The following is a 54,418-nucleotide window of genomic DNA, read 5'->3' as shown; positions in this document are numbered from 1 at the left end:
CCCTCGGCGTGCTCGCGGCGTCGATCCTCGGCGACGCCCTCACGGGCGATCCCCTGTACGTCACCCTGCGCATCGTCGCGATCGTGGTGGCGAGCCTCTGCCTGCCGCTGACCATCATCGGCAGCGTCACGAGCGGGATGGGGCTCAAGGACCCGAAGAAGGTGGCCGAGGCGAAGGCCGCGGGCCGCACGACGCTCGCCCGCGTGACGGGCATCAGGGCCACCGGGTCGGCGGTCAACGACCAGCCGGTGTGCGAGATCGGGCTGCTGGTCGTCCCCCGCCAGGGGCACGGGCCGTACCGCACCACGGTCCGGCAGGTCGTGAACCTCGCCCAGCTGCCGTCGATGCAGCCGGGGGCGGTGCTCGTGGTGACGCAGCTCCACCCGGAGCGCCCCGAGGTCGTGCTCGACGACGCCCCCGACCCCGACTGGGTGCGACGCGCCGGGTCCGACCGCCAGGTCCGCGAGCTGCGCGACGCCGACGTCTGGGCGCTGCCGCAGAAGGGCCGCTCGGCCGGCGGTATCCGGCACATCCCGTTCGTCGTCTTCCCCGTGCTGGCCGTCGTCGGCTTCGCCGCGGCGCTCTACCCCGTGTGGGACGACGCCGGCCGCCTGGTGGAGACGCGGTCGATCGACACCGTCCGCGCCGAGCACGACGCCGCCGCGGCCGCCGAGACGTCGATGTTCACGCCGGGGAACCTGCGGCCCGCGATCGACGCCGTCCTCGCGCTGTCGGGCGACGAGGTCACGGAGGTCTACGTGTTCGACCAGTGGGTGCAGGTCACGGCCCCCACGTCGCCGGGCGCCACCACGACCGACGAGTGGCACTACCGCGACGGCGAGGCCACCCACGAGGGCGCGTCCCTCATCCAGCCGGAGCCCGAGGACGTGCCCCGGGAGCTGTTCGACGCCTCGGAGATCGGCTGGGAGGACCTGCCGCCGCTGTTCGACGAGGCCGAGCGCCTCACGGGGATCGACGACACCGACGACCCGATGCTGTGGGTCGCGCGCGAGGTCTGGTCCGACGAGAAGCCCAGCGACCCGCGGGTCCGCGTCTCGGTCTCCGACGACTACTACGACGGCTCGGTGGTCTTCGCCACCGACGGCACCGTGGTCGGCACGAACGGCGGGGCCCCCGGCTCCGAGGCGGCGGCGGGCGACGCCTGAGCTCGCTCAGGCGGGCGGCGTGAGCAGCGGCTCCAGGTCGGAGGCGTCGACCAGCGGGTCGTCGAGGTCCACCGTGATCTGCGAGCGCGCCATCACCCGCGCCGCGCCCGTGACGGCGGAGCGCAGCGCCGGGTAGTCGCCCACCCTGGTGCGCTCCAGCACCGTGCCGACGAACCGGCTGCCGCGCGGCGAGACCGTCTCCAGCGACTCCCCCTCGCGGATCTCCCCGCGCTGCGCCATGAGGGCGAGCCGCGCCGACGTGCCCGTGCCGGTGGGGCTGCGGCAGAGGACGCCGGGATGCACGTAGGTGGCCGACGGCGACTCCCAGCGGCCGTCGCCCGCCCGGCGCAGGGGACCCATGAAGTGCGCGAACGGCAACGGTCCGACGTCGCCCAGGTCGGGGTGCTCCCGGCGCAGGCCGGGCCGCGCCGCGCGGACGAAGGCGTCCCCGAACGCGGTCAGCGCGACCTGCTCCGTCGGTCCGATGTCGAACCCGTAGCGGGACGCGTCGATCAGCGCGTAGTACGCGCCGCTCCAGACGAGGTCGAACAGCACGTCGCCGTGGTTCGGCACCTCGACGCTCAGCGCCTCGTCGGCCACGTACGCCGGCTCGCCCTCGGTGGTGATGGACACGACCCGCCCGTCGACCACCCGGGCGCTGACCCGGGCCAGGCCTGCCGGGGACTCCAGCGTCACGTCCTGCAGCCCGTCGCCGTCGCGCAGCGGGATGGCCCCGCTCTGCAGCAGCGCGGTGGCCGTGCAGATCGTGTTGGAGCCGGAGTACAGCGGGTACCCCATCGCCTCCATGATCACGTAGCCGGCCTGCGCCCGGGGGTCGCTGGGCTCCACGATCAGGTCCACCGACATCGCGGGGTCGCCGTACGGCTCCGACAGGAGCAGGCGACGCAGCCCGTCGCCCTGCCGCTCCAGGTAGCGCGCCTTCTCCAGCACCGTCCGCCCGGGCAGCGGCTCCACGCCGGACATGACGACCCTGCTGACGTCGCCGCCCGACTGCGCGTCGATCAGCTCGATGGTGCGCTCACGGCTGCGCATACGGTGCCCCCACGGCGTCCCAGTGCCGGTCCGGCACGACGACGAGCTTGCCGACGTAGGACTTCGCCAGGAACGCGCGCTGCGCGTCGTGCAGGGCGGAGAGCCGGAACGTGCGGTCCAGGAGGGGCCGGATCTCGCCGTCGGAGACGTAGCGCACCAGGCGCCGGAACGCGGTGCGCGTGCCCTGCGACGACCCGTGCAGCTCGAGCTGCTTGAGGTACATGGTGCGCAGGTCGAGCTGCACGACCGGCCCGCCGATGGCCCCCGCCGTCGTGTATCGCCCCTCGGGCCGCAGGATGCGGAGCAGGTCGTTGAACATCGGCCCGGCCACCAGGTCGGCGACGACGTCCACCGGGCCGTCCACGACGCGCTCCACCTCCGCCACGAGGTCGGCCACGTCGCGCAGGACGACGTCCTGCGCGCCGATCTCCCGCAGCGCCGCCTCCTTGCCCGCGCTCGTCACGGCGTACGGGACGGCGCCGCGCACGCGCGCCAGCTGGACGATCGCCGAGCCGACCCCGCCGGACGCCCCGGTGACGAGCACGCGCTCCCCCGCGCCGAGTCGGGCCCGGTCGAGCATCTGCTCCGCGGTGAGGTAGGCGCAGCAGAACGTCGCGAGCTCCGCGTCCGCGAGGTCTGCCGTGATCTCGTACGCGTTCTCCGCGGGGGCGGTCATGTACTCGGCGTACCCGCCGTCGCGTCCGTGCCCGATGTAGTCGATGTCCGCGAGGCTGTCGTCGCCCTCGGGCCGGTGGTAGAGCGAGAAGTCCACCATCACGCGCTCCCCGACCCGGTCGGCGGGCACGCCGTCGCCGACGGCGGCGATCACGCCGACGGTGTCCGCGCCCTGGATCCGCGGGAAGGTGAGGGTGGATCTGCCGCGTCTCCACGTCGAGACGGAGCCCGGGTCCGTCTCCGTGCCGTACGCGCCCTCGCGGACCCACACGTCCGTGTTGTTCATGCCGCAGGCATGCACGTCGATCAGGACCTCGCCCGCCGCGGGCACGGGCGTGGGCACGTCGTCGCGGTACACCAGCCGGTCGAGGCCACCGTGGCCGACGAGCTGGACCGCGGCCATCACCGCCGGGATCTCCGCCGTCAGTGTCGCTCCCATCATGTGAGCCTAGGGGCGGGAGGCCCGTCGCGTCATCGGGACGGCCGCACGTCGCCCGGCCCCCGGGCGACCGGTGGGAGAATCGGGCCCGTGCCCGACCAGCTCCCGCCCACGCCACCGGTCTCCCCCGAGCCGTCCCCGTTCGCCCACGTCGTGTACTACGAGCCGCGCATCCCGGGGAACACGGGCTCCGCCATCCGCCTCGCCGCCGTGACCGGCGCGCGCCTGCACCTCGTGGAACCGCTGGGCTTCGACCTCTCCGAGGCGAAGCTCAAGCGCGCCGGGCTGGACTACCACGACCTCGCCGTCATGGACGTGCACCCCACTTTCGACGCCGCGCTCGACGCCCTGCCCGGGGCGCGCGTCTTCGCGTTCACCGCGCACGCCGACACCACGTACACCGACGTCGTGTTCCGGCCCGGCGACGTCCTGCTGTTCGGCCCCGAGCCGACCGGCCTGCCCGACGAGGCGATGGACCACCCGCGCGTCACGGACCGCGTGAGAATCCCCATGCTGCCCGGACGGCGCTCGCTCAACCTCACGAACGCCGCGTCGATCGTCGTGTACGAGGCGTGGCGGCAGGCGGGCTTCCCCGGCGCCGTCTGATCCCGGGACGGCCGCGGCACGGGCCGCCCCTCACCCCGGCAGCACGTCCAGGGTCGCCCGGGCCACCATGCTCACGGCGCCGCCGACGCGGACGTCGCGCAGCGCGTCGGGGCTCCCCTGCGGGAGCACCGACAGCAGGCTCGGGCGTCCGGTGAAGCGGCCCTGCCGCAGGACGAGCTCCTCCCCGACGGGCACGACGCCGTGGCGGGCCAGGTAGGCGCCGACGCAGCCCGCTGCGCTGCCCGTCGCAACGTCCTCCAGCACTCCGTCGTTGTTCCAGTGCCGGCCCTCGAGCGCGTCGACGTCGAGCACGTACGCGTACTGCGCGCCGTACCGAGCGACCAGCTCCCCGAAGTCGGGGCGGACGATCCTCGCCTGCGCCAGTCCGTCCACGACGGGCACCACCAGGTAGCGCAGACCGGTGGAGACGACCTGCAGCGGGAGGTCGGCGAGCCCTCCGGCGGGCAGGTTCAGCGCCGCCGCCACCTCCGCCCGGTCCTCGGGCGGCACGGTCGCGAGGAACGCGGGGGCACCCTGGTCGAGCTCCGCGTGGTACCCGGTGGCGGTGGGCCGGGTGGAGACCTCGACCGTCCTGGTGGGCAGCCGGAGCGACCAGCGCCGCGGACCGGCCGAGCCGTCGCGCTCGTGCAGCACGGCGGCCGCGCCCAGCAGCGGGTGCCCGGCGAACTCGAGCTCCCCGAAGAGGTCGAAGACCCGGGCGGCGACGGCCTCCTCACCGTCGTCCGTCCGCAGGAAGATCGCCTCGAAGTGGCGCAGCTCCTGGGTGATCGCGAGCATCTGCGTGGCGGTGAGGCCCGGGTGGTCCCAGAAGACCGCCAGCGAGTTGCCGGTGTACGCCCGCGCGGCGAAGACGTCGACGTGCCGGTACGACAGCGGCGCACGATCGTGCACGTTCTCGCCCGCCCGGGTCATGCGCCGGCCCCCACGACACGGACGAGCTCGCCGAGCCGGCCCATGACCTCGGAGCCCGGGGCGGCGTCCGTGACGAGGCCCGCGACGGCGTCGAACCCGATCACCTCGTACGGCGACGCGGCCCCGATCTTCTCGGACGAGCCCAGTACGTACGTCTCGGCGGCACGCCCGGCCAGCGCCCGCTTCATGGCGGCCTCGTCCGGGTCGCCGGTGGTCAGTCCGGCGTCGGGGTGGATGCCGGTGACGCCGAGGAGGAAGAGGTCCGCCGAGACCCGCTGCGCGGCCTCGACCGTAGCCGCGCCGCTCGCCACCGCGGAGTGCTTGAAGAGCCGGCCACCCAGCACGAACACCTCGGCAACCGGGTGCTCGACCAGCGCCGCCGCGACCGTCGGGCTGTGCGTGACGACGGTGCAGCGCAGGCCGGGCGGCAGCGCCCGGGCAACCGCGAGGGCCGTCGTCCCGCCGTCGAGGATGACCGTGCTGCCCGGGTCGATCAACCGCACCGCCGCCGCGGCGACACGCTGTTTGCCGGTCACCTCGACCCGCTGCCGGCCGGCGTAGTCGGCGACCGCCGGGGACACCGGCAGCGCCCCGCCGTAGACCCGCTGGCACAGCCCCTCGGCCGCCAGCTCGCGCAGGTCCCGGCGGATGCTGTCCTCCGAGAGGCCGAGCTCGGCCGCGGCCGTCTTCGCCACGACCTTGCCGTCGCGGCGAAGGGTCTCGAGGAGGTGGTCACGCCTCTCGGCAGCGAGCATCGTCGTTCTCGTTTCTTCGTAGTTCTGCATGTTTGTGTCTAGTCTACGGGGATGACCCGACCACTGCTCATCCTGATCGCCGGCCCCTATCGCTCCGGCACCGACGGCGACCCCGCCGCGATGGAGGCCAACCTCCGCCGGCTCGAGGAGGCGGCCTGGCCCGTCTTCGCCGCGGGACACGTCCCCATGATCGGCGAGTGGGTGGCGCTGCCGGTGCTGCGCTCGGCCGGCGCCACGCTGGACGACGAGCTCGCGGACGACGTGCTCTACCCGACGGCGCAGCGGCTGCTCCAGCACTGCGACGCCGTGCTGCGGCTGCCCGGCGAGTCGACCGGGGCCGACCAGGACGTCGCGATCGCCGAGAGCCGGGGTCTCCCGGTCTACTACGACGTCGCCGACGTGCCGCGTCTCGCGGACGCCGACCGGTGACCGGGCGGCCCGGGGTCGACGTCCCCGACCACCGTGGCCGGACGGGGCTCGACCGGGTGGGGCGGGCGCTGGACCGCAACCCGGACGTCGTCGTCCGCGAGGTCGAGGTCACCTCCGACGGCTGGCACGTGCTGCGCCGCACGACCTTCGACCACCGCAGGCGCGACGGGAGCTGGCACACCCTGCAGCGCGAGACCTACGACCGCGGGGACGGTGCCACGATCCTGCTGCACGACGACGCGCGGTCCACCGTGCTGCTCACGCGGCAGTTCCGGTTCCCGGCCTACGTCAACGACCACCCCGACGGCATGCTGATCGAGACGGCCGCAGGCCTGCTCGACGACGACGACCCCGAGACCGCGATCCGGCGCGAGGTCGCCGAGGAGCTCGGTGTCGCCGTCGGGCCGGTCGAGCACGTCTTCACCGCGTACATGAGCCCCGGCTCGGTCACCGAGAAGGTCCACTTCTACGCGGCGCCCTACACGCCGCACGACCGCGTCGGCCCGGGCGGCGGGATCGCCCACGAGGGCGAGGACATCGAGGCCGTCGAGCTCCGCCGCGACGACGCCCTGGCCATGGTCCGCGACGGCCGCATCGTCGACGGCAAGACCATCATGCTGCTCCAGTGGTGGGCACTGCGGGGCTGACGACAAGATGTCCACCATGCGCAGCAGCCTCTTCCACCACACCGAGCCGCAGGGCGAGCCCGGCAGCTTCCAGCTCGTCAACCCGCGGATGCTCAAGGTCGACCTCGCCGGCTCCGGCGGGTTCTTCTACGCCAAGCAGGGGTCGATGGTCGCCTACCAGGGCGACGTGGACTTCGCCTACGAGGGCGCGGGCGGCATGACCAAGCTCTTCAAGAAGGCGTTCACCGGCGAGGGCATGTCGCTGATGAAGGTCTCGGGGAGCGGCGACGTCTTCCTCGCCCAGGACGCCGACGAGGTGTTCGTGCTGTACCTGGAGAACGAGAGCGTCACCGTCTCCGGCAGCAACATCCTCGCGTTCGAGAGCACGCTGACCTGGGACATCAACCGCGTGCAGGGCGCGTCCATGCTCAGCGGCGGGCTGTTCAACACCACGTTCACCGGCTCGGGCGCGCTCGCCGTCACCGCGTACGGCACCCCCGTCGTGCTCGAGGTCGACGAGCCCACCTACGTCGACATGCAGAGCGTGGTGCTCTGGTCCACGACCCTCTCCAGCACCGTGCGCAAGACGGCGAAGCTCGGCGCGGCCATCGGCCGCGGCTCGGGCGAGGCGTACCAGCTCGGGCTCACCGGCCAGGGGATCGTCGTCGTGCAGGCCTCCGAGGGCCACCCGCTGCCGAACCAGGGCTGACGAGGCCTACGGCGGCGCCGCGGCCGTTTGCACATCCGGGGGCTCCTGGGATGCTCGGCCCATGACGCCTCGCGACCGTGCGCTGCCGAGCGACCCCGAGCGTTCCCGCGGACTGGTCCTGCGCTGGGCCGGTCCGACGACGACGCGGCCCGACATGGAGCTCCTCGCCGTCGACCTCGTCAACGAGGGCACCGAGGTCTGGACCCCGCGGGAGGAGGAGCTCATCGTCGCGGGAGGCCTGCTGCTGTCTCCCGGGGAGGAACGGGCGTCCTTCGACTTCGCCTTCTTCGGGAGCCAGGGGGTCGCCGTCCCGTTGGGACCCGGCGACTACGCACGCCTCCCGGTGTCGATCGGTGGCTTCGAGTGGGCGCGTGCGAAGCCCGGCCCAGCGCACGTCCGCGCCGTGCTCCCCGCGCTCAGCCTCTGGACGGAGGATCCGCTCCCGGTGGACTTGACCGCCGACGTCATCGACCGGCACCGCCTGGAGGACCTGCCTCTCGCGGAGCCGGAGTAGGGCGTCCTGGCCGTTCACCGGCGTCAGGCGGGCGCGAGCACCTCGACGCGGTTGCCCGCGCCGTCGCGCGTGTGGAACCTCAGGTAGCCGGCGAAGCTCTCGCGCTCGGAGCGGTCGACGGCGAAGCCCGCGGCCTCCAGCCGGTCCGCGGTCTCGTCGAGCGCGGCGACGTCGTCCACCACCAGGGCCGGGTGCGCCTTGCGCGCCGGCGCGAACGGGTCCTCCACGCCGACGTGGATCTCGGCGACGACCGCACCGCCGTGGTCGACGCCGCGGAACCAGCAGCCGCCGCGGCCCGCCAGCTCCGGCGGCTTGGCCACCTCCGTCAGCCCCAGACCCGTGGCGTAGAACGCGCGGGCCGCGTCCTCGCCGCCGGGTGGGCACGCCACCTGCACGTGATGCAGCCGCATCGGTCCCCCTCACCGTCGAAGTATCTTGACGTCAAGATACCTCGTCGCTCCGCCGCTCCCGACGACGGCGCTCCGCGGCGGCCCGGACGGCCCATCCGCCGCCCACGAAGATCGGCACGCTGACCAGGAACCGGCCGAACGGAGAGAGGTCGGGCGCAAGCGCCTCGATCACGTAGACCGACGCGCCCGCAAGGGTCACGAACAGCGCGCCGATGAGGAAGACACGCACCACCTCACCCCTCCAGCAGCCAGGTCGCCGCGCGCCGCAGCAGCTCGGCGTGCGACGGCGAGTCGTAGGCGCGCACGTCGTGCCCCAGCCCGCTGTACACGGTGCGGCCGCCGTGCGCGTCGGCGACCCAGACGGCGGGGTGCCGCTCGCCGTCGTCGTCGCTCACCCACCCCAGCACCTGCGACGAGGGCGCCACGCGCAGGTGGCAGTACCGCTCGTCGACCACGTCGACGGCGCCCAGCCCCTCCGTGATCGGGTGCGCGCCGACCGCCAGCGGCACCGTCGTCGGGCCCAGCGGCGGGTGCATCGACTCACCCGGCACCCATCGGCCGCCGAGCACCTCCTCCCACTCCGGATGGTCGCCGAACGCGTTCGCCGCCTGGTGCACGGCGAGGATCCGGCCACCGGCGCGCGCCCAGACGTCGAGGCGGGCGTGGAACGGGGCCCATGCCGCGTCGTCAGGGCCGATGCCGGCCTCCCGCAGCCCCGGCCACGGCGTGCCCGCGTTGACCACGAGCAGGTCGACGTCGTCCAGGTCGTCGAGGCTGTCGGGGAACGTCGAGCGCACGACGACGTCGGGGGCACCCGCGGCGAGGTCCAGGCCCGCGAGCACCAGTGCCAGCCGGTGCGAGGTGGCCGCGTGGTCGTGCCAGGGGTCCTCGTGGCGGTCGCGGCCGGCGAGGATGAGGATGCGGGGCGGTCGGGAGTCGCGCGTCGTCGTCACGACGCCCCATCCTGCCCGGCCGCGCAGGTCCGCGGCCACCGACCGCACAGGAACGATCGCCCGGCCGCGCGATCCCGCGGACGACTCAGCCGACGACGAGCCGCACGAGCGCCTCGACCCGAAGGTCGTCGTTCCCGGCCGACAGACGCCCCGCCCGGTGCAGCGCGACGAGGCCGTGCACAGCGCCCCACAGAACCTCGGCCGCGGTCGCCGTGTCGGGGGGTGGCGCTTCGAGCCCCGCCAGCGCGCCCTCGATCGCCACGAAGCCCGCGCGGACGGTCTCCGGCGTGTCGTCCGAGGCGAACGGGATCACCACCGGCAGCAGGAACATCGCGTCGTAGGTCGCGGGGTGCTGCGCGGCGAAGTCCAGGTATGCCGTCACCAGCGCGTGCACCCTCTCGGCGTCCGCGCCGGCCTGCCCGGACGTCGCGGCCGAGAGCACGCTTGCCAGCTCCTCGAAACCCGCCATCGCGACGGCGGTGACGATCTCCGTGCGCCCCTGCGGGAAGTGCCCGTAGAGCACGGGCTGGCTGTACTCGATCGCGCCCGCGAGCCGGCGGGTCGTCACGGCCTCCCACCCCTGCTCTTCCGCGAGCGCCCGGGCGGCAGTCACGATGCGCTCCCGGCGGTCGGCCACCTCGCGGGCTCGGCGTGCTGCGGCAGGCGTCGTCATGCCGGCGACTCTAGCACTGCTAGAAGTTCGCTGATATGTTCTCTAGCGATGCTAGATCTAGCAGCGCTAGTCACCAAAGGGAGCGTGGGTCATGGAGTGGTTGCCGATCGTCGCCGTCGTCGTCACCGGGCTGCTGGTCGGTGTGGAGGCGTCCGTCGTGTTCGTCATGAACCCGATCTTCGACGGCCTGCCCGACGACGCCGCGGTCCTCGCCCGCGCGCACGGCGGCCGGATGCTCGGGCGCCTCATGCCGTTCTGGTACATCGGCGCGACGCTGCTCATCGTCCGCACCGTGGTGGTCGTCCCCCAGGCCGCGGCGCTCGCCTGGACCTCGGTGGCCCTGATGCTCGTCAGCGTCGTGATGTCCGTCGCGCTGCTCGTACCGATCAACAACCGCTCGAAGACGTGGACGCCCGACACGCTCCCCGCGGACTGGCGCGAGCAGACGGACCGGTGGAACCGCCTCCACCTCGTGCGCGTCGCCGTCATCGTCGCAGCGTTCGTCCTCGTGACCGCGGCCGCCGTCCGCTGAGCTGCCACGGCTCCGGCACGCTCGATTCATGGTGCGGTCCGGGCGGTCAGGCCTCCAGCAGCACCGCCGACCCCTGGCCGCCGCCGCCGCACAGCGCGGCGGCGCCCACCGACCCTGGCCCGAGCAGCTCCAGCCGCCGGGCGAGGTGCCCCACGACGCGCGCCCCGGACGCCCCGATGGGGTGCCCCAGCGCGATGGCGCCGCCGTGCGCGTTCACCAGCTCCGGGTCCAGCCCCAGCAGGTCGACCGACGCGAGCACGACCGCGGCGAACGCCTCGTTGATCTCGACGGCGCCGAGGTCGCGCGGCGCGACGCCCGCACGCTCGCAGGCGGCCGTGATCGCGTTCGCCGGCTGCGCGTGCAGGCCGACGTCCGGCCCCGCGACCAGCGCGTGGGACCGCACGCGCACCCCGGTCAGCCCTCGGGCCTCCGCGACGTCGTCCGCCACGAGCACCAGGGCCGCTGCGCCGTCGGAGATCTGCGACGCGTTGCCGGCCGTGATCGTGCCGTCCTCGCGGAACGCCGGTCGCAGCCGCGCGAGGCCGTCGAGCGTCGAGTCCGGGCGCACGCCGTCGTCGGCCTCGACGCGGACCGTGCCGCGCCGGCCGGGCACGTCGTAGGGCGCGATCTCCTCGGCGAGCAGCTCCGCCGCCTTGGCGGCCCGCGTGTGCGACGCGACGGCCAGCGCGTCCTGCGCCTCGCGCGTGTTCCAGGCCGCGGCGGCCATCGCCTCGCCGTGCCGCTCGGTGCTCAGCCCCATCGAGTCGTGCTCGAACGCGTCGGTCAGCCCGTCGTGCGCCATCGTGTCGATCAGCTCCACGGGGCCGAACTTCTGCCCCGCGCGCGAGCCCACCCAGGCGTGCGGCGCGAGCGTCATCGACTCCATCCCGACCACCGCGACGATCCGCGCCTCCCCGCCCGAGATGAGGCGGTGCGCCTGCACCACCGCCTCCGCCCCGGACAGGCAGACCGCGTTGAGCGACACGGCCGGCACCGTCATCGGCACCCCCGCGCCGACGGCCGCCTGGCGGGCCGGGTTCTGCCCGGCGCCGCCCTGCAGCACCTGCCCGCCGACGACGACGTCCACCTCCCCCGGCCCCACGCCGGCCGCCGCGAGCGCCGCCGCCAGCGCGTGCGCGCCCAGCGTCGTCGCCGGCACGGCCGCGAACGCCCCGTTCGCGCGCACGAACGGCGTCCGCCGGTACCCCGCGATCACGGTCATCGTCGTCCCTCCTCCGCCACGGCCGGCGAGCCGTCGCCCGTCCCGGCCTCGTCCTCCAGCTCCACGACCAGCTCCGCCTCCGTCGCCTCGCGCACCTCGTCGACCGTGACGCCCGGCGCCAGCCGGCGCAGCACGAACGCGGCCTCCAGGCCGTGGTCGGCGACGTCGAGCACGGCGCGGTCGGTGACGATCCGGTCGACGACGCCCTCCCCGGTCAGCGGCAGGGTGCACCGGCGGCGCAGCTTGGGCGAACCGTCGCGGGCGACGTGGTCCATGAGCGCGACGATGCGCCGCGCCCCGACCACGAGGTCCATCGCGCCGCCCATGCCCTTGACGAGCTTGCCCGGCACGGTCCAGCTCGCCAGGTCGCCCGTCGCGGACACCTGCAGCGCACCCAGGATGGCGATGTCGATGTGGCCGCCGCGGATCATCGCGAACGAGTCGGCCGCGTCGAAGAAGCTCGCGCCCGGCACGGCGGTGACCGTCTGCTTGCCCGCGTTGATCAGGTCGGCGTCCTCGGTGCCCTCGACGGGGAACGGGCCGATGCCGAGGAGGCCGTTCTCGCTCTGCAGCGTGATGCCGACCCCCGGCGGCAGGTGGTTCGCCACGAGCGTCGGGATGCCGATGCCGAGGTTGACGTAGTCACCGTCGCGCAGTTCCGCCGCCGCGACGGCGGCCATCTCGTCGCGCGTCCAGGTCATGCCGCACCTCCCTGCTCGACGGGCTCGACAGGCTCGACGGGGTCGGCGGCCTCGCCCCGCGGGCGCACCGTGCGCTGCTCGATGTCCTTGACCCGCTCGCGCGCCAGCACGAGGCGGTGCGTGTAGATGCCCGGCGTCACGACGACGTCCGGGTCGATCGGCTCGTCGGTGATCTCCTCCGCCTCGACCACCGTCACGCGCCCGGCCGTCGCGATCACCGGGTTGAAGTTGCGCGCCGTGTACCGGTAGACGAGGTTGCCGAACCGGTCCGCGCGCCGCGCGTGCACCAGCGACAGGTCGGCCACGATCGCCCGCTCCAGCACGTACCGGCGACCGTCGATCTCGTCCACGGGCTTGCCCTCGGCGACGGGCGTGCCGACCCCGGTGGGCGTGTAGAAGGCGGGGATGCCGGCACCGCCCGCCCGCAGCCGCTCGGCGAGCGTGCCCTGCGGCACGAACTCGACCTCGAGCGCGCCGTCCAGGTACTGCTGCGCGAACAGCTTGTTCTCCCCCACGTACGACGACAGCACGCGCCGCACCTGGTCGTTCTCCAGCAGGATGCCGAGCCCCTTGCCGTCCACGCCCATGTTGTTGGACACGACCGTCAGGTCCTTCACCCCGGAGTCGCGCACCGCCTCGATGAGGTCGGTCGGGTTGCCGCTCAGGCCGAACCCGCCGACGGCGATCGTCATGCCGTCGCGCAGCAGGCCGTCCAGCGCGGCCACGGCGCTGGGCTGCCGCCGGTCCACCGTCCTCGACACGGTCCTCGACACGGTCCTGGTCATCGTCGTCCCCCGTTCTCCTCGACCGTACGTCCGACGGCGGGGCCGTCGGGAGTGTCTTCCACGCCCTGCTCCGCCCGCTCGGACCGGCGCAGCACCGCCTCGGCGTGCCGCAGCAGCGGCGCGTCGACCATCTGGCCGCCCACGGTGAGCACGCCGGCGTCCGCCGAGCGGCCGGCGGGCAGGTCCGCGAGCGCTTCCGCCCGGCCGGACGCCGCGGCGAGGACCTCGCGCGCCCGCTCCACCTCGGCCTCGGACGGCGCGAACGCGGCGCGCACGACGGCGACGTGGCTCGGGTGCACGCAAAGCGACGCGACGAAACCGCTGGCCGCGGCGTCGAGCGCCTCGGCACGCAGCCCGGCGAGGTCGTCGAGCTCCAGGTGCACGGCGTCGATCGCCGCCTTGCCCGCCGCACCGGCCGCGAGCAGCACCGCCGACCGGGCGTGCCGCGCGACCTCGCGGTAGCGGCCGTCGTCGAACCGGCTGGACGTGCCGTGCAGGGACGCCACCAGGTCCTCGGCGCCCCACGCGAGCGCGACGACATCCGGCCGGGCGGCCAGCGCGGGCGCGGCGAGCACGCCCGCGGCCGTCTCGCACAGCGCGACGACGGCGTACGGGCCACCGTCCGGCGCGAGCAGGGGCCCGACGAACCGGCCGTCCGCCTTCGGCAGCATCACCGTGCGGTACGGCGTGCGCGCGAGCGCGGCGAGGTCGGCGTCGTGCTCCGGGGTGCCGACCGCGTTGACCCGCACGATCACGCGTTCCGGGTCGAGCACCGTGTCGACGAGCGCGGCGCGGGCCGCGTCCTTGCGCCCGGGCGCGACGGCGTCCTCCAGGTCGAGGATCGCCGCGTCGGCGCGGTCCAGGGCCTTGGCGAACCGGTCGGGCCGGTCGGCCGGGCAGAACAGCAGCGCCGGGCCGAGCGCGAACGGGACGGGGTTCACAGCACGCCCCCGCCGTGCTCGCTCGCGTTCTTGTGCTCGTGCTCCTCGTGGCCCTCGCGCGTCCACATCAGCATGGTCCGCCCCGCCTGGGCCACGACCTCGCCGTCCTGGTTGCGGCCCACGTGCTGCACGGTCACGACGCCCGTGCCGGGGCGCGAGCGCGACAGCCGCCGGTCGACGACCGTCGTCTCCCCGTACAGCGTGTCGCCGTGGAACATCGGGTGCGGGAACGCCACCTCCGTGAAGCCGAGGTTCGCGACCAGGGTGCCGCGCGTCAGGTGCGCGACCGACAGCCCCACCAGGGTGGCCAACGTGAGCATGGAGTTCACCAGGGGGCGGCCGAACGGCTGCGTCGCCGCCCACGCCGCGTCCAGGTGCAGGCCCTGCGGGTTCATCGTGACGGACGTGAACAGCACGTCGTCCGCCTCCGTCATCGTGCGACCCGGCCGGTGCACGTACCGCACGTCCGGCTCCAGCTCGTCGTAGTACAGCCCGCGCTGCACCTCGTCACGCATGACGTGCTCCTTCCTCCCTGCCGACCAGGCGGTTCTGCACCTTCTGAGCCGTCAGAACGTGCGGAACCACCTGTTCGACGCCGGACCTGCTCACGACGCCAGCCCCAGGTCGCGGGCGATGATCATGAGCTGCACCTCCGTGGTGCCCTCGCCCACCTCGAGCACCTTGGAGTCCCGGTAGTGCCGGGCCACCGGGTTCTCGTTGAGGAAGCCGTAGCCGCCGAAGATCTGCGCGGCGTCGCGGGCGTTGGCCATCGCGGCCTCGCCGCCCACCAGCTTCGCCACCGAGGCCTCCGCCTTGAACGGCTTGCCGTGCACCTGCTTGAGCGCGGCGTCCAGCCAGCACAGCCGCGCCGAGTGCACGCGCGCCTGCATGCGCGCCAGCGTGAACGCGATGTGCTGGTTGCCGCCGATGGCGTGGCCGAAGACCTCCCGCTCCTTGGCGTAGCGCAGCGCCTCCTCGAGACAGCCCTGCGCGGCGCCCGTCGCGAGGGCGGCGAAGGCGATCCGGCCCTCGTCGAGCGCGCGCAGGAAGTTCGCGTACCCGCGGCCCTGCTCGCCCAGCAGGTGGCCGGCCGGGACGCGGACGCCGTCGAGCGTCAGCGGGTGGGTGTCCGACGTGTGCCAGCCGACCTTGTCGTAGCTCGGTCCCACGGTGAGGCCCGCCGTGCCCGCGGGGACGAGGAACGACGAGAGCTCGGGATGGGTCGCGCCGTCCGCCCCGGTGCGCGTGCCGGTCACCGCGGTGACCGTGATGACGCTGGTGATCGACGTGCCGGAGTTGGTGATGAACTGCTTGGAGCCGTCGATCACCCACTCGCCGGTGCTCTCGTCCCGGCGCGCGGTGGTGCGCGTGGCGCCGGCGTCCGACCCTGCCCCCGCCTCCGTGAGGCCGAAGGCCGCGAGCGCGCGACCGTTCACCAGGTCGGGCAGCCAGCGCTGCTTCTGCTCGTCGGTGCCGTGCCGGAAGATCGGCATGATCCCCAACCCGACGCCCGCCTCGAGCGTCACGGCGATCGACTGGTCCACCCGCGCGAGCGCCTCGACCGCGAGGCACAGCGACACGTAGTCCTTGCCCTGCCCGCCGACGTCCACCGGGAACGGCAGCCCGAACAGCCCCAGCTCGCCCATCTGCTCGATGATCTCGACCGGCAGGCGCCGCTCGGTGTCGTACGTGTAGGCGGCGGGGGCCACCACCTGGTCCGCGAACTCGCGCACCACGGCGCTGAGCTTCCGCTGCTCGTCGGTGAGCACGGTGGACTGGGTCTCGCTGATCATGACGCTCCTCGGGTGGCTGGGTCTGCCGGAGTGTGTGCTGCCGCCACGGCGGGGTCTGCCGGCGCGGGAGCGTGGTCTTCGGGGGTGTCGACGGGTGGGTCGACGGATGGGTCGACGATGGCGACCACCTGGTCCAGGCGCACCTGGTCGCCGGCGCGCACGTCGAGGCGGACGACGCCGGCGACGGGCGCGAGCAGCGGGTGCTCCATCTTCATCGCCTCGACCACGACGACGGGCTGGCCGGCGGCGACGACGTCGCCGTCCGCGACCGGCACGGCGGACACCGTGCCGGGCATCGCCACGCGCACCACGGCACGGGTGGGGCCGTCCGCCGCACCGTCGTCGCCGTCGGCACCGAGCGCGCGCTCCTCGCGTCGCCGTGCGGCCAGCGCGGCGCGGTCGAGCACGGTGAACGACGCCGTCCGCCCGTCCCCGTGCACCCACACCACCGCGGGCGCCGCGGTGAGCGGGGTCGTGGCGCCGTCGGCCGGCGTGTCGTGGGCAGGTCGTCCGCTCACGGCACCGACCTGGCTCCTGGTGGTGCCGTCCACGGTGAGCAGGTGGCGGCCGTCGGCGAGCGGGCGCAGGGACGCGCGCACCGGCTCGCCCTCGTCGAGGACGACGACGGCGTCCTCGGGCCTTCCGGTGAGGGCGACGGCGTGCTCCGCGCCCGCCGCGTCGACGAGCACCGCGCGGCGCGGCGCCGGCGAGCCGTTGAGCCGCCAGCCGTCGACGGCGGCCCAGGGCCCGGACGCGCCCGCCGTGCTCGGGGCCAGGGCGAGCAGCGCCGCCGCGACCAGCGCGCCGTCGGACGCCCGGTCCGCCCCGGCGGGCTTCGAGTCCGGCATCGCGCGGACGAGTCGGTCGATGAGGCCGGTGTCGAGCCGGCCGGCACGCACGTCGTCGTCGGCGAGCAGGTCGCGCAGGAAGCCGGCGTTGGTCTCGACGCCCAGCACGACGACGTCGGCCAGCAGGCCGTCGAGCCGCGTGATCGCCTCGGCCCGCGTGGGCGCCCAGGCCACGGCCTTGGCGAGCATCGGGTCGTAGTCGCCGGTCACCTCGGCGCCCGGCACCAGCCCGCTGTCGAGACGCAGCGGCGTCGCCCCGGGGCCGGCGGGCACGCCGGCGTCGTCGTACCGGAGCACGTGCCCGGCGGCGGGGAGGAACCCGCGCGCGGGCTGCTCCGCGTACAGGCGTGCCTCGACGGCGTGCCCGTCCAGCCGGACGTCCTCCTGCCGGAGGCCGAGCGGCTCCCCGGCCGCGACGCGCAGCTGCTGCTCCACGAGGTCCAGGCCGGTGACCATCTCGGTCACGGGGTGCTCCACCTGCAGGCGAGTGTTCATCTCGATGAACCAGAACGTGCCGGGGTCGTCGCCGGGCGCCAGGAACTCCACGGTCCCCGCGCCCACGTAGCCCACCGACCGCGCCACCGCGCACGCGGCCTCCCCGAGCCGGGCCCGGGTCGCGTCGTCGACGACGGGCGACGGCGCCTCCTCCACCACCTTCTGGTGGCGGCGCTGCAGGGTGCACTCGCGCTCGCCCAGGTGCACGACGGCGCCGTGCGTGTCGGCCAGCACCTGCACCTCGATGTGCCGCGGCCGCTCGACGAGCCGTTCCAGGAGCAGCCCGTCGTCGCCGAACGACGCGGCGGCCACGCGACGGGCCGAGGCCAGCGCGCCGGGCAGCTCGTCCCCCGCGCGCACCACCTCCATGCCCTTGCCGCCGCCGCCCGCGACCGGCTTGACCAGCAGCGGGAAGCCGACGTCGCCGGACGCGGCGACCAGGGCCGCGTCGTCCAGACCGTCGTCGAGCGTGCCGGGCAGCACGGGGACGTCGTGGGACGCGACGAGCCGCTTGGCCGCGGCCTTGTCCGCCATGGTCTCCAGCGCCTCGACCGACGGCCCGACGAAGACGATGCCGGCACGCTCGCACGCCCGCGCCAGGGCGGGGTTCTCGGACAGGAAGCCGTAGCCGGGGTGGATCGCGTCGGCGCCGGTCGCGACGGCCGCCGCCACGACCGCCTCGACGTCGAGGTAGCTCTGCGGGGCGGGCGCCGGGCCGAGGCGGACGGCCAGGTCGGTCTCCCGCACGTGCCGGGCGTCCGCGTCGGCGTCGGAGTACACGGCCACGGAACGGATCCCCAGCCGCCGCAGCGTGCCGATGACGCGGCACGCGATCTCGCCGCGGTTCGCGACGAGCACGGTGTGAAGCTCCCGGGTACCCATCCCGCTCACATCCGGAAGAGCCCGAAGCGGGGCTCGGTCGGGTCGGGTGCGGGCAGCGGCGTGCGGGCGCAGACGCCCAGCGCCAGGCCGAGCACACGACGGGTGTCGGGCGGGTCCACGATGCCGTCGTCCCACAGGCGCGACGTGGCGTGGTACGGGTCGCCGGCCACCTCGTAGCCGTCGCGGATCTGGGCGCGGAAGGACTCCTCCTCGCCTGCGTCCCACTCCTCGCCGCGGCGCGCGAGCTGGTCGCGCTTCACGGTGGCGAGCACCGACGACGCCTGCGCCCCGCCCATGACGGAGATCCGGGACCCGGGCCACGACCACAGGAACCGGGGCGAGTACGCCCGCCCGCACATGGCGTAGTTCCCCGCGCCGAACGAGCCCCCGACGATGACGGTGAGCTTCGGGACACGCGTGGTCGCGACGGCCGTCACCATCTTGGCGCCGTCCTTCGCGATGCCGCCCGCCTCGGCGTCGCGGCCCACCATGAAGCCCGAGATGTTCTGCAGGAACAGCAGCGGGATGCCGCGCTGGTCGCACAGCTCGACGAAGTGCGCCCCCTTGAGCGCCGACTCGCGGAACAGCACGCCCGCGTTGGCCAGCACCCCGACCGGGTGGCCGTGGATGCGCGCGAACCCCGTGACGAGCGTCGTGCCGTACTCCGGCTTGAACTCGTGCAGCTCGCTGCCGTCGACGATCCGGGCGATCACCTCGCGCGGGTCGTAGGGCTGCTGCACGTCCACGGGGACCGCGGCGTACAGGCCCTGGGGGTCGACGACGGGCTCGCGGGAGGGCGCGACGTCCCACGCGGGCTCCGGGTCCGGCGGCAGCGTGCCGACGATGTCGCGGACCAGGTCGAGCGCGTGCTCGTCGTCCTCGGCGAGATGGTCGACGACGCCGGACCGCCGCGCGTGCAGCTCCCCGCCGCCCAGCTCCTCGGCGCTGACGTCCTCGCCGATCGCGGCCTTCACCAGCGGCGGCCCGCCCAGGAAGATCGTGCCCTGGTTCCGCACGATGACGGTCTCGTCGCTCATCGCGGGCACGTACGCACCGCCCGCCGTGCAGGAGCCGAGGACCGCGGAGATCTGCGGGATCCGTGCCGCCGACAGCTTCGCCTGGTGGAAGAAGATCCGGCCGAAGTGGTCGCGGTCGGGGAACACCTCGTCCTGCCGCGGCAGGAACGCGCCCCCCGAGTCCACGAGGTACACGCAGGGCAGCCGGTTCTCCAGGGCGATCTCCTGGGCCCGCAGGTGCTTCTTCACGGTGAGCGGGTGGTAGGTGCCGCCCTTGACGGTCGCGTCGTTGCAGACCACCATCACCTGCCGCCCGCTCACCAGCCCGATGCCGGCGATGACGCCCGCCCCGGGCCACTCACCGGCCTCGCCCGGGCCGGCGTCGACCCCGAAGGCCGCCAGGGGCGCCACCTCGAGGAACGGGCTGCCCTCGTCGAGCAGCCGGGCCACGCGGTCGCGGGGCAGCAGCTTGCCGCGCGACGTGTGCTGGTCGCGGGCCCGCCGGGTGCCGCCCTCGGCGGCGACGGCGGTGCGCTCGCGGAGGCGGTCCGCGAGCGCCCGCTGGGCTTCGTCGTTGGCGCGGGCGGCGTCGGCGCGGGGGTCGACGGCGGAGTCGAGGACGGTCACGGGGCCTCGCTCTCGTCGGTCGTCCCGGTCGCGGGCTCGCCGCCGAGCAGGAGGACGAGCGCCGGGTCGGCGAGCACCGCCCCGAGCTCGGCGAGGAAGCGGGCGCCCTGCTCGCCGTCGACCACGCGGTGGTCGAACGTGAGACTGAGCGTGGTCACCTGGCGCAGCGCCACCTCGCCGTCGTGCTCCCACGGGCGGCGGGCCACCTGGCCGAGGGCGAGGATGGCGGGCTCGCCCGGGTTGAGGATCGGCGTGCCCGCGTCGACGCCGAAGACGCCGACGTTGGTGATCGTCAGCGTGCCGTTCACGAGCCGCTCGGGCGTGGTGCGGCCCGCCCGCGCCGTCGTCGTGAGGTCGGTGAGCGCGGCGGCCAGCCCGGTGAGGGACAGCGTGTCCGCGGCAGGGACGTGCGGCACGACGAGCCCGCGGTCGGTCGCGACCGCGATGCCGAGGTTCACGTGCGCGGGCCGCACGATCTCCGCCTCGCCGCCCGGCAGGTCCGCCCACCGGCTGGTGAGCGCCGGGTGGTTCGGCAGCAGCGCCAGGACGGCGCGCGCCACCAGCGCGAGCACCGTGATCCGCTGCCCGCCGGCCATCGGGTGCGTCTTGAGCCGGGCCAGCAGCTCCATGCTCGCCGTGACGTCCACGGTGAGGAACACCGACGCCTGCGGCGCCGCCGCGCTCGCGACCATCGCCGCCGCCGTGCGCCTGCGCACGCCGCGCACGGGGGTGCGGGACTCGCCGCCCGCCGCGCGCGCCGTCGTCGCCGGTGCCTCGACCTCCGCCGCGCCCGACGACGCCGACTCGACGTCGTCGCGCGTGATGCGCCCGTGCGGGCCGGTGCCCGTGATCGTGGCGAGGTCGATCCCGCGCTGCCGCGCCAGCGCCCGCACGACCGGCGTCGAGCGCGGCCGCTCCATGTGCCCGTCCGGCGACGAGACGGACGAGACGCCGTTCGTGGCGAGGGCGGGTGCCGCCGGCACGTCCCTCCGCCGGCGTCGCGCCGGGCGTCCCGTGCGCGCGGGCCGCGCGCCGTACCCGACGAGGTTCGGCTCGGGCCCGTCCTCCCCCGCCGGACCCACGGAGCGGTCAGGGCCAGGCGCGGGTTCTGGTGCACCTGGTCCGGACAGGTCGAAGGTGACCAGCGGCTCGCCGACCTCGACGGTCTGGCCCTCCTCGGCGTGCAGCACCCGCACGACGCCGGCGCACGGCGAGGGCAGCTCGACCAGCGCCTTGGCGGTCTCCACCTCCGCGATCACCTGGTTGAGCTCGACGGCGTCGCCCACGGCCACGCGCCACTCGACGACCTCGGACTCCGTCAGCCCCTCGCCCAGGTCGGGCAGCTTGAACTCGCGGGTCGCCATCACGCTCCCACCTCCACGCCGGCGCCCGACGCCGGCACCCGGCCGAGCGCGCGGTCGATCCCCACGAGCACGCGGTCGAGGTCCGGCACCTGGTTGGCCTCGAGCTTCGCGGGCGGGTACGGGATGTCGTACCCGGTGACGCGCACGGGCGGCGCCTCGAGGAAGTCGAAGCACCGCTCGGTGACCGACGTCGCGATCTCCGCGCCGACGCCCGCCTGCCGCGGCCCCTCGTGCAGCACGACGAGCCGACCGGTGCGCCGCACGGACGCCGCGATCGTCTCGTGGTCGACCGGGGACAGCGAGCGCAGGTCGATCACCTCGACCGAGACGCCTTCGTCGGACGCCGCGGTCGCGGCGTCGAGCGCGGTCGCGACGTGCGAGCCGAACGTCACGAGCGTGACGTCGTCGCCCGGCCGGACCACCCGCGCGGCGCCCATCGGGGGTGCGTCGTCGAGCGGCAGGTCCGCGTCCACCTCGCCCTTGACGTGGTAGAGCCGCTTGGGCTCGAAGAAGACGACCGGGTCGTCGCAGGCGATCGCCTGCCGCAGCACGGTCGAGGCGTCCTGCGGGTTCGACACCGACACGACGCGCAGCCCGGCCGTGTGCACGAAGTACGCCTCCGGCGACTCCGAGTGGTGCTCGGCCGCGCCGATGCCGCCCGCCACCGGGATGCGGATCGTCACCGGGAGCGTGACCTTGCCGTTGGTGCGGGCGTGCATCTTGGCGAGCTGGCTGACGATCTGGTCGAACGCCACGTAGACGAACCCGTCGAACTGGATCTCCACGACCGGCCGGTAGCCGCGGTACGCCAGCCCGACGGCGGTGCCGAGGATGCCGGACTCCGCCAGCGGCGTGTCCACCACGCGGCGCGGCCCGAACTCCGCCTGCAGGCCGTCGGTCACGCGGTACACGCCGCCGAGCCGGCCGATGTCCTCGCCGAGCACCATGACGGTCGGGTCGTCGGTCATCGCGCGGCGCAGCCCGGCGCCGAGCGCCTTGGCCAGGGTGAGCGTCTGGGCGGTCATCGGTCGGCCCCCTCGCCGCTCGTCGTCCCGGTGATCGTGCCGGTGGTCGTGCCGGTGGTCGTGTCGGCGAAGCCCGCCAGGTACGCCGCGTGCTCGGCGCGCTCGGCCGCCACCGTCGGGTGGGGCTCGGCGTACACGTGGTCGAAGACGCTCAGCGGCGGCGGGTCCTCCAGGGCGACGACGCCGGCCCGCAGCTCGGCGGCGACGGCGTCGGCCGCCGCGCGCACCCGCGCCTCGTCGCCGTCGTCGAGCAGGCCGCCCGCCCGCAGGTACGCGGCGAGCCGGGCGACGGGGTCGCGCTCGGCCCAGACGTCCAGCTCGGCCGGGTCGCGGTAGCGGGTGGGGTCGTCGGCGGTGGTGTGCGGTCCCATCCGGTAGGTGACCGCCTCGACGAACGTGGGGCCGCCGCCGGTGCGGGCGCGGTGCAGCGCCTCGCGCGTCGCGGCGAGGACGGCGAGCACGTCGTTGCCGTCCACGCGCACGCCCGGGACGCCGAAGCCGTCGGCCCGGCGGACGAGCGGCACGCCCGACTGCAGGGACACCGGCTCGGAGATCGCCCACTGGTTGTTCTGGCAGAACAGCACCAGCGGCACCTGCCAGGTCGCCGCGAAGACGAACGCCTCGTTGACGTCGCCCTGGCTCATCGCGCCGTCGCCGACGTACGCCACGACGGCGGCCGTGCCGTCGCCGCCCACCTCCACGGCACCGCGCTCGACGTCCGCCTGGATCCCCAGCGCGTAGCCCACGCCGTGCAGGGCCTGCGCACCGATGATGACCTGCGGCGTCGCCATGTTCACCGCGTACGGGTCCCAGCCCGACGCCGTGATCCCGCGCCACACGCGCAGCAGGTCGACCGGCGCGACGCCGCGCTTACGGGCCACCGCGTGCTCCCGGTAGCTGGAGAACACGAAGTCGTCGCCGCGCAGCGCCGTGGCGGAGCCCACCTGGGCCGCCTCCTGACCCTGCAGCGGCGGCCACAGCGCGAGCTCGCCCTGCCGCTGCAGCGCCGTCGCCTCGGCGTCGATGCGCCGCGCCACGACCATGTCCTCGTACAGCGCCAGCAGCGCCGACCGGGCCTCGTCCGTGCCCGCGTCGACGTCCGTCAGCCAGCGGTCGAGCGCCGGGTCCGGGTGTCGCACGCCCTTCTCGTCGAGCAGCCGGACCGTGCCGTCTGCATATGCCTCGTCCGTCGTACCGGACGCCGTCTCCGTCCGCGCTCCACCCGCTCGTGACAGGTCGTCGCGGGACGTCGAACCCATGGTGCTGGGCATCGTCGCCTCACCTCGTGTGTCGCCGGCCGCTCCGCGTCGAGCGCCGGATACCGCGAACGTAACGCCGCTCACAGAGTGCGACCAGCACCCCGCGACACCTTGAGCAGAGTGCTCAGGCCGACCCCGTTAGGCTGGTCGATGTGCGCAGCTACGACGCCGTGGACCTGAGCCTGCTGACGGCGCTCGCCGACGACCCGCGGGCCACCATCGCCGCCCTCGCGGAACGCCTGCGCCTGTCCCGGAACACCGTGCACGCACGGCTGACCCGGCTCGAGGAGTCGGGCGCCTTCCTCGACTTCGACCGCCGCATCAACCCCGCCGCGCTGGGACACCCGCTGACCGCGTTCCTCGAGGTCACCGTGCGCCAGCGCGAGCTGCCCGCCATCGTCGACCGGCTGGCCGAGATCCCCGAGGTCGTGCAGGCGTACGGGCACAGCGGCGCCGCCGACCTCCGCGTGCACGTCGTGTGCCGGGACACCGACCACCTGTTCCGCATCGACGCCGCCATCCTCGCCATCGACGGCGTGGAGCGCACCGAGACGTCGCTGTCCATGGGCGAGCTCATCCCCTACCGCATCCGCCCGCTCATCGAGGCCGCGCGGCGCGCCCTCTGAGCCGGGCCTGCGCCTGCTCGCGATCAGCCGGTGCGGCTGATCCAGCCCTCGGGACGCACGCCCGGCGCCGCCCAGACGAGGCCCAGGCGGATGCCCGGGTCGACGTCCTGGGTGAACTCCAGCTCCTGGGTGCCGGCGCCCAGTCCGTTCTCCGCGGATCCCGCGACGCGCGAGGTCAGGGTCCACCCGGCGGACTCCACGCGATCCTCGAGGTCGGCGAGGTCCCCGACGACCTCCAGCTCGACGTCGACCGAGCCGGGCGGGCCCGCGGAGTCGTCGCACCAGAACTCGCCCTCGGTGCTCCCCCCGAGCGCATCGACGAGGGCCGCGGCCTCCTCGACCAGGCGGTCGCCGTACTCGTGCTGTTCCGCCGCGCACTGCTCCTCGTAGCCCCACCAGGCACCGGCCACGTCGGCCGAGCAGCCGGACACCGCCAGCCCTCCGGCCACCCCCACGACGCCCGCCCAGGCACGCCCTCTCACCCGTGCCTCGTGGGCCACGGACTGCCGACCGGAGCCTCGTCGGCGCGACGTTCTCCGGGCCGCGCGGGACCGGGCTGACCTCGTCACCCGGCCCACCGCACGACGACGTCGGCGCCGTCGCGCGTGGCCTCGATCAGCTCGGCGTTGCGCTGGTCGGAGCCGTTCGCCCACCGGCGGGCGTCGTCGCGGCTCTTGCCGAAGGCGTGGTGCCGGTCCTCGAGGCGCGCGAGGCGGACGACGTCGGGCACGTCGAGGTACCAGACCTCGGTCATGCGGGCCCGGGCGGCGGGCCACGCGCCGGTGGGCGCGAGCAGGTAGTTGCCCTCCGTCACGACCAGCGGCACGTCGGCCGGCACGGCGACCCCCGCCGCCACGGGCTCCTCGATCTCGCGGCGGAAGACCGGGGCGTAGACGGGCGCGTCGCCGGGACGCGCGTCGGCGAGGCGGGCGACCAGCGCCGCGTACCCGGCGTCGTCGAACGTGTCGACCGCGCCCTTGCGGTCGCCGCGGCCGAGGTCGGCCAGGACGGCGTTCGACAGGTGGTAGCCGTCCATCCCGACCTCGACGGCCAGCGCCGGGCCGAGCGCCTCGACGATCGCCCGCGCGAGCGTCGACTTCCCCGCCCCCGGCGGGCCGACGATCCCGAGGACGCGCCGCTCGCCGGGCACCGCCAGCCGCCGGGCGCGCGCGACGAGCTCCGCCGTCGTCGCCCCGACCGTCGTCACCCCTCGTCCCGCGAGCTGTCAGGGCCAGGAGCAGCAGAACCTGCACGTGGCTCTGACAGCTCGGGGAGGTGCGCGAGCCAGGCACGCGGCCCGACCTTCCGCACCCGGACGCTCGCGACGCGCACGGCGGCGGCGCAGGCGTCCTGCAGCCCGGCCCCGCGGGCGAGCGCCACGGCCAGCGCGCCGTGGAACGCGTCGCCCGCGCCGAGGGTGTCCTGCACGTCGACCCGGGGCACGGGCACGGTGCCGTGCTCGCCGACCACGACGGCGCCGTCGTCGCGCCGGCGCGGCAGCGCCCAGGTCACCGGGTCCCCGCCGTGGGTGACCACCACGGACCGCGCCCCCAGCAGCAGCGCGCCGTGCGCGGCGTCGGCCGCGCCGGGCGCGACGTCCGCCGGCACGGTGAAGTCCGCGCTGAGGGCGGCGACGTCCGCCGCCGGCAGCAGGTCGGCGAACACGGGCCGCCACCGGCCGCCGTCCACCACGATCAGCGGCCGGGGGCGCAGCTCGTCGACGTGCGCGAGCACGGCCCGGGCGATCGCGGGGTGGTGGCCGTCGAGGAGCACGACGTCCGGTCGGGGCAGCCCCGCGAGGGCGTCGGGCCGCGGCGCGCGCACCGCGACCAGCGCCGCGTCGGGCGAGACCACGGAGCGCTCCCCCGTCGCGTCGTCGACGAGCACCGCCGAGACCGCGACGGGGAACTCCTCGTCCGGGCCCGCGACGTCGTGCACCTGCACCTCGCGGTCGTCGAGGTCCGCGCGCACCGCCTGGGCGATCGGCCCGGCGCCGAGCGCGCTGACCAGGATCGCGTGCGCCTCGAGCGCGGCCGCCGTGACGGCGGCGTTGGCCGCCGGGCCGCCGGCCGCGACGTCCTGGCGCGTCGCGGTGACCTTCTCGTTCGCGCCCGGGCGTCCCGACGCCCGGTGCACCACGTCGAGCGTCGTCAGCCCGACGAACCAGCAGACCACCATCGGCGCTCCTCCTCCCGGTCGGTGGCGACGACGGCTCAGCGGCCGGTGCCGTCCACGGCGTGCGGCTCGATGGCCGCGATCTCGTCGTCGGTGAGCGCCGGCGCGGACAGCGCGGCCACGTTGTCCTCGAGCTGCGCCACCGACGAGGCGCCGATGAGCGCCGACGTCACGCGCGCGTCGCGCAGCACCCACGAGAGGGCGAGCTGCGCGAGCGTCTGGCCGCGACCCTCGGCGATCGCGGCGAGGGCCCGCGCGCGGTCGAGGTACGTGTCCGTGAGGTTCGACGACGACAGGAACGGCGAGTCGCTGCGGGCGGCGCGCGAGCCCTCCGGCGCCGAACCGCCCAGGTACCGCCCGGTGAGCAGGCCCTGCGCCAGCGGGGAGAAGACGATCGTGCCGACGCCCAGGTCCTCGACGACGTCGAGCAGCGACTCGCTCTGGTGGCCGTCGTAGGCGTCGTCGCGGTCGGCGATCTCCACGTGCCGGTTGAACATCGAGTAGCTGGGCTGGTGGATGAGCAGCGGCACGCCGAGGTCGGCGAGCACCTGCGCCGCCTCGCGCGTGCGCGACGGCGAGTAGTTCGAGACGCCGACGTACGTCGCCTTGCCCTGCTGGACGGCGGACGCGAGGGCGCCCATGGTCTCGGTGAGCGGCGTCGAGGGGTCCGGGCGGTGGTGGTAGAAGACGTCCACGTGGTCCAGGCCCATGCGCGTCAGCGACTGGTCGAGCGACGAGAGCAGGTACTTGCGGGAGCCGTGGTCGCCGTACGGGCCGGGCCACATGTCGTAGCCGGCCTTCGTGGAGATGACGAGCTCGTCGCGGTAGGGAGCGAGGTCCTTGGCCAGGTGACGGCCGAAGTTCTCCTCGGCCGAGCCGTAGGGCGGGCCGTAGTTGTTCGCGAGGTCGAAGTGCGTGATGCCCAGGTCGAACGCGCGGCGCAGGATGGCGCGCTGGTTGTCGAAGGGGTTCACGTCGCCGAAGTTGTGCCACAGGCCCAGCGACAGGGCGGGCAGGTCGAGGCCGGAGCGGCCGGTGCGGCGGTAGGTCATCGACTCGTAGCGGGCGTCGTCGGCCAGGTACCGAGGTGCGAGAGGCATGGCCCCATCCTCGCGCACCCGGCCGACGCGTCGCGCGGTGCGATCACTCGGCGGGCGGCACCGGGAAGTTCGCACGGAACACGTTGTCCGGGTCCCAGTCGCGCTTCACCTCGCGCAGGCGGGTCAGCGTGGGCTCCGGGAAGGCGTCCGTGATCCGCTCGGGCCGGGTGTCCGTGTCGAACGACAGGTACAGCCCGTCGGTGTACGGCGCCATCACGTCGTCCCACACGGCGTCGAGCCCGGCCTGCGACGACGACATCGCCGACAGCAGGAAGTTCTGGTGCCGGTGCGCGTACGCCGTCGCGCCCTCCTCGACGTCGTTCGCCGCGCCGCCGGTGGCGCGGACCTGCAGGAAGTACGCCTCCCCCGACAGCGCGAGCTTCTCGAACGCGCGGGCGGTCGCGGTGTCCAGGTGCGCCACCAGCCCGGAGCGCACGGCGGGGTCGCCGCCGCCCTGGTGGTGCTTCTCCCCCGCCTGCACGACGCCCGCGTAGGGCAGCAGGTACGCCTGGTGGCCCAGCAGCGGCCCGGCGCCGGCGAGCCGCTCGAGCTGCTCGACGGCGGCGTCCGTGTCGTCGCCCGCCCAGACGGTCATGAGCTGGGCGACCGGGCCCTGGTCGTCGCTGCCGTCGGCGAGCCGCCCCCGACGGCCGGGCGAGAGGATGAGGAAGCTCGTCAGCTCGCGCGGCGCGGACTCGACGACGGCGCCCCACCGCTCGAGGGTGCCCGCGACGTCGGTCGCGTCGAGCGTCATCTGCGAGAACACGACGGCGCCCTGGTCCCCCAGCGCCATCGCCTCGATCTCCACCCACGTGACGACGCCCAGGTTGCCGCCCGCGCCGCGCAGCCCCCAGAACAGGTCGGGGTGCTCGTCGGCCGACGCCCGCACCACGCGCCCGTCGGCCGTGACGACCTCCGCCGCGACGACGTGGTCGATCGTCAGCCCGTACAGGCGTCCGAGGAAGCCGACGCCGCCCGCGGTGGCCAGCCCGCCGACGCCCACGCCACCCGAGTCGCCGGAGCTGATCGCCCAGCCTCGGGGCGCGAGCACCTCGGCGACACGACCCCACGTCGCGCCGACGCCGACCCGCACGCGCCGGGCGGCCTCGTCGACCACCTCGACCTGGTCCAGCGCGCCCAGGTCGACGACGATCCCGCCGTCGTTGGTCGACCGGCCGCTGATGCCGTGCCCGCCGGACCGCACGCCCAGCGGCACGTCCTGCGACCGCGCGAACCGCACGGCCTCGGCCACCTGCGCGGTGTCGCGGGGACGCAGGACGAGGCCGGGCGCCCCGGAGCGCAGGTAGTTGTGCCGCACGCCGTCGTACGCACGGTCGCCGGGCTCGACGGCGGAGGCCGCGAGCGCCGCGGGCACCGCCGCGTAGTCGATGCCGGGCCGGCGCAGCGCGATCGCTCGCGCGCCGCGCTGCGTGGCGGCGGGCGTCGTGCCCGACGACGCACGCTCGCGCGCCACCAGCTCGCGCACCGCCGGCGCGACCTCCTGGCCGTACACCTGGATGAGGGTGGGGTCGTCGGCCGCGAGGATCACGGTGCCGATGCCGTCCTCGAGCGCGAGCGTCGCCAGCTCGTCGACCCACTGCTCCACAGGGCCCTGGAGGAAGCCCTGCGGCTGCGCGGTGACGGCGCCCTGCACGTTGAGCAGGCGCCGGATCTCGGCCGGGTGGCGCCCCGCCTCCGCGGCGGCCTCGTCGATGATCGCGTGCCCGCGCTGCAGGTCGCCGTCCTTGAGGTACGCGAGCGAGGGAAGCCAGCCGTCGGCCTTGCGGGCGATCAGCCGCAGCATGCGGGGCTTGAGCGCGCCGAGCCAGATCGGGACGTCGTGGGCCGGCTCGGGACCGCGCTTGGCGCCGGCGACGCGGTGGTGGGTGCCGTCGACCCGCAACGAGCGGCGCTCCCGCCCGTCCCAGATCCCGCGGATGATGTCGAGCGCCTCGTCGAGGGCGTCGACGGACTCGCCGGGGGTGAGGCGCGTGCCGCCCATCGCGACGATCGGGTCCCAGAACCCGCCGGCGCCGAGGCCGAGCGCGGCGCGGCCCCCGGACAGCAGGTCGAGCGACGCGACGGCGCGCGCGAGCACGGCGGGCGGCCGCAGCGGCAGGTTGAGCACGTTGCCCGCGACGGTCACCCGCTCGGTCTGCGCGGCCACCCAGGACAACAGGGTCCACGTGTCGAGGAAGCCCGGCTGGTACGGGTGGTCCTGGAACGTCACCAGGTCGAGCCCGGCCGCCTCCGTGGCCTGCGCGAGCCGCACCGGCTGCTGCGGGTCGCGGTTCGTGGGGGTGAGGAACGTGCCGAAGACCAGGTCGTGGCCGTAGTCCGTCATGCGGGACCTTTCGCGGGAGGACCGCTCCCGTCGTCCGGGAGATCGTCTGTCGTACAGACGATATCAGCGGCAACTCTTCTGCCGCGCCGCACATTCCGCTTACCATGGCACGGTGAGCACCACCGCCGACACGACCCGCAGCACCGCGGAGACCGCCACCAGCGCGGACGCCCCGTCCCCGCTGGGCTGGTCCCTCGCCGCGCTGCTGCGCGAGTGGAGCGCCCGCGTCGCGGCCGCCTGCGCCGACGTCCCGCACGGGGGCCGCGGCTACGAGGTCCTCGCCGCCGTCACCCACGACGCCCCGCCCACCCAGGCGGCGCTCGCCGCCCGGCTCGGCATCGACCGCACCGTGATGACGTACCTCCTCGACGAGCTGGCCGGCTGCGGGCTGGTCGAGAGGCAGCCCGACCCGGCCGACCGCCGCGCGCGCCGGATCGTCGTGACCGACCACGGCCGTGCCGTCCTCGCCGACCTCGACGCCCGCGTGCGGACCGCCGAGGACGAGCTGCTCGCCGGGCTGGACGACGTCGAGCGCACGGCCCTGCGCCACCTGCTCGTGCGCGCCGCCACCGGCGCCGCGCCGGGCGACGACCGCTGCGCCGTCGTCGCGCGCGTCGTCGACCCCTCCTGACCCTCCGGTGGACGCGATCGAGCGTGCTGACCCGATCCCCGAGCGAACTATGGAGGAATCAGGTCAGCACGCTCGGCGCGAGAGCCGTCAGCCGCCGATCGCCGCGCCCACGTCCTGGAGGAAGGCGTCGGCCGCCTCGTCGGGCGTCATGCGCTCGAACAGCACCTCGGTGTTGATCCGGATCATGATGTCCTGGATCTCGTTCGCGCCGCTCGGCGGCACGGCCGGGTTGTCGACGATCTCGGGCTCCAGGGCCGCCATGAAGTCCGCGACCTTCTGGTCCGCGGCCGTCAGCTCGGGCAGGATCCCCTCGCGCACCGTCAGGTTGGCCGGCAGGCCGCGGTCGGTGAGCTGCAGCTCGGCGACCTCCGGGTCGTTGAGCAGGAAGTCCACGAGCTTCGCCGACTCCTCGGGGTGCTCCGTCTTCGCGGAGACCGAGTAGTACATGGCCGGCTTGAAGTACATGCCGGTGCGCTCGAACTCCGACTCGCCGGGCAGGCGGAGCAGCTCCAGCTCGTGGCCGGACGCGTCGGAGAGCGCGCCGAGCTGGTTGGACCACCACACGCCCATCGCGCCGGCGTTGGTGCCGAGCAGCGAGCCCTCGGGCCCGGCGTTCTGGTACTCCACCGACCGCGACGCGTCGGGCTGGCCGCCGTTCGCCATGAGGTCCAGCGACGTCTGGAAGAACTCCGCGACCGTCTCCTTCGAGACGCCCAGCGTGCCGTCCACGTTGTAGAGGGTCTCGCCCTTCTGCCGTGCCAGCACGTTGAGCCCGGCCTCGTTGAAGCCGTAGTCCTGCGCGCCCCAGACGCCGTCGCCCGCGCCCTTCGCGACCTGCCCGGCGATGTCGACGTACTCGTCCCAGGTCCAGGTCGTGTCGTCGGGCATCTCGACGCCGGCGTCGGCGAAGATCTGCGGGTCGGCGACCATCGCGTACGCGTTGACGCCCGTCGGGATCCCGACGAGCTTGCCGTCGACCTCCCCCGTGCTGAGGATGTCCTCGGGGATCTCGGACGTGTCGACGCCGCTCAGCTCGCCGATGACGCCGCGCGACGCATAGTCGGACAGGTACCGCTCCTCCTGGGTGATGACGTCCGGGGTGTCGCCGCCGGCCGTGGCCGTGGCGAGCTTGTCCCAGTAGCCGTCCCAGTCGGTGTAGTCCGGCACGACGGTGATGCCGGGGTTCTTCTCCTCGAACAGGTCGATGATCTGCTGCGTGGTCTTGTGCCGGTCGTCCGACCCCCACCACGCGAAGCGGATCTCGACGTTCCCGTCGCCGCCGCCGTCCTCGTCGGACGGCAGGGCGCCGGAGTCGCCGGAGCAGGCGGTGAGGGCGAGAGCCCCCGCCGCGGTGAGCGCGACGAGCGCGACGCCGCGGCGCCGCGGGGCCCGGGTGGCTGTGACTCGCATGAGGTTCTCCTTCGAACGACGGGTGCGAACTACTTGATGCCGGTGGTGGCGATGCCCTTGACGAGGTACTTCTGGCCGAACAGGAAGACGAGGAACACGGGGATCAGGGAGACGATCGACATCGCGAACAAGGGCCCCCACGAGCTGTTGCTCGTGGCGTCCACGAAGGTCCGCAGCGCGATGGGCACGGTGTACATGTCCGGCTTCGTCAGGAAGATGAGCTGGCTGAAGAAGTCGTTCCACGTCCAGATGAACGTGAAGATCGCGGTGGTGGCGAGCGCCGGGAGCGACAGCGGCAGCATGATCCGCAGGTAGATGCGCACGTGCCCGCAGCCGTCGAGGCGGGCCGCCTCGTCGAGGTCCTTCGGGATGCCGCGGAAGAACTGCACCATGAGGAACACGAAGAACGCGTCCGTGGCCAGCAGCTTCGGCACGATCAGCGGCAGGAACGTGTTGATCCACGACAGCGACGAGAACAGGATGTACTGCGGCACGATGATCACGTGGATCGGCAGCATGATCGACATGAGCATGATCGCGAACCACAGGTTGCGGCCCCGGAACTTCAGCCGGGCGAACGCGTAGGCCGCCATCGAGCACGAGACCAGGTTGCCCAGCACCGAGCCGAGCACGACGATCGCCGAGTTCAGCAGGTAGTGGCTGAACGGGTCCAGCAGGGCGTTCCAGCCGTCGGTGTAGTTGCCGAGGTCCCACTCGGTGGGGATCAGCCCGGGCTCGCGGAAGATGAGCTCGGTCGGCTTGAACGAGCTCGCCAGCATCCACAGCAGCGGGTAGAGCATGACCAGCCCGAAGGCGATCAGCGCGACGTGCCGCAGCACGCGGCGGACGGCGGCCCAGGCGCGGCCGCGGGGCGGACGCCGCTCGGGGTAGGTCGCCGCCACCTCGGAGAGCGTGGGACGGGGACCCGTGGGGTGCGACCCGGGGCGCGGCTCGGTCCGCGCGGGAGCGTCAGTCATCGTAGAAGACCCAGAACTTGGAGGCGAGGAAGTTCACGACGGTCATCCCCGCCACGACGAGCAGCAGGAACCACGCCATCGCGGACGCGTAACCCATCTGGTAGGAGCTGAAGCCCTTCTCGTAGAGGTACAGCGTGTAGAAGAGCGTGGAGTCGACCGGCCCGCCCGTGCCCCCGCTGACGATGAACGCCTGCGTGAACGACTGGAACGCCCCGATGAGCTGCAGCACCAGGTTGAAGAAGATGATCGGCGTGAGCAGCGGCACCGTGATGCTGCGGAACCGGCGCCAGCGGCCGGCGCCGTCGATCGACGCGGCCTCGTAGTACATCGCCGGGATCTGCCGCAGCCCCGCCAGGAAGATGATCATCGGCGCGCCGAACGTCCAGACGTTGAGGATCATGAGGGTGCCGAGCGCGTAGTCGGGGTGCGACACCCAGCCGACCCCCTCGATCCCGAAGAACCCGAGGACCTGGTTCACGAGGCCGTCGGCCCCGAACACCTGGCGCCACAGGATGGCGATGGCGACGCTGCCGCCGAGCAGCGACGGCAGGTAGTACACGGACCGGTAGAACGCGAGGCCGCGCAGGCCCTTGTCGAGCACCATGGCGAGGGCGAGCGCGGCGGCGAGCTGCAGCGGCACCGAGACGAGCACGTAGGTGAACGTGACCTTGAGCGCCTGGAAGAACCGCGGGTCGGAGAACATCGCCGTGTAGTTCTCGAGCCCGATCCAGCCCGGGGCCTCGAGCAGGCTGTAGTCCGTGAAGGAGAGGTACAGGGACGCGACGAGCGGGAACGCCGTGACGAGGACCAGCCCGACGAACCACGGGGCGAGGAAGAGCGCCGCGGCCTTGCCGTCCCCCTTGCGCCGCTCCCGGGCGGCACCTCGGGCGCGCGCGACCTCCTGGATCACCGCCATCGCGGCACCCCGCCGGTCCCGCTGCCGATCACGCTGCCGATCGGCGTGCTGGTGGGCGTCATCGCCGGCCTCCTGATCTTCGTCGATCCGAGGTGTCCAGGAACCCGCTCCTCCTGGAAACCGGTTGCTTCTCGGGAACGTACCACGAGAGGAACCGGTTTCCAATGGTGTACCGTCGGCTCGTGAGCACGAGGAGGCATCGATGCCTGAGCTGAACGTCCGGCGCCCGTCCGTCACCATCGCGGACGTCGCCGCCGCCGCAGGCGTCTCGCGCGCCACGGTCTCCCGCGTGATGAACGGTCGCAGCACCGTCGACCCCGCCATCGCCGCGCGCGTGCAGGAGGCGGCGATCGACCTCAACTACCGCCCCAGCAACGTGGCGCGCAGCCTGTCCCTCGGGCGCACGGAGACCGTCGCCCTCGTCGTGCCCGACCTGGGCAACCCGGTGTTCCAGCAGATCCTGCGCGGCGTGACCTCCGCCGCCGCGGAGGACGGCTACCGCGTGCTCGTCGCCGACGCCGCCGAGGACCCCTCGGAGGAGGCGGCCATCGCCCGCGAGGCGCGCATGCGCTGCGACGCGCTCATCCTGGTCGCGCCGCGCATGCCCGGCACCGCGCTCGACGCGCTGCTCCCCCTCGTGACGCCGGCGGCGGTGATCAACCGCGCGGTCGAGCACCCCGCCACCCCCAGCCTGGTCATCGACTACGAGGACGCCACCGTTCAGGTCGTCGAGCACCTCGTCGGCCTCGGGCACCGCCGCCTCGCCTACCTCGCCGGCCCGCGGGCCGCCGCGACCGACGTCGCCCGGCGCGCCGGGCTCGCCACCGCCCGCGACCGCCACCCGGACCTCGAGATCGTCGAGCTCCCCGTGGGTGCCGACCTGGCGTCCGGCCACGCCGCCGCGGGCGAGGTGCTCGCGAGCCGCGCCACCGCCGTCGTCGCCTACAACGACCTGGTGGCGTTCGGCCTCCTGGCCGCGCTCAACGAGGCGGGCGTCGCCGTGCCCGGCGACATCTCGGTGGCCGGCTACGACGACATCGACCTCGCCCGGTACGCGACGCCCGGCCTGACCACCGTGTCCGTGCCCCAGGCCGAGCTGGGCCGCCAGGCGTGGCGCGAGCTGCACGCCGTCATCGACGACGACGCGCACGCGGCCACCACCACCCGGTTCACCGCCCGCCTCGAGGCCCGCTCCAGCACCGGCCCCGTGCCGCGCGGCATCGCGCGTGCCGTCGTCGCGGAGCCCGAGCCGGCCGCCGCGCCCGAGGCCGACGTCGTCGACCCGGGCCCGACGTGGTCGGTGGAGCCGCGCGAGATCGTGCTGCGGCACACGCGCGACCGGGTGCCCCTGGCGCGGTACGTCGACGGCGAGCGGCTGCCGGCCATCCATTCCCCGCGCCCGTACCTGCACCCGGTGCACTCGCTGGCGGGCGTGGCCCTCACCGAGTCCGAGCCGGTGGACCACCGGCACCACTACGGCGTGAGCGTGGCGGTGCCCGACGTCAACGGCACGAGCTTCTGGGGCGGCCGCACGTTCGTGGCCGACGTCGGCCCCACGCTGCTGCCCAACCACGGCCGCCAGGTGAGCACGCGCGCGGAGGTCGACCCGCTCGCGCCCCACGTGCTGCACGACGCGGTGCGCTGGGACGACGAGCACGGCAACCCCCTGCTGGACGAGCAGCGCCGGCTCGGCGCCCGCCTCCTCGACGACGGCACGTGGGTGCTCGACTGGCGCACCACGCTGCACGCGTCGTACCAGCCGCTGGAGATCCGCTCGCCTGCCACCAACGGGCGCCCGGGCGCCGGGTACGGCGGCGTCTTCTGGCGCGCGCCGATGTCGCAGAGCACGGTCGTGCTGTCGGCCGACGGCGAGGGCGAGGCGCTGGCCCACGGCAGCACGTCGCCCTGGGTCGCGTACGTCCAGCAGCACCACGACCCCTACGCCGAGGACCGCCCGACGACGCTGCTGCTGGCGCAGACGTCGCCGCCGCGCCCCTGGTTCCTGCGCGCCGCGGAGTACCCCGGCGCGGGGCCCGCGCTCGCCTGGGACACGCCGCTCGTCGTGCCCGCGGGCGGCACCGTCGAGACGGGCGTCGTGGCCGCGCTCGTGGACCGCGCGCTCGACCACGACGAGGCCGCGGCCCTCGCCGCCAGGCTGCGCTGACCCCTCCCGGCACGCCGCCACGACACGGACAGGACGACGATGACCGACCCGACCTCCGACGGACTCGCCCCGCAGATCGCGGTCGTGGGCCTGCACGGCCACGGCGCCTCCCACGTGCGCCGGGTGCTCGAGCTGCAGCGCGCCGGACGGGCACGGCTCGCGGCCGTCGTCGACCCGCGCGAGCCGGGCCCCGGTCACGACGCGCACGACGCCGGGGCCCCCTGGTTCCCGACGCTCGGCGACCTGCTGTCCACCCCGCAGGCGCGCGTCGACGTCGTCGTGCTGAGCACGCCCATCCCCACGCACCTGCCGCTCGCGCGCGCCGCCATGGAGGCGGGCATCGACGTGCTGCTGGAGAAGCCGACGACGGCGTCGCTCGCCGAGCACGCCGAGCTCGTCGCGGTGGCCGAGCGGACGGGCCGCCGTTGCCAGGTGGGCTTCCAGACCTTCGGGTCGCACGCCCTGCCCGCGGCCGCGGACCTCCTGGCCCGGGGCGAGATCGGCGAGGTGCAGGGGCTCGGCGCCGTCGGCACCTGGGTGCGCACGGCGTCGTACTGGAGGCGCGCCGCCTGGGCCGGCCGACGTCGGCTCGACGGCCGCGACGTCGTCGACGGGGTGGTGACCAACCCGCTGGCGCACGCCGTCGCGACCACCCTGCGGCTGGGCGGGGCGACCACCGCGCAGGACGTCGCCTGGGTGGACACCGACCTGTACCGCGCCAACCCGATCGAGGCCGACGACACCTCCGCGGTGCGGGTCAAGGACGCCGCCGGCCGCCGGTACGGCTTCGGTCTCACGCTGTGCGCGGCCGAGCGCACCCCCGCGCGGGTAGTGGTGACCGGCACCCGCGGCGAGCTGGTGCTCGAGTACGAGCACGACCGCCTGCTGCTGCGCACGGACTCCGTGCAGATGGACAAGACCTACGGGCGCGCCTCCCTGCTGGACGACCTGCTGGCCGCGCGCGCCGACGACCGCCGCCCCCTGCTGTGCGACGTCCGCGACACGGGCGCGTTCATGCGGGTGCTGGAGGCCGTGCGCACCAGCGCCGACCCGACACCGATCGCGCCCGAGCACGTCGAGTGGCACGGCGACGGCGACGAGCGGCGCCCCGTGGTGCGCGACGTCGAGCACTGGTGCGCCGAGGTCGCGCGCACGCAGCGCACGTTCGCCGAGCTCGGGGCGCCCTGGGCCGGCTGACGCGCCGCACCTCCCCGGCCGACACCGTCGTCGGACGGGTACCGCCGGAACGAAGGAGTTTCGCACCATGCCCCCACCGTCCCAGCCCTCCCCTGCCCTCCCGGGCCGACGCCGTCCCCGCGCGGCCGCCGCCCTCGCCGCCGCCGCGCTGCTCGTCACGTCCGGCGCCGGCGCCGCCTCGGCCCACGGCGGGCACCCCGGCCCCGGCCATCCCCCGCGCACCGACCTCGGCCGCCAGGTCGTGACCCCGGGCGCGGAAGGGTGGGCGTCGGTCGCCACGACGACCGCGCCCGAGGGCGTCGCACGCGACTCCGCGCCGGTCACCGGGGGCGCCGCGGCCGCGGCGTCCGAGGTGTACGTCGTCGACACGTGGGCCGAGCTCCGCGACGCCCTGGGCGGCCGTGCCGGCGCCGACCTCGACGACGGACGCGGGCTCGAGGTGCCACGGATCGTCTACGTGCGCGGCACGATCGACGCGTTCACGGGCGAGGACGGCACGGCGCTGGACTGCCAGGACCTCGCCGGCCGGGTGCCGGTGGCAGGCACCGGGGACGCGTTCTCCATGGACGACTACGTCGCGGCCTACGACCCCGCCGTCTGGGGCACCGACGAGCCCGCCGGGCCGCTGGAGGACGCGCGGGTCGCCGCAGCCAAGGTCCAGGCCGCGCAGACGCAGGTGCACGTCGGCTCGAACGTCACGATCGTCGGCGTGGGCGACGACGCGCGGATCGTCGGGGCGAACCTGCGGATCCGCGACTCGCACAACGTCATCGTGCGCAACCTGACCCTCTCGGACGGCCGCGACTGCTTCCCGCAGTGGGACCCCACCGACGGCGACCTCGGGAACTGGAACTCCGCCTACGACAACCTGTCCGTCTGGACCTCCACCGGCGTGTGGGTGGACCACAACACCTTCGACGACGGGGACCACCCGGCGTCGTCGCTGCCGCAGGTGTTCGGTCGGCCGTTCGAGATCCACGACGGCCTGCTCGACGTCACGCACGGCGGCGACCTGGTGACCGTGTCGTGGAACCGCTTCGAGTCCCACGACAAGACGATGATCATCGGCTCGTCCGACTCACGGCTGCAGGACCGCGGCCAGCACCGCGTGACGATCCACCACAACCACTTCCAGGACATCGGCCAGCGCGCACCGCGCGTGCGCTTCGGCGACGTGCACGTCTACGACAACTCCTACGCGCAGTCGACGGCGTCGTCGTTCCAGTACTTCTGGGGCGCCGGCAAGGAGTCGAGCCTGGTCGTGGAGAACAACGCGCTGCGCCTCGCCCGGGGCGTCGACCCGGCGCGGGCGGTGGGCACCTACGGCGGCACGATGCTGCGCGAGACCGGCACGCTGGTGAACGGACGGCCCGTCGACGTCGTCGGCGCGTTCAACGCCGCGGCCGACGCGCCGCTCGCCGACGAGGCGCGGTGGACGCCGTCCGACCACTACCGCTACCGGCTGCTGCCCACCCGGGCCGTGCCCGCCGTCGTGGACGCCGGCGCGGGTGCGGGCGTGCTGCGCTCCACGTCGCCGAGGTAGTGCCACCCCTGCCGAGGTAGCTCACCTCGCGCCGAGGTAGTTCCTGGCCTGGGGCAGGAACTACCTCGGCAGAGGCGTACTCCCACGGCGCAGGGTCAGAGGTCGATGCCGAGGCCCAGGTCGTCGAGGCGCACCGGGTCGCCGGTGGCCAGCGAACGGTTGCCGGCGTAGCCGATGCCGGACGCGCGCAGGCCGTCGCGGAAGCCGGCAGCGCGGCCGAGCGGGTCGGCCTCGGTGCGGCCGCGGAAGACGTCGGCGAGGAGCAGGGCGTCGCCGCCGCCGTGACCGCCGTGCCCGACGGCGACGATCGGCCGCTCCTCCGCGCGCTCCCAGTGCTTCTGCACGACGAGCCGCTCGCCCTCGGGGCGCACCGTGTCCTCGCCGAACGTCGCGGTGAAGCTCGGGTCGACGGTCGCCTTGCCGTCGGCGCCGAAGACGACGGACCCGCGCTCGACCACCTCGAGCTCGGCGCGGCCGCGCGAGCCGTTGACGACGACCCGGTACCCCTCCCACGGCGCGCTGGCCGTGAGCGAGTAGGTGAGCACCGGCCCGCCGGCGTACTCGACGACGAGCCCGAGGGTGTCCTCGGTGGTGATGCCGGCGTCGAAGACGCTGCGGTCGCGGCGGTAGCCGTCCACGGCCTGCGCCTCGGGGCCGTACAGCTCGGAGAGGTACGGGTCCGCGTCGACGTCGATGCGCCACGGGTCCACGCCCTGCTCGTTCAGTGCCCGCTCCCCCGCCGTCGGCTCGTAGCCGACCTCGTGCGCGGCGTCGTCGCCGTAGAACCGGCGGCCGCCGCTGGCGAAGACCCGCTGCGGGACGGCGTCGATCCACCAGTTGACGAGGTCGAAGTGGTGGCTGGACTTGTGCACCAGCAGGCCGCCGTTGTTGACCTTCTCCCGGTGCCAGCGGCGGAAGTAGTCCGCGCCGTGCACGGTGTCGAGGGCCCAGTCGAAGTGGACGCTCAGCACCTGCCCGATCTCGCCGGACGCGATGACCTCGCGCAGCGCCGAGTTCCGCGGCGAGTACCGGTAGTTGAACGTCATCGTGAGGTCGCGGCCCGTCTCGGCGACGGCGTCCGCGATCTGCCGCGCCTCGTCCTCCGTGGCCGCGATCGGCTTCTCGACGACGACGTCGACGCCCGCGCGCAGCGCGCGGGAGACGAGGTCCGCGTGGGTGTTGTCCACCGACGTCACGATGAGGCGGTCGACCCGCTGCTCGTCGAGGGCCTTCTCCAGGTGGTCGGGGTGGTAGACGGGGCGCTCCCCGCCCACGGCAGCGGCCACCTTCGCCTCGTGCACGGCCGCGCGCACGGGGTTGGGCTCCACCCACGCGACGATCTCGCCGTCGGCGGCGTGGTCCCCGAGCAGCGCGTTCACGTACATGCCGGCGCGGTGGCCGGCGCCCGCGACGGCGTAGCGGCGGCGCTCGGCGTCGGGGTGGCTGCCGGTCGGGGAGGCGGGGACGGAGGGCATCGTCGATCTCCTTGGGTGTCGCCGCGACGGCGACGTCGGGTAAGCGGTTTCCGACAGCCTACCCGAGCCGCGCGGTCAACCCCACCCCTGCCGAGGTAGCTCGAATCTCGAGCTACCTCGGCACGGCTGGAACTACCTCGACGGGGTGATGACGACCTGGCCGGCCCAGGTGAAGCCGCCGCCGAAGCCGAACAGCAGCGCCGGCGTGCCCGCCGGGATCTTGCCGGAGTGCCACCACTTGGACAGCCCCATCGGGATCGACGCGGCCGAGGTGTTGCCGGACTCGGTGATGTCGGTGACGACGATGCGGTCCTCGAGGCCGAGGCCCTTGGCGAGCGGCTCGATGATCCGCAGGTTGGCCTGGTGGGCCACCAGCACGCCGATGTCGTCGAGCGAGAGCCCGGACGCCTCGACCACGCGCCGGGCGCGGTCCGCGGCGCGGGTGATGGCCCACTTGAAGACGGCGCGGCCGTCCTGCGCGAACTTCTCCTGCGGCGCCTCGATCACGACGGCCGGGGTCAGCTCGGGCTCGGAGCCCCACACGACGGGCCCGACGGCCGGGGTGTCGGCGGCCTGGAGCACGACCGCGCCCGCGCCGTCGGCGGTGAGGATGCAGCTGCTGCGGTCGGACCAGTCGGTCACGGCGGTGAGCTTCTCCGAGCCGACCACGACGGCGGTGCGCGCGGACCCGGCGCGGATCGCCTGGTCGGCGACGCCCACGGCGTACGCGAAGCCGGAGCACGCCGTGTTGAGGTCGATGACGGCGGGCCCGACGACGTTGCGCAGGTCGGGCACCTCCTCGCCCTCGGGGGTGCTCGCCCCGGGCTGGACACCGGTGCGCAGGGCGTAGGCGACGCGGCCCGCCGTGTTGGGCGACCGGTCGAACGCCGTGGTGGTCGCGACGACCACGAGGTCGACGTCGGCGGCCGCGACCCCGGCGTCGCCGAGCGCGTGCCGGGCGGCCTCCGTCGCCATGTCCGCGACGGTGACGTGGTCCGCAGCGACGTGGCGCGTGACGATGCCGGTCCGGGAGCGGATCCACTCGTCGTTGGTCTCGACGAGCTTCGCGATGTCGTCGTTGGTCATGACCTTCTCGGGCTGATGGTGCCCGATGCCGACGATCCTGGACCCGGCGGCACCCGCCGGCAGCGTCAGGGCGGGTGCGGTGGACTCACTCATGGGAGCGATCATCCCACCGCACCCGCCCTGCTCTCACCCGTGCTCGCGGTGCGGGCGGCTCCGTGGTCGGTCCTCGGTGTGTCCCGCCGGCCCGCCGCCGGTCACGGGCGCTCCACGAGGCCGAACGGCACCGTGAGCACCGACCTGCCGACGCGCAGGTGGAACCGTGTGCGCCCCCGCTTCACGAGCGTGCCGACGACGCCGTCGTACCTCCCCGGGGCGACCACCCGCAGCCGCTCCCCCGGCCGGACGGCGGCCGGGTCCACCCGCGGCCCGGCCGTGATCGGGTCCGCCGGCCCCGCACCGTCCGCCGCACCGAGCTCGGGGACCGGTCGTCCGCGGCACGTCCACGACAGGAGGAAGCGCCGGTCGAAGACCGGCGAGCAACGTGCGCACGCCTGCGGGCGCTGGGGACGGCGGAAGCGCGTCACCCGGTGCCCCGCCGGGCACTCCCCGACCCAGTCGCCCTCCACCTCCGGGCTCCCCTCGCGCACCACCCGGCGGCCCGTGGAACCGATGGCCCGCGCCGTCGCGCGCCAGACGGCGTCGTGCCCGTGCCGCGCGCCGGCCAGCGCGTGGGCGATCTCGTGCAGCACCACCTCGCGCACGTCCGCCTCGTCGTACAGCGCGGTCAGCGGCCCCGACAGGCTGATCTCGCGGCGGTCGTACCGGCACAGGCCCGCACGCCGTCGCGCCCGGTCGAACCGGAACGTCCACCCGGACAGCCCGTGCTCGGCCATCAGGCCGCGCGCGAGCCGGGCGGCGTCCTCCCGCTCCATGCCTCACCCCCGCCCGTCGGGCCCGTCGCGTCCGGCCGCCGAACCGCGGCCACCGGCAGGACGCTAGCCGCCCCCGCGGACACCTCCGCGCCGGCCGTCCACAGGCCCCGTGCGGCCCGCCGGGCGGGCGTCAGACGCCGGCCTCCCGGGAGAAGCCCTCGATGTGCGCCTTGACCGCGGCGGAGGCGGCCGCGGCGTCCCCGGCGGCGACGGCGTCGAGCACGGCACGGTGCTCGACGCGCAGCCGGGTGGCGGTGCGCGGCCACGACGGCAGCCGCTCGATCCCGACGGCGACGTACCCGCCGACGGCGCCCCGCAGCCCGGTCATCACGGCCTCGACGAGCACGTTGCCCGCCATCCGCACGAACTCCAGGTGGAACGCCTGGTCGAGCTCGAGGAACTCCGCCGCCGGGACGTCGTCGTCCTCCATCCGCCCCAGGAGCCGGCGCGCCTCCTCGAGGTGCGCGGCGGTGCCGGGGGCGTGGTCGACCACCCGCTCGGCCGCCTGGGCCACGGCCCACGACTCGAGCAGCACCCGGGTCGCGACGACGTCCCGCACCGGCAGCGTGCCGGTGGCCACGTGCAGGCGCACCGCGGCGCCCAGGCCGGCGGCGGGACGATCGATGACGACGGCGCCCGCGGTCGGGCCGGAGCCGACGCCCGGGCGGACGATGCCGAGCGCGTCGAGCACCCGGATCGCCTCGCGGACGGAGGGCCGGGACACGCCGAGGTCCTCCGCGAGCGCCCGCTCGCCGGGCAGCCGCTCGCCGAGGCCCCAGCGGCCGGCGGCGATGCCCTCCTCGAGGTGGGCGAGGACTCGTTCGTGGGTGCGCACGGGCTCAGCGTAACGACCCTGCGGCACAGTGGTCAGACCACATCCGCTACAGTGGCCGCTCGGCGCCGCCGCCGTGGCGCCCCCGACCCGCCCGGGTCATGCTGGACCGAGCCGACCGGTGGCTGACCACAGCCGCACCGCAGCGGCCTCGCGCCGGCACCGCAGGAGCACGACCGCACGAAGCACAGAGGAGTCGTATGCGCATCGCCCTCGCCGCCACCTGTCTCGCCGACACCCTGTTCCCCGGGGCGCCGCGCGCGACGGTCCGGCTGCTGGAACGCCTCGGCCACGAGGTCGTCTTCCCCGCCGACCAGGCGTGCTGCGGGCAGATGCACGTCAACACGGGCTACTTCCGCGAGGCGGTGCCCGTGATCCGCAACCACGTGGAGACGTTCGCGCCCGTGGCGGACGGCGAGTGGGACGCCGTCGTCATGCCGTCGGGGTCGTGCACGGGGTCGGTGCGCCACCAGCAGGCGATGGTCTGCCGCCGCGCGGGCCTCGAGGACCTCGCCGCCACGGCGGAGGCCGTGTCCGCCAAGACGTACGAGCTGTCCGAGCTGCTCGTCGACGTGCTCGGCCTCACCGACGTCGGCGCCTGGTTCCCGCACCGCGTCACCTACCACCCCACCTGCCACTCCCTGCGCATGCTGCACGTCGGCGACAAGCCGCTGCGGCTGCTGCGCGCCGTCGACGCCATCGACCTGGTCGAGCTGCCCGCCGCGGACTCGTGCTGCGGCTTCGGCGGCACGTTCGCGCTGAAGAACGCGGACACGTCGGCGGCGATGCTCGAGGACAAGACGGCGAACGTGCGCGGCACCGGCGCCGAGGTGCTGACCGCGGGCGACATGTCGTGCCTGATGCACATCGGCGGCGGGCTGTCCCGCCAGGGCACCGGGATCCACGCCCTGCACCTGGCGGAGGTGCTCGCCTCCACCCGGGAGGAGCCCACGCCCCTGCCCGAGACGACGTTCACCCGCCCCGAGCGCGAGCGCCCGGCACGGACGGAGGCCGCCCGATGAGCCAGACCTTCCTCGGCCTGCCCACCCGCCGCCGCGCCGCCGACCCCGCGGACGAGCCGTTCGGCCCGGTCCCCCACCCGCAGGAGCCCCTGCGCTGGGGCGACGACTTCCCCGCCGCCGCGAAGCAGACCCTCAAGAACGACCAGCTGCGCCGCAACCTCGGCCACGCCACGCAGGTCATCCGCACCAAGCGGGCCGCCGTCGTCGACGAGGTGCCCGACTGGGAGGCGCTGCGCGACGCCGGCTCCGCCGTCAAGCAGCAGGTGATGGCGCACCTGCCGGACCTGCTGCAACAGCTCGAGGAGAACGTCACGGCGCGCGGCGGCGTCGTGCACTGGGCGCGCGACGCGGCGGAGGCGAACCGGATCGTCGCCGACATCGCGAAGGCCAAGGGCGCCGACGAGGTGGTCAAGGTCAAGTCGATGGCCACCCAGGAGATCGGGCTCAACGAGGCGCTGGCCGACGAGGGCATCGCCGCGATCGAGACCGACCTCGCCGAGCTCATCGTGCAGCTCGCCGACGACATGCCGTCGCACATCCTGGTCCCCGCGATCCACCGCAACCGGTCGGAGATCCGCGACATCTTCCTCGCTCGCATGGGCGACGCCCCGCCCGACCTGTCCGACGTACCGCGCGAGCTGGCCATGGCCGCCCGCGCGCACCTGCGCCGCAAGTTCCTGTCGGCCAAGGTCGCGGTGAGCGGCGCCAACTTCGCCGTCGCGGACACGGGCACGCTCGCCGTCGTCGAGTCCGAGGGCAACGGGCGCATGTGCCTCACGCTGCCCGAGACGCTCGTGACGGTGATGGGCATCGAGAAGCTCGTGCCCACGTTCGACGACCTCGAGGTGTTCCTGCAGCTGCTCCCCCGCTCCTCCACCGGCGAGCGGATGAACCCGTACACGTCCCTGTGGACGGGCGTGACGCCGGGCGACGGGCCGCAGGAGTTCCACCTGGTGCTGCTCGACAACGGCCGCACCGACGTGCTCGCCGACGAGGTCGGGCGGTCGGCGCTGCACTGCATCCGCTGCTCCGCGTGCCTCAACGTGTGCCCGGTGTACGAGCGGGTGGGCGGCCACGCCTACGGCTCCGTGTACCCCGGGCCGATCGGCGCCATCCTCACCCCGCAGCTCACGGCGGCGACGGGCGGCGTGTCCGGGCACCACGACCCCAACGCGTCCCTGCCGTACGCCTCCACGCTGTGCGGCGCCTGCTACGAGGTCTGCCCCGTGAAGATCGACATCCCGTCGATCCTCGTGGACCTGCGCGCCCGCGAGGTGGACGCCGACCGGTCGTCGCGCGCCGTCGACCCGTGGAAGACGGCCATGAAGGCCGCCTCGTGGGTCATGGCGGACGGCGACCGGTTCGCCCTCGCCGGTCGCGCCGCCACGCTGGGCAGCGGGCTCGGCGGGCGGGACCACGCCGTATCTGTCGCGCCGCCGCCCGCGTCGGCCTGGACGAGGTCGCGCGACCTGCCCGCCCCGCCCCGGCAGACGTTCCGGCAGTGGTGGAAGAACCGTGAGGACGACCGACCCGCCGGGACCACGTCCGTCACGACCGAGGAGGACGCATGAGCACGGCACGCACCGAGGTCCTGGCGCGGGTGCGCGCGGCGCTGGGGCAGACCGGCTCCGGCACGACGCCGTCGGGCAAGGTCGGCACCGCGCCGCACCCGGAGCCCGTGCCGCGCGACTACCGCGCGGCCGGCGAGCACGCCGTCGGTTCGCCCGAGGTGCTGGAGCAGCTCGTCGACCGGCTGGTGGACTACAAGGCGCACGTGCACGAGGTCACCGCCGACGCCCTGCCCGCCACCATCGCCTCCCTGGTCACCGAGCTGTCAGGACCACACGCAGGTTCTGACGGTCCTGGCCCTGACGGCTCGCGCGGGGTGCGGGTGGTGGTCCCCGCCGGGCTGGACGACGCATGGCTCGCGGGGCTGGCGGAGGACGTCGACGTCGTGCGCGACTCGCGCGAGCACCCGCTCGCCGCGACGGAGCTCGACGCCGTGGCCGCCGTCGTCACCGCCGCGCGGGTCGCGATCTCCGAGACGGGCACCATCGTGCTCGACGGCGAGCCCGACCAGGGCCGGCGCGCGATCTCGCTGGTGCCCGACGTGCACCTGTGCGTCGTGCGCGCCGACCAGGCCGTGCAGACGGTGCCGGAGGCCGTCCGGCTGCTCGGCGAGCACCCGGACCGCCCCCTGACCTGGATCTCCGGCCCCAGCGCGACGTCGGACATCGAGCTGGACCGCGTGGAGGGCGTGCACGGCCCGCGCACCCTCCACGTGCTCCTGGTCGCGTCCGGGATGTCGTCAGGGCGTGTCGCCCACGACATCGACAACCCCTGACCCGAGGAGCGCCCACCCGGAAGGCTCGGCGGCGCCGGGGTGGTCGGAGCGCGTCCCGAGGACCTCGTTCGTCCGCGGGTCGATGATGAGGTCCGTCCGCGCGCCCCTGGCGCTGGTCAGACCCACCCCCACGCCGGTGCGGCCGGCGACGTCCGTGAGCTCGCCCGCACCGGTGACCCCGGGGATCTTCGCGACGGCGCCGAGCAGGCCCGCCTCGATCTCGGGCGGCATCCCGCCGTTCTCGAGCAGCCGGACGATCTCGTCGAACACCGCCTGGTCAGGACGGTCCGCAGGGAGGCCCTCCGTCTCCTCGTACGGCTCGACGGTGTCCCGCAGGAACGCGAGCATGGCCCCCGCGTCGCCGTCGGTCGGCATGCCCGGAGGGAACGCGGGGATGTCGCCGCAGGCCTTCCAGGTCCCGTCGCAGGGCTCCAGCGCCGACTCCCACGGACCTCCCTCGGGGTCCCACGGGTCCTGATCCGGCTCCGTCACGCCGCGGACGAGGCCCGGGTGCCGGGCGTCGACGGACTTCCACGACTCCAAGGTCTGGGTCACCATGGCGGTGACGTACTCGCCGTCGGGCCCCGCTCCCTCGCTGCTGGCCCGCTGGACGCCCCGGGAGTAGACGAACTGGTCCGGGCCCGGGTCCCAGGGCGTCTCCTGGGCGGCCTTCGCGGCCGCTGCCTCGAGGATCTCCACCGCCTCGGCGCTCGCCGCCGGCTCGTCGCCGAGCGTCGGCACGATCGCGAGCGCCCCCGCCGTGACGGCGGCGATCCCCGCCGCGATCGCCACCTTGCTGCCGAACCGGTGCCGGTCCGACCGGTCGCGGCCCGGCCGGCGTCCCCGACCCGTCCCACGCCCCTCGGACGGGTAGGCGTCACCGCCGGAGCCGACCAGCTGGAGCGTCGGCACCGGGTGGGCCGGGGTCGCGGCCTCCAGCTCCTCCAGGACCCGGCGGCGCAGCGCGACCGGGGGCCCCTCCGTCGGCGGGTCGAGCAAGGTGCCCGCCTGCCGGAGCATCGTCATCTCGTCCATCAGCTCTCCTCCGTCCGTCCCCGCTCCGTCCGTCCCTGCTCCGCCCATCCCTGCGACCGCAGCCGCGCGCGCAGGATCCGACGTGCCCGGTGCAGGCGCGATCGCACCGTGCCGATCTTGATCTCGAGCGTGCCGGCGATCTGCTCGTAGGTGAGCTCGCCCCAGGCGGCGAGCAGGAGCACGTCCCGGTCGCCGGGGGCCAGGGACGCCAGCGCCTCGGTCAGCGCCGGGCCGGCGGCCCGCGCGCTGACGGCGTCGGCGACGGCGTCCGCCATGCCGTCGTCGGCCGGCGCCGCCCCCGACCTCGCGAACGCCCGGTACCGTGCGGCCTCCGCCCGGTGCCAGCGGGCGATCTCCTTCGTGGCGATCCCGAAGAGCCACGGCCGGGCGTCGGTCCGGGCCGTGTCGTAGGAGTCGCGACGCCGGAACGCCGCGACGAACGTGTCCGCCACGACGTCCTCGGCGTGCTCGGGCCCCACCCGCCGGTAGGCGTAGCGGTAGAGCTGGTTCGCGTACCGCCCGTAGAGCGCCGCGAAGTGCTCGGGCTCGTCGATCGACGCCGAGATGATCGCGGCGTCGCCGGCGACCGGCTCGCTGCTGGCGACCGCCGTCATGTCGCGCCAGGTCTCGTGTCGCACCGCTGGGCCATCCCTGCCTCCTCGCCGCCGTGCACCGTCACTGTCCCCTGGTATCTCCCCTCGTCCCCGGAAAAGTTCACGCCCGGGCGCGGCGGGCCCCACAATGGGTCCCCGTGAGTGACAGCGGAAGCGCGCCCGACGGCGGCGGGGAGCAGGTGTCGGACGCACTCTTCGAGGTGCCGCCGGGTGCCCGACGCCCGGCGCGCAGGATCGTGCTCCTCACGGGCCCGTCGGGGTCGGGCAAGACGGCGCTCACGCGGCGCCTGGGCCTGCCGGTGATGAACCTCGACGACTTCTACCACGACATCGACTTCCCCGGGATGCCGATGCGGTACGGCATCGTCGACTGGGACGACCCCCGCAGCTGGGACTCCGCCGCCGCCCTCGACGCGCTGCGCGCGGTGGTCCGCACCGGCCGCGTGGAGGTGCCCGTGTACGACATCCCCACGTCGCGGCGCACCGGAGGCGCGGTGCTCGAGGCGGGCGACGCGCCCGTCGTCGTCGCCGAGGGGATCTTCGCCGCGGAGCTCGTGGCGGCATGCCGGGCGGACGGGATCCTCGCGGACGCGATCTGCCTCAGCCAGCCGCGCGTCGTGAACTTCTGGTTCCGGTTCCTGCGCGACGTCGCCGAGTCGCGCAAGCCGTTGCCCACGCTGGTCCGCCGCGGCTGGGGGCTGCTGCGCGCCGAGCCCGCGCTGGTGCGCCGGTGGACGGACCTCGGCTGCCGCCTCGTCACGCCCGCGCAGGCCGAGCGGGACATCCGCGCGCTGCTCGCACCCTGACCGCCTCGAATTCGCTTCGGGCACGCCGGCGCGGCGCCTACGGTGGGCGCATGGCGACGGTGCGGAAGTTCCAGGTGACCTTCGACTGCGCGGACCCGGAGCGGGTCGCCCGGTTCTGGTGCGAGGTGCTGGGGTACGTCGTGCCCGAGGGCGTGGACTGCGTCGCGCAGGACCCCACGGGCGAGGGCCCGCGGCTGTACTTCCAGCGCGTCCCCGAGGGCAAGGTCGTGAAGAACCGCGTGCACCTCGACGTCCGCGTCGGCACCGGGCTGGTGGGGGACGAGCGGCTGGCCGCGCTGCGCGCCGAGCAGGAACGGCTCGAGCCGCTGGGCGCCGTCTACCTGTACACGCAGTACGCCGACGGCGAGGAGGAGTCCTGCATCACCATGCAGGACGTCGAGGGCAACGAGTTCTGCATCGACTGATCCGCCGGCGCTAGGCGGGCAGCGGCTCGTCGAGCAGGGCGAGCAGGCGGGTGGTGGTCCGCCAGGTCCGCACGGTCATCCGTCCGAAGACCGGCATCGCCATGAGCCGGGTGATCCGCGTGCGCCGCGCCTCGGCCGCGACCCGCGAGAAGTAGACGACGCCCGGTCCGGCCGCGACGGCGTCGACGCCCTCGCGCAGCTCGGGCAGCTGGTCGAGCACCTCCCCCGCCGTGAGGGGCGCCTTGAGGAAGAGGACGTCGCTGCGCAATGCGTCCGAGCCGTGGTCGGGCGGCGCCGCCGCGACGGTGGCGGCCAGCTCCGCGCGCGACCGGACCAGCGTCGGGACCGCGAACCCGAACCGCTCCGCGAGTGCTTCCTCCAGCGCGCCCTCCAGACCCGCGCCGCTCGCCGGCCGCGCCGCCAGCAGCACGTTGCCGCTCTGCAGGAACGTCCGCACCGCGCCGTGCCCGGCGTCGCGCAGGCACGCGGCGAGCTCCGCCATCGGGACGGCGTGCCGTCCGCCGACGTTGATGCCACGCAGCAGGGCGACCGACGTCGGCAGCCGCGGATCCGTGACCATGAGCCCACGATGGCACGCGCCCCGGACCTCGACGCCCCGGTCCGTACCGCAGGACGCCAAGTGCTGTCCATGGGCGGCCCACGACGTGTCATGAGAATGTCACACGCCGGTCATCAGCCTCACACCATCACCACTCACGCTGGGGGCAGGAGGTGGTCCCCATGGCCCAGCAGCACGTCGAGCGCACGATCGAGAGGTACGTCGAGCACGGAGCGGTCCGCGTGCTCTCCCTCTACGAGGGCTTCTTCAGCGGCGGTGCACGGGTGCTGCACTCGTCGGTCGTCGCGGGCCTGCACGCGCAGGGCCGCCAGCGGCACACGGCGCTGAGCGTCCACGACGAGGTGCGGCGCGACGCCGCCCTGCAGCGGATGGTCGACGACCGCCGGTACCGGCAGCTGACGGCCGCGGGCGTCCGCGTGACGTCGCTGGGCCGGTCGTCGGAGGTACCGCACGACCCGGAGGTCCTCACGGACGCCGAGGCCGAGGTCCTGGCCCGCGCGCTGCGCGATGCCGACGTGGTGCTGTCGCTCAAGGAGCAGCCGCTGCGCCTCCTCGCCCGGCCCGACCTGCTTCCCGACCGGCCGGTCGTCGCCTGCCTGCACCGGTCCGACCCGGAGCACCAGGGGTCGGGGCTGGGGCACCTGCTGCGCGCCGCCGACGACGGCCGGCTCGCCGCCGTGGTCTGCTGCGCCGAGTCCACCCGGGACGCCTACGAGGCCGCCGGAGTGCCCGCGCACCTGCTCCGCGTGATCCCCAACGGCGTCGACCTCACGCGCTTCCGCCCTGCCCGCCCCGCACGACGCCTCGCGGTCCGCGGGGCGCACCGGCTCCCGGCCGACGGGACGGTCGTCACGTACGCCGCCCGCTACGACGCGATGAAGAACCCCCGGCTGTTCCTCGCCGCGGCCCGCGAGCTGCTGGCGAGCGACGCCGACGCGCACGTCGTGATGTGCGGCTCGGGCATGAGCCCCGCCAACCCGGACCTCGCGGCCGACCTGCGCGACGCCTTCGCCGACCGGCCCGACCTCCTGGGTCGCGTCCACCTGCTCGGCGTGCGCCACGACATGGAGCAGGTGCTCGCGGCCTCGGACGTCGTCGCGCTGACGTCGGCGTTCGGCGAGGCTGCGCCGCTGTGCCTCATCGAGGGCGCCATGTGCGGCGCGGTGCCGGTGACGACGCCCGTGGGCGACAGCGCGCGGCTGGTGGACGGCATCGGGCTCGTCACGGGCTTCGACCCGGCGGAGATCGCCGCGGCGTGGCGCGAGGCCGCCGCGCGCCGGGACGCCCTCACCGGGGCGCTCGTCGCGGCGCGGCCACGGTTCAGCCACGTGCGGATGCTGTCCGCCTACGGGGCCACGATCGAGCGCGCGCACCGCGGGCTGGGGCTGACGCTCGCGCGCGCCTGAGCCGGCCCGTCAGCGGGTCGAGTCGCGCAGCTGCACCTCGTAGCCGACCTCGGTGACGGCACCGGGCACGGCGTCGCCGACGGCGGCCTGCACGGCGAGGCTGCCCATCTCCTCGAGCGGGATGCGCACGGTGGACAGGGCGGGCGCGTGGTCGCGCAGCGTGGGGACGTCGTCGAACCCGGCGACGCGCACGTCGCGCGGCACCTCGACCCCCAGCTCGCGCAGGCGGGCGATGAGTCCGATGGCCATGACGTCGGTGACGGCGAAGACCGTCAGCGGCTCCTCGGCCGCACGCTCGCGCACCAGCTCGGCGACGTCGTCGCCGGCCGTGTAGCCGCCGTCGCGGGAGAACTCGGTGACCAGCACCTCCGTGACCTCGCCTCCCGCGGCGCGCACGGCGGCGGTGAACGAGTCGGTCCGCTCCCGGGACGTCACGACGCGGGCCGGCCCGCCGAGCACGACGAACCGCCGCTGCCCCTGCGCCAGCAGCGCCTCGGCGAGGGCGCGGGCGCCGGTCGCGTTCGGCGGCCGCACCACGGAGCCGTCGCCCACCGGCTGGCCGACGATGACGGACCGGCCCCCCGCGGCGACGAACGCGTCGAGCTCGGCCGCGAGGGCGGCGTCGTCGTCCGGGGTCCACCGGGTGCCGGCGACGACGACGGCGTCCACGCGCTGGGCGGCGAACGCGGCCACGGCCTCGCGCTCGGCCACCGGGTCCCGGCCGGTCGACGCGAGCAGCACGAGGCGCCCGCTGGCCCGGGCCGCGGCCTGCGCGCCGGCGGCGATCGACGAGAAGTAGGGGTCGGAGATGTCCTGCACGACGAGCCCGAGCAGCCCCGACCGGGCGCGCGCCAGGGCCTGCGCCTGCGCGTTCACGACGTAGCCCAGGTCCGCTGCCGCGGCCTTGACCCGCGCGACCAGCTCGGCCCCCGGCTGCCGCGCCGACCCGTTGAGCACCCGCGACGCCGTGGCGAGGGAGACCCCTGCACGGTCGGCGACGTCCTGCAGCCTTGCTCGGGCCACGAGCACACCTCCATCTCCGGGGCGGTCGGTACCCGCCCGACGCGCGGGCACTCCGGACGTGCTCGCCGGTGCACAGCCTATCGGCGCCCGGAAAACGTCTTCCGACCGTGCCCGCGAGCCCGACCGAGACGCTCGTCCGACCCGCGGCGCCGCAGGTCCGGCGAGGCCCGCACCGATAGAATCGGCTCGTGCCCAGGACCAGCAACTCGACCGCGCGCGCCGTCCCGCGGCGGGCGCTCGCCGACCACGTGTTCGACGAGCTGCTCTCGTGGCTCATGGACGGCACCCTGACGGCGGGCAGCAGCCTCAACATCGACGGCATCGCCCGCGAGCTCGACGTCTCGCCCACGCCCGTGCGCGAGGCGCTCGCCCGGCTCGAGGCGACCGGCATGGTGCGACGGGTGGCCCTGCGCGGCTACTTCGTCACGCCGGCGCCGACCACCAAGGAGCTGATGGACCTCATGGACGCCCGGCTCGCCGTCGAGCCGGCGAACGCGTACTTCGCGTGCGAGCGCGGGGACGAGGCGTTCCTGACCGGGCTCGAGGAGGCCGTCGACGAGCTCGAGAACTCGTCCAACGGCCCCACCTACCAGGAGTTCCGCGACTACTGGGAGGCCGACGAGCGCTTCCACGCGCTGGTCGCACAGGCCGCGGACAACTCCTACCTGCAGGCCGCCTTCGCCGCCCTCGGCGGCCTGGCGCAGCGGTTCCGGCAGTTCTCGGGCAAGGGCGTCACCGACAAGGCGGTGGCGGTCGAGGAGCACCGCGCGATCCTCGACGCCATGCGGTCGGGGGTGCCCGAGCGGGCCCAGGAGCTCATGCGCCGGCACATCGAGGGCGTGCGGGCGCGATCCCGGTCGGAACGCGAGGAGCCGGCGCCCCCGCAGAGCGCGTAGCCCTGCGGGGGCGCCGGCTCCCGGCCCCTTGGTGTCAGACCCGCGTCAGACCCGCGTCAGACCCGCGCGGCGTCCTGCCCCTCGGCGTCCGTCGCGGCCGCACCCGGCTCGGTGGCGCCGTCCGCCCGCTGCATCCGCACGACGGCACGTCGCGCGACGAACGTGCCGACCGCGCCGAGCAGCAGCACCACCATGAGGAAGTACATGCCGGCCTCGGTGGTCCCGGTCGCCTGGGTGAAGAGGCCCACCACGTACGGGCCGATGAAGCCGCCGAGGTTGCCGAACGAGTTGATGGCCGCGATCGCCACGGCGGCCGTGGCCCCGGCGAGCACGCCGCTCGGCAGGGACCAGAAGACGCCCGCGATGGAGTACACGCAGAACGCCGCGAGGGACAGGGCGGCGAGCTGCAGCACCGGCGACGCGACGGCCGCGCTCGCGCCCATGCCGATCGCGGACCCGACGAACAGGCAGGCGAGCGGCACCCAGTTGTCCCGGAAGTGCCGGGCCGCCCAGCGCGACGTCACCAGCACGCCCACGAGCGCGAACAGGTACGGGACGTCGGTGAGGATGCCGGTCTGCAGGGTGGAGGTGGAGAACTGGTTCACCACCTGGGGCAGCCAGAACGACAGGCCGTACACGCCCACGGTCGAGGGGAAGAACAGCAGGGCGAAGACCAGCACCCGCTTGTCGATCAGCGTGCGCAGCGGGTTCTTCCCGTCCTCCTGCTTGCGCTCCGCCTTGTCCTTCTCGAGCTCGCGGGCGATCCAGTCGGCCTCGTCCTTCGTCAGCCACTTCGCGACGCGCGGCGTCTCCGGCAGGAACTTCCAGGTCGGGATCGCCATGAGCACGGCGGCCGCGCCCACGACGAGGAACAGCCACTGCCAGCCGGACATGCCGAGCCCGGACACGCCGAGCAGCCAGCCGGCCAGCGGCGACATGATGATGAAGGCGAGCGGCGCCGAGATCACGAACGTGCCCGTCGCCTTCGTCCGGTGCCGGTGCGGGAACCACGTGGTGAGGTAGAAGATCACGCCGGGGTAGAACCCGGCCTCGGCGACGCCGAGGAGGAAGCGCAGCACGTAGAAGCTGATCGGCCCCTGCGTGAGGGCCATCGCGGCGGTGATGATGCCCCAGGTGACGAGGATGCGCACGAACCACATCCGCGGCCCGTACTTCTGCATCAGGACGTTGCTCGGCACCTCGAACAGGAAGTACGCGATGAAGAACAGCCCGGCGCCGAGGCCGAACGCCGCGTCGCCGATGCCGACGTCCGCGCCCATGCTGAGCTGGGCGAACCCGACGGCGGAGCGGTCGATGTAGGCCACCGTGTAGAGGGCCACCAGCAGCGGCAGCAGCCGCATCGTGACCTTCCGGACGAGGGCGGGCTCGTTGACCTGTGTCACGTTCGAAGACTCCTGTGTCTCGTGCGGGGCACGGCTCGACGACGGGCCGTGCACGGGGCGCGGCGCGACCCCGACGGGGTCGCGC

The 54,418-nt window shown here is 74.5% G+C and carries 55 protein-coding genes (1 of these 55 cut by a window edge); 19 read left to right on the top strand and 36 right to left on the bottom strand.

Features of this window, described 5'->3' with window-relative positions:
• Positions 1 to 1,166, top strand: the 3' portion of a protein-coding gene (locus ACFQ80_RS07655; protein WP_430563226.1) for a hypothetical protein. The gene continues 25 nt to the left of window position 1, outside the view; only the last 1,166 of its 1,191 coding nucleotides appear in the window; its start codon lies beyond the left edge, outside the window; the stop codon is at positions 1,164 to 1,166.
• A gap of 6 nt (positions 1,167 to 1,172) precedes the next feature.
• On the opposite strand, the gene ACFQ80_RS07650 is transcribed toward ACFQ80_RS07655, so the two are convergent.
• Both ACFQ80_RS07650 and ACFQ80_RS07645 read right to left on the bottom strand, forming a co-directional pair.
• Positions 1,173 to 2,219: a proline racemase family protein gene (locus ACFQ80_RS07650; protein WP_430563225.1), complete on the bottom strand. Its 1,047-nt coding sequence runs from the start codon at positions 2,217 to 2,219 to the stop codon at positions 1,173 to 1,175.
• Positions 2,206 to 3,333 (bottom strand): alcohol dehydrogenase family protein, encoded by a 1,128-nt coding sequence (locus ACFQ80_RS07645; protein ID WP_430563224.1) that lies wholly within the window; start codon positions 3,331 to 3,333, stop codon positions 2,206 to 2,208. The genes ACFQ80_RS07650 and ACFQ80_RS07645 overlap by 14 nt, the downstream gene beginning before the upstream one ends.
• A gap of 153 nt (positions 3,334 to 3,486) precedes the next feature.
• Here ACFQ80_RS07645 and ACFQ80_RS07640 point away from each other — a divergent pair, with 153 nt between their 5' ends.
• The gene (locus tag ACFQ80_RS07640; protein ID WP_430563241.1) at positions 3,487 to 3,939 is read left to right on the top strand and encodes a tRNA (cytidine(34)-2'-O)-methyltransferase; all 453 of its coding nucleotides are present in this window, start codon (positions 3,487 to 3,489) and stop codon (positions 3,937 to 3,939) included.
• Between the two features lie 30 nt (positions 3,940 to 3,969).
• Here the strand turns inward: ACFQ80_RS07640 and ACFQ80_RS07635 are convergent, their stop codons facing one another.
• Together ACFQ80_RS07635 and ACFQ80_RS07630 are read right to left on the bottom strand one after the other, a co-directional pair.
• Positions 3,970 to 4,872: a PhzF family phenazine biosynthesis protein gene (locus ACFQ80_RS07635; protein WP_430563223.1), complete on the bottom strand. Its 903-nt coding sequence runs from the start codon at positions 4,870 to 4,872 to the stop codon at positions 3,970 to 3,972.
• On the bottom strand, positions 4,869 to 5,627 hold the full coding sequence (locus tag ACFQ80_RS07630) for a DeoR/GlpR family DNA-binding transcription regulator (RefSeq protein WP_430563222.1): 759 nt from the start codon (positions 5,625 to 5,627) through the stop codon (positions 4,869 to 4,871). The genes ACFQ80_RS07635 and ACFQ80_RS07630 overlap by 4 nt, the downstream gene beginning before the upstream one ends.
• 51 nt (positions 5,628 to 5,678) lie before the next feature.
• Between ACFQ80_RS07630 and ACFQ80_RS07625 the strand changes: the two genes are divergently transcribed.
• The 4 genes from ACFQ80_RS07625 (at position 5,679) to ACFQ80_RS07610 (ending at position 7,905) form a co-directional block, all read left to right on the top strand.
• Positions 5,679 to 6,056 carry a DUF4406 domain-containing protein gene (locus ACFQ80_RS07625; RefSeq protein WP_430563221.1) on the top strand — a complete coding sequence of 126 codons (378 nt, stop codon included), beginning with the start codon at positions 5,679 to 5,681 and terminating at the stop codon, positions 6,054 to 6,056.
• The gene (locus ACFQ80_RS07620; RefSeq protein ID WP_430563220.1) at positions 6,053 to 6,703 is read left to right on the top strand and encodes an NUDIX domain-containing protein; all 651 of its coding nucleotides are present in this window, start codon (positions 6,053 to 6,055) and stop codon (positions 6,701 to 6,703) included. Before ACFQ80_RS07625 ends, ACFQ80_RS07620 begins: the two co-directional genes overlap by 4 nt.
• Before the next feature lie 16 nt (positions 6,704 to 6,719).
• Positions 6,720 to 7,391: an AIM24 family protein gene (locus tag ACFQ80_RS07615; protein WP_430563219.1), complete on the top strand. Its 672-nt coding sequence runs from the start codon at positions 6,720 to 6,722 to the stop codon at positions 7,389 to 7,391.
• A gap of 61 nt (positions 7,392 to 7,452) precedes the next feature.
• A complete protein-coding gene (locus ACFQ80_RS07610; RefSeq protein WP_430563218.1) occupies positions 7,453 to 7,905 on the top strand; it encodes a hypothetical protein in 453 nt (150 codons plus the stop codon).
• Positions 7,906 to 7,928: 23 nt separating this feature from the next.
• Here the strand turns inward: ACFQ80_RS07610 and ACFQ80_RS07605 are convergent, their stop codons facing one another.
• The 4 genes from ACFQ80_RS07605 to ACFQ80_RS07590 all read right to left on the bottom strand — a co-directional run bounded on the left by ACFQ80_RS07605 (position 7,929) and on the right by ACFQ80_RS07590 (position 9,941).
• The gene (locus tag ACFQ80_RS07605; RefSeq protein WP_430563217.1) at positions 7,929 to 8,315 is read right to left on the bottom strand and encodes a VOC family protein; all 387 of its coding nucleotides are present in this window, start codon (positions 8,313 to 8,315) and stop codon (positions 7,929 to 7,931) included.
• A 31-nt stretch (positions 8,316 to 8,346) separates the two neighbouring features.
• On the bottom strand, positions 8,347 to 8,544 hold the full coding sequence (locus ACFQ80_RS07600; protein ID WP_430563216.1) for a hypothetical protein: 198 nt from the start codon (positions 8,542 to 8,544) through the stop codon (positions 8,347 to 8,349).
• A 4-nt stretch (positions 8,545 to 8,548) separates the two neighbouring features.
• Positions 8,549 to 9,268 carry a ThuA domain-containing protein gene (locus ACFQ80_RS07595; RefSeq protein ID WP_430563215.1) on the bottom strand — a complete coding sequence of 240 codons (720 nt, stop codon included), beginning with the start codon at positions 9,266 to 9,268 and terminating at the stop codon, positions 8,549 to 8,551.
• A gap of 85 nt (positions 9,269 to 9,353) precedes the next feature.
• Complete coding sequence (locus ACFQ80_RS07590) at positions 9,354 to 9,941, bottom strand: TetR/AcrR family transcriptional regulator (RefSeq protein ID WP_430563214.1); 588 nt, start codon at positions 9,939 to 9,941, stop codon at positions 9,354 to 9,356.
• 91 nt (positions 9,942 to 10,032) lie between these two features.
• On the opposite strand from ACFQ80_RS07590, the gene ACFQ80_RS07585 reads away from it, so the two are divergent.
• On the top strand, positions 10,033 to 10,473 hold the full coding sequence (locus ACFQ80_RS07585) for an anthrone oxygenase family protein (RefSeq protein ID WP_430563213.1): 441 nt from the start codon (positions 10,033 to 10,035) through the stop codon (positions 10,471 to 10,473).
• 46 nt (positions 10,474 to 10,519) lie between these two features.
• Here ACFQ80_RS07585 and ACFQ80_RS07580 read toward each other — a convergent pair whose 3' ends face one another.
• The 11 genes from ACFQ80_RS07580 to ACFQ80_RS07530 all read right to left on the bottom strand — a co-directional run bounded on the left by ACFQ80_RS07580 (position 10,520) and on the right by ACFQ80_RS07530 (position 23,443).
• On the bottom strand, positions 10,520 to 11,695 hold the full coding sequence (locus ACFQ80_RS07580) for an acetyl-CoA C-acyltransferase (protein ID WP_430563212.1): 1,176 nt from the start codon (positions 11,693 to 11,695) through the stop codon (positions 10,520 to 10,522).
• Positions 11,692 to 12,396 (bottom strand): 3-oxoacid CoA-transferase subunit B, encoded by a 705-nt coding sequence (locus ACFQ80_RS07575; RefSeq protein WP_430550659.1) that lies wholly within the window; start codon positions 12,394 to 12,396, stop codon positions 11,692 to 11,694. Before ACFQ80_RS07575 ends, ACFQ80_RS07580 begins: the two co-directional genes overlap by 4 nt.
• Complete coding sequence (locus ACFQ80_RS07570) at positions 12,393 to 13,181, bottom strand: CoA transferase subunit A (RefSeq protein ID WP_430563211.1); 789 nt, start codon at positions 13,179 to 13,181, stop codon at positions 12,393 to 12,395. The genes ACFQ80_RS07575 and ACFQ80_RS07570 overlap by 4 nt, the downstream gene beginning before the upstream one ends.
• The gene (locus ACFQ80_RS07565) at positions 13,178 to 14,122 is read right to left on the bottom strand and encodes an HpcH/HpaI aldolase/citrate lyase family protein (RefSeq protein ID WP_430563210.1); all 945 of its coding nucleotides are present in this window, start codon (positions 14,120 to 14,122) and stop codon (positions 13,178 to 13,180) included. The genes ACFQ80_RS07570 and ACFQ80_RS07565 overlap by 4 nt, the downstream gene beginning before the upstream one ends.
• Entirely contained in the window at positions 14,119 to 14,637 is a 519-nt protein-coding gene (locus ACFQ80_RS07560) for a MaoC family dehydratase (RefSeq protein ID WP_430550662.1), read from the bottom strand. The genes ACFQ80_RS07565 and ACFQ80_RS07560 overlap by 4 nt, the downstream gene beginning before the upstream one ends.
• A 90-nt stretch (positions 14,638 to 14,727) precedes the next feature.
• Entirely contained in the window at positions 14,728 to 15,915 is a 1,188-nt protein-coding gene (locus ACFQ80_RS07555) for an acyl-CoA dehydrogenase family protein (RefSeq protein WP_430550663.1), read from the bottom strand.
• Entirely contained in the window at positions 15,912 to 18,140 is a 2,229-nt protein-coding gene (locus ACFQ80_RS07550) for an acetyl/propionyl/methylcrotonyl-CoA carboxylase subunit alpha (RefSeq protein ID WP_430563209.1), read from the bottom strand. Before ACFQ80_RS07550 ends, ACFQ80_RS07555 begins: the two co-directional genes overlap by 4 nt.
• 5 nt (positions 18,141 to 18,145) lie before the next feature.
• On the bottom strand, positions 18,146 to 19,783 hold the full coding sequence (locus ACFQ80_RS07545; RefSeq protein ID WP_430563208.1) for a carboxyl transferase domain-containing protein: 1,638 nt from the start codon (positions 19,781 to 19,783) through the stop codon (positions 18,146 to 18,148).
• Positions 19,780 to 21,147 (bottom strand): dihydrolipoamide acetyltransferase family protein, encoded by a 1,368-nt coding sequence (locus ACFQ80_RS07540; protein WP_430563207.1) that lies wholly within the window; start codon positions 21,145 to 21,147, stop codon positions 19,780 to 19,782. The genes ACFQ80_RS07545 and ACFQ80_RS07540 overlap by 4 nt, the downstream gene beginning before the upstream one ends.
• On the bottom strand, positions 21,147 to 22,172 hold the full coding sequence (locus ACFQ80_RS07535) for an alpha-ketoacid dehydrogenase subunit beta (RefSeq protein WP_430563206.1): 1,026 nt from the start codon (positions 22,170 to 22,172) through the stop codon (positions 21,147 to 21,149). Before ACFQ80_RS07535 ends, ACFQ80_RS07540 begins: the two co-directional genes overlap by 1 nt.
• Positions 22,169 to 23,443, bottom strand: a complete 1,275-nt coding sequence (locus tag ACFQ80_RS07530) for a thiamine pyrophosphate-dependent dehydrogenase E1 component subunit alpha (protein WP_430563205.1) — start codon at positions 23,441 to 23,443, stop codon at positions 22,169 to 22,171. The genes ACFQ80_RS07535 and ACFQ80_RS07530 overlap by 4 nt, the downstream gene beginning before the upstream one ends.
• A gap of 140 nt (positions 23,444 to 23,583) precedes the next feature.
• On the opposite strand from ACFQ80_RS07530, the gene ACFQ80_RS07525 reads away from it, so the two are divergent.
• A complete protein-coding gene (locus ACFQ80_RS07525) occupies positions 23,584 to 24,057 on the top strand; it encodes an Lrp/AsnC family transcriptional regulator (RefSeq protein ID WP_430550669.1) in 474 nt (157 codons plus the stop codon).
• A 23-nt stretch (positions 24,058 to 24,080) separates the two neighbouring features.
• Here the strand turns inward: ACFQ80_RS07525 and ACFQ80_RS07520 are convergent, their stop codons facing one another.
• The 5 genes from ACFQ80_RS07520 to ACFQ80_RS07500 all read right to left on the bottom strand — a co-directional run bounded on the left by ACFQ80_RS07520 (position 24,081) and on the right by ACFQ80_RS07500 (position 29,676).
• Positions 24,081 to 24,539, bottom strand: a complete 459-nt coding sequence (locus ACFQ80_RS07520; RefSeq protein WP_430563204.1) for a hypothetical protein — start codon at positions 24,537 to 24,539, stop codon at positions 24,081 to 24,083.
• Positions 24,540 to 24,622: 83 nt separating this feature from the next.
• Positions 24,623 to 25,264, bottom strand: a complete 642-nt coding sequence (locus ACFQ80_RS07515) for a nucleoside/nucleotide kinase family protein (protein ID WP_430563203.1) — start codon at positions 25,262 to 25,264, stop codon at positions 24,623 to 24,625.
• A complete protein-coding gene (locus ACFQ80_RS07510) occupies positions 25,261 to 26,235 on the bottom strand; it encodes a PfkB family carbohydrate kinase (RefSeq protein WP_430563202.1) in 975 nt (324 codons plus the stop codon). Before ACFQ80_RS07510 ends, ACFQ80_RS07515 begins: the two co-directional genes overlap by 4 nt.
• Positions 26,236 to 26,270: 35 nt before the next feature.
• Entirely contained in the window at positions 26,271 to 27,332 is a 1,062-nt protein-coding gene (gene mgrA, locus ACFQ80_RS07505) for an L-glyceraldehyde 3-phosphate reductase (RefSeq protein ID WP_430550673.1), read from the bottom strand.
• A 43-nt stretch (positions 27,333 to 27,375) separates the two neighbouring features.
• On the bottom strand, positions 27,376 to 29,676 hold the full coding sequence (locus ACFQ80_RS07500; RefSeq protein ID WP_430563201.1) for an LLM class flavin-dependent oxidoreductase: 2,301 nt from the start codon (positions 29,674 to 29,676) through the stop codon (positions 27,376 to 27,378).
• Between the two features lie 112 nt (positions 29,677 to 29,788).
• On the opposite strand from ACFQ80_RS07500, the gene ACFQ80_RS07495 reads away from it, so the two are divergent.
• Entirely contained in the window at positions 29,789 to 30,307 is a 519-nt protein-coding gene (locus ACFQ80_RS07495) for a MarR family winged helix-turn-helix transcriptional regulator (protein WP_430563200.1), read from the top strand.
• A gap of 87 nt (positions 30,308 to 30,394) precedes the next feature.
• Here the strand turns inward: ACFQ80_RS07495 and ACFQ80_RS07490 are convergent, their stop codons facing one another.
• Genes ACFQ80_RS07490 through ACFQ80_RS07480 form a run of 3 tightly spaced genes read right to left on the bottom strand, consistent with a single transcriptional unit; the run spans position 30,395 to position 33,610 of the window.
• Positions 30,395 to 31,717 carry an ABC transporter substrate-binding protein gene (locus ACFQ80_RS07490; protein WP_430563199.1) on the bottom strand — a complete coding sequence of 441 codons (1,323 nt, stop codon included), beginning with the start codon at positions 31,715 to 31,717 and terminating at the stop codon, positions 30,395 to 30,397.
• A gap of 29 nt (positions 31,718 to 31,746) precedes the next feature.
• Positions 31,747 to 32,694 carry a carbohydrate ABC transporter permease gene (locus ACFQ80_RS07485; protein WP_430563198.1) on the bottom strand — a complete coding sequence of 316 codons (948 nt, stop codon included), beginning with the start codon at positions 32,692 to 32,694 and terminating at the stop codon, positions 31,747 to 31,749.
• Positions 32,687 to 33,610 carry a carbohydrate ABC transporter permease gene (locus ACFQ80_RS07480; RefSeq protein ID WP_430563197.1) on the bottom strand — a complete coding sequence of 308 codons (924 nt, stop codon included), beginning with the start codon at positions 33,608 to 33,610 and terminating at the stop codon, positions 32,687 to 32,689. The genes ACFQ80_RS07485 and ACFQ80_RS07480 overlap by 8 nt, the downstream gene beginning before the upstream one ends.
• Positions 33,611 to 33,812: 202 nt before the next feature.
• Here ACFQ80_RS07480 and ACFQ80_RS07475 point away from each other — a divergent pair, with 202 nt between their 5' ends.
• The 3 genes from ACFQ80_RS07475 to ACFQ80_RS07465 all read left to right on the top strand — a co-directional run bounded on the left by ACFQ80_RS07475 (position 33,813) and on the right by ACFQ80_RS07465 (position 38,514).
• Complete coding sequence (locus ACFQ80_RS07475) at positions 33,813 to 35,774, top strand: DUF6807 family protein (protein WP_430563196.1); 1,962 nt, start codon at positions 33,813 to 33,815, stop codon at positions 35,772 to 35,774.
• A gap of 39 nt (positions 35,775 to 35,813) precedes the next feature.
• Entirely contained in the window at positions 35,814 to 36,971 is a 1,158-nt protein-coding gene (locus ACFQ80_RS07470) for a Gfo/Idh/MocA family protein (RefSeq protein WP_430563195.1), read from the top strand.
• Positions 36,972 to 37,038: 67 nt separating this feature from the next.
• Positions 37,039 to 38,514: a polysaccharide lyase family 1 protein gene (locus ACFQ80_RS07465; protein ID WP_430563194.1), complete on the top strand. Its 1,476-nt coding sequence runs from the start codon at positions 37,039 to 37,041 to the stop codon at positions 38,512 to 38,514.
• 95 nt (positions 38,515 to 38,609) lie between these two features.
• Here the strand turns inward: ACFQ80_RS07465 and ACFQ80_RS07460 are convergent, their stop codons facing one another.
• The 4 genes from ACFQ80_RS07460 to ACFQ80_RS07445 all read right to left on the bottom strand — a co-directional run bounded on the left by ACFQ80_RS07460 (position 38,610) and on the right by ACFQ80_RS07445 (position 42,782).
• Complete coding sequence (locus tag ACFQ80_RS07460; RefSeq protein ID WP_430563193.1) at positions 38,610 to 39,989, bottom strand: Gfo/Idh/MocA family protein; 1,380 nt, start codon at positions 39,987 to 39,989, stop codon at positions 38,610 to 38,612.
• Positions 39,990 to 40,121: 132 nt separating this feature from the next.
• Positions 40,122 to 41,168, bottom strand: a complete 1,047-nt coding sequence (locus tag ACFQ80_RS07455; RefSeq protein ID WP_430550683.1) for a beta-ketoacyl-ACP synthase III — start codon at positions 41,166 to 41,168, stop codon at positions 40,122 to 40,124.
• A 101-nt stretch (positions 41,169 to 41,269) separates the two neighbouring features.
• Positions 41,270 to 41,947, bottom strand: coding sequence for a SprT-like domain-containing protein (locus ACFQ80_RS07450; protein ID WP_430563192.1), 678 nt, complete (start codon positions 41,945 to 41,947; stop codon positions 41,270 to 41,272).
• Between the two features lie 130 nt (positions 41,948 to 42,077).
• A complete protein-coding gene (locus ACFQ80_RS07445; RefSeq protein WP_430563191.1) occupies positions 42,078 to 42,782 on the bottom strand; it encodes a FadR/GntR family transcriptional regulator in 705 nt (234 codons plus the stop codon).
• 197 nt (positions 42,783 to 42,979) lie between these two features.
• Here ACFQ80_RS07445 and ACFQ80_RS07440 point away from each other — a divergent pair, with 197 nt between their 5' ends.
• The 3 genes from ACFQ80_RS07440 to ACFQ80_RS07430 are packed head-to-tail and all read left to right on the top strand — an operon-like array spanning position 42,980 to position 46,145.
• Positions 42,980 to 43,801: a (Fe-S)-binding protein gene (locus ACFQ80_RS07440; protein WP_430563190.1), complete on the top strand. Its 822-nt coding sequence runs from the start codon at positions 42,980 to 42,982 to the stop codon at positions 43,799 to 43,801.
• Positions 43,798 to 45,372 (top strand): LutB/LldF family L-lactate oxidation iron-sulfur protein, encoded by a 1,575-nt coding sequence (locus ACFQ80_RS07435; protein ID WP_430563189.1) that lies wholly within the window; start codon positions 43,798 to 43,800, stop codon positions 45,370 to 45,372. The genes ACFQ80_RS07440 and ACFQ80_RS07435 overlap by 4 nt, the downstream gene beginning before the upstream one ends.
• Positions 45,369 to 46,145 (top strand): lactate utilization protein C, encoded by a 777-nt coding sequence (locus tag ACFQ80_RS07430; RefSeq protein WP_430563188.1) that lies wholly within the window; start codon positions 45,369 to 45,371, stop codon positions 46,143 to 46,145. Before ACFQ80_RS07435 ends, ACFQ80_RS07430 begins: the two co-directional genes overlap by 4 nt.
• Here ACFQ80_RS07430 and ACFQ80_RS07425 read toward each other — a convergent pair.
• Positions 46,110 to 47,180, bottom strand: a complete 1,071-nt coding sequence (locus ACFQ80_RS07425; RefSeq protein WP_430563187.1) for a CU044_5270 family protein — start codon at positions 47,178 to 47,180, stop codon at positions 46,110 to 46,112. The two genes, ACFQ80_RS07430 and ACFQ80_RS07425, sit on opposite strands and share 36 nt — an antisense overlap.
• The gene (locus ACFQ80_RS07420; RefSeq protein ID WP_430563186.1) at positions 47,180 to 47,818 is read right to left on the bottom strand and encodes an RNA polymerase sigma factor; all 639 of its coding nucleotides are present in this window, start codon (positions 47,816 to 47,818) and stop codon (positions 47,180 to 47,182) included. The genes ACFQ80_RS07425 and ACFQ80_RS07420 overlap by 1 nt, the downstream gene beginning before the upstream one ends.
• A 113-nt stretch (positions 47,819 to 47,931) precedes the next feature.
• Here ACFQ80_RS07420 and ACFQ80_RS07415 point away from each other — a divergent pair, with 113 nt between their 5' ends.
• The gene (locus tag ACFQ80_RS07415) at positions 47,932 to 48,600 is read left to right on the top strand and encodes a uridine kinase (RefSeq protein WP_430563185.1); all 669 of its coding nucleotides are present in this window, start codon (positions 47,932 to 47,934) and stop codon (positions 48,598 to 48,600) included.
• Positions 48,601 to 48,650: 50 nt separating this feature from the next.
• Entirely contained in the window at positions 48,651 to 49,025 is a 375-nt protein-coding gene (locus ACFQ80_RS07410) for a VOC family protein (RefSeq protein ID WP_430550692.1), read from the top strand.
• Between the two features lie 10 nt (positions 49,026 to 49,035).
• Here the strand turns inward: ACFQ80_RS07410 and ACFQ80_RS07405 are convergent, their stop codons facing one another.
• Positions 49,036 to 49,605, bottom strand: a complete 570-nt coding sequence (locus tag ACFQ80_RS07405; protein ID WP_430550693.1) for a DUF1697 domain-containing protein — start codon at positions 49,603 to 49,605, stop codon at positions 49,036 to 49,038.
• 161 nt (positions 49,606 to 49,766) lie between these two features.
• Here ACFQ80_RS07405 and ACFQ80_RS07400 point away from each other — a divergent pair, with 161 nt between their 5' ends.
• Positions 49,767 to 51,011, top strand: a complete 1,245-nt coding sequence (locus tag ACFQ80_RS07400) for a glycosyltransferase (RefSeq protein WP_430550694.1) — start codon at positions 49,767 to 49,769, stop codon at positions 51,009 to 51,011.
• A 9-nt stretch (positions 51,012 to 51,020) separates the two neighbouring features.
• On the opposite strand, the gene ACFQ80_RS07395 is transcribed toward ACFQ80_RS07400, so the two are convergent.
• Positions 51,021 to 52,034, bottom strand: a complete 1,014-nt coding sequence (locus ACFQ80_RS07395) for a LacI family DNA-binding transcriptional regulator (protein WP_430563184.1) — start codon at positions 52,032 to 52,034, stop codon at positions 51,021 to 51,023.
• Positions 52,035 to 52,222: 188 nt separating this feature from the next.
• On the opposite strand from ACFQ80_RS07395, the gene ACFQ80_RS07390 reads away from it, so the two are divergent.
• Positions 52,223 to 52,930: a GntR family transcriptional regulator gene (locus tag ACFQ80_RS07390; RefSeq protein ID WP_430563183.1), complete on the top strand. Its 708-nt coding sequence runs from the start codon at positions 52,223 to 52,225 to the stop codon at positions 52,928 to 52,930.
• 56 nt (positions 52,931 to 52,986) lie between these two features.
• Here ACFQ80_RS07390 and ACFQ80_RS07385 read toward each other — a convergent pair whose 3' ends face one another.
• Complete coding sequence (locus tag ACFQ80_RS07385) at positions 52,987 to 54,333, bottom strand: MFS transporter (RefSeq protein ID WP_430563182.1); 1,347 nt, start codon at positions 54,331 to 54,333, stop codon at positions 52,987 to 52,989.
• Positions 54,334 to 54,418 lie beyond the last annotated feature (85 nt).

Source organism: Isoptericola sp. NPDC056578 (assembly GCF_042793275.1).
In the GTDB taxonomy this organism is placed as follows: domain Bacteria; phylum Actinomycetota; class Actinomycetes; order Actinomycetales; family Cellulomonadaceae; genus Isoptericola.
The sequence above is the reverse complement of the archived record's forward strand: the minus strand, read 5'-3'. Positions and strand labels throughout refer to the sequence as shown.

Coding starts and splice junctions, on each gene's coding strand:
- ACFQ80_RS07650 (WP_430563225.1), bottom strand. CDS start 2,219: ATGCGCAGCCGTGAGCGCACCATCGAGCTGATCGACGCGCAGTCGGGC.
- ACFQ80_RS07645 (WP_430563224.1), bottom strand. CDS start 3,333: ATGGGAGCGACACTGACGGCGGAGATCCCGGCGGTGATGGCCGCGGTC.
- ACFQ80_RS07635 (WP_430563223.1), bottom strand. CDS start 4,872: ATGACCCGGGCGGGCGAGAACGTGCACGATCGTGCGCCGCTGTCGTAC.
- ACFQ80_RS07630 (WP_430563222.1), bottom strand. CDS start 5,627: ATGCTCGCTGCCGAGAGGCGTGACCACCTCCTCGAGACCCTTCGCCGC.
- ACFQ80_RS07625 (WP_430563221.1), top strand. CDS start 5,679: ATGACCCGACCACTGCTCATCCTGATCGCCGGCCCCTATCGCTCCGGC.
- ACFQ80_RS07615 (WP_430563219.1), top strand. CDS start 6,720: ATGCGCAGCAGCCTCTTCCACCACACCGAGCCGCAGGGCGAGCCCGGC.
- ACFQ80_RS07610 (WP_430563218.1), top strand. CDS start 7,453: ATGACGCCTCGCGACCGTGCGCTGCCGAGCGACCCCGAGCGTTCCCGC.
- ACFQ80_RS07605 (WP_430563217.1), bottom strand. CDS start 8,315: ATGCGGCTGCATCACGTGCAGGTGGCGTGCCCACCCGGCGGCGAGGAC.
- ACFQ80_RS07590 (WP_430563214.1), bottom strand. CDS start 9,941: ATGACGACGCCTGCCGCAGCACGCCGAGCCCGCGAGGTGGCCGACCGC.
- ACFQ80_RS07585 (WP_430563213.1), top strand. CDS start 10,033: ATGGAGTGGTTGCCGATCGTCGCCGTCGTCGTCACCGGGCTGCTGGTC.
- ACFQ80_RS07580 (WP_430563212.1), bottom strand. CDS start 11,695: ATGACCGTGATCGCGGGGTACCGGCGGACGCCGTTCGTGCGCGCGAAC.
- ACFQ80_RS07575 (WP_430550659.1), bottom strand. CDS start 12,396: ATGACCTGGACGCGCGACGAGATGGCCGCCGTCGCGGCGGCGGAACTG.
- ACFQ80_RS07570 (WP_430563211.1), bottom strand. CDS start 13,181: ATGACCAGGACCGTGTCGAGGACCGTGTCGAGGACGGTGGACCGGCGG.
- ACFQ80_RS07560 (WP_430550662.1), bottom strand. CDS start 14,637: ATGCGTGACGAGGTGCAGCGCGGGCTGTACTACGACGAGCTGGAGCCG.
- ACFQ80_RS07555 (WP_430550663.1), bottom strand. CDS start 15,915: ATGATCAGCGAGACCCAGTCCACCGTGCTCACCGACGAGCAGCGGAAG.
- ACFQ80_RS07550 (WP_430563209.1), bottom strand. CDS start 18,140: ATGGGTACCCGGGAGCTTCACACCGTGCTCGTCGCGAACCGCGGCGAG.
- ACFQ80_RS07540 (WP_430563207.1), bottom strand. CDS start 21,147: ATGGCGACCCGCGAGTTCAAGCTGCCCGACCTGGGCGAGGGGCTGACG.
- ACFQ80_RS07535 (WP_430563206.1), bottom strand. CDS start 22,172: ATGACCGCCCAGACGCTCACCCTGGCCAAGGCGCTCGGCGCCGGGCTG.
- ACFQ80_RS07530 (WP_430563205.1), bottom strand. CDS start 23,443: ATGCCCAGCACCATGGGTTCGACGTCCCGCGACGACCTGTCACGAGCG.
- ACFQ80_RS07510 (WP_430563202.1), bottom strand. CDS start 26,235: ATGGTGGTCTGCTGGTTCGTCGGGCTGACGACGCTCGACGTGGTGCAC.
- mgrA (WP_430550673.1), bottom strand. CDS start 27,332: ATGCCTCTCGCACCTCGGTACCTGGCCGACGACGCCCGCTACGAGTCG.
- ACFQ80_RS07500 (WP_430563201.1), bottom strand. CDS start 29,676: ATGACGGACTACGGCCACGACCTGGTCTTCGGCACGTTCCTCACCCCC.
- ACFQ80_RS07490 (WP_430563199.1), bottom strand. CDS start 31,717: ATGCGAGTCACAGCCACCCGGGCCCCGCGGCGCCGCGGCGTCGCGCTC.
- ACFQ80_RS07485 (WP_430563198.1), bottom strand. CDS start 32,694: ATGACTGACGCTCCCGCGCGGACCGAGCCGCGCCCCGGGTCGCACCCC.
- ACFQ80_RS07480 (WP_430563197.1), bottom strand. CDS start 33,610: ATGGCGGTGATCCAGGAGGTCGCGCGCGCCCGAGGTGCCGCCCGGGAG.
- ACFQ80_RS07475 (WP_430563196.1), top strand. CDS start 33,813: ATGCCTGAGCTGAACGTCCGGCGCCCGTCCGTCACCATCGCGGACGTC.
- ACFQ80_RS07470 (WP_430563195.1), top strand. CDS start 35,814: ATGACCGACCCGACCTCCGACGGACTCGCCCCGCAGATCGCGGTCGTG.
- ACFQ80_RS07465 (WP_430563194.1), top strand. CDS start 37,039: ATGCCCCCACCGTCCCAGCCCTCCCCTGCCCTCCCGGGCCGACGCCGT.
- ACFQ80_RS07460 (WP_430563193.1), bottom strand. CDS start 39,989: ATGCCCTCCGTCCCCGCCTCCCCGACCGGCAGCCACCCCGACGCCGAG.
- ACFQ80_RS07455 (WP_430550683.1), bottom strand. CDS start 41,168: ATGAGTGAGTCCACCGCACCCGCCCTGACGCTGCCGGCGGGTGCCGCC.
- ACFQ80_RS07450 (WP_430563192.1), bottom strand. CDS start 41,947: ATGGAGCGGGAGGACGCCGCCCGGCTCGCGCGCGGCCTGATGGCCGAG.
- ACFQ80_RS07440 (WP_430563190.1), top strand. CDS start 42,980: ATGCGCATCGCCCTCGCCGCCACCTGTCTCGCCGACACCCTGTTCCCC.
- ACFQ80_RS07435 (WP_430563189.1), top strand. CDS start 43,798: ATGAGCCAGACCTTCCTCGGCCTGCCCACCCGCCGCCGCGCCGCCGAC.
- ACFQ80_RS07430 (WP_430563188.1), top strand. CDS start 45,369: ATGAGCACGGCACGCACCGAGGTCCTGGCGCGGGTGCGCGCGGCGCTG.
- ACFQ80_RS07425 (WP_430563187.1), bottom strand. CDS start 47,180: ATGGACGAGATGACGATGCTCCGGCAGGCGGGCACCTTGCTCGACCCG.
- ACFQ80_RS07410 (WP_430550692.1), top strand. CDS start 48,651: ATGGCGACGGTGCGGAAGTTCCAGGTGACCTTCGACTGCGCGGACCCG.
- ACFQ80_RS07405 (WP_430550693.1), bottom strand. CDS start 49,605: ATGGTCACGGATCCGCGGCTGCCGACGTCGGTCGCCCTGCTGCGTGGC.
- ACFQ80_RS07400 (WP_430550694.1), top strand. CDS start 49,767: ATGGCCCAGCAGCACGTCGAGCGCACGATCGAGAGGTACGTCGAGCAC.